The 51994-nt window shown below is 67.5% G+C and carries 50 protein-coding genes; 31 read left to right on the forward strand and 19 right to left on the reverse strand.

The features are described from left to right. Positions 1-544: 544 nt before the first annotated feature. The 3 genes from ABD231_RS26410 to ABD231_RS26420 all read left to right on the forward strand — a co-directional run bounded on the left by ABD231_RS26410 (position 545) and on the right by ABD231_RS26420 (position 4064). Positions 545-1612: an NAD(+)/NADH kinase gene (locus ABD231_RS26410; RefSeq protein WP_344157487.1), complete on the forward strand. Its 1068-nt coding sequence runs from the start codon at positions 545-547 to the stop codon at positions 1610-1612. A gap of 11 nt (positions 1613-1623) precedes the next feature. Further along, on the forward strand, positions 1624-2721 hold the full coding sequence (locus ABD231_RS26415; protein ID WP_344157490.1) for a mannose-1-phosphate guanylyltransferase: 1098 nt from the start codon (positions 1624-1626) through the stop codon (positions 2719-2721). A gap of 131 nt (positions 2722-2852) precedes the next feature. Then, the gene (locus tag ABD231_RS26420; RefSeq protein ID WP_344157493.1) at positions 2853-4064 is read left to right on the forward strand and encodes a hypothetical protein; all 1212 of its coding nucleotides are present in this window, start codon (positions 2853-2855) and stop codon (positions 4062-4064) included. A gap of 49 nt (positions 4065-4113) precedes the next feature. Here ABD231_RS26420 and ABD231_RS26425 read toward each other — a convergent pair whose 3' ends face one another. From ABD231_RS26425 to cofD, 3 genes are all read right to left on the reverse strand, one after another. After that, complete coding sequence (locus tag ABD231_RS26425; RefSeq protein WP_344157496.1) at positions 4114-4782, reverse strand: thioredoxin-like domain-containing protein; 669 nt, start codon at positions 4780-4782, stop codon at positions 4114-4116. Between the two features lie 137 nt (positions 4783-4919). Beyond that, positions 4920-5891: a coenzyme F420-0:L-glutamate ligase gene (locus ABD231_RS26430; protein ID WP_344157499.1), complete on the reverse strand. Its 972-nt coding sequence runs from the start codon at positions 5889-5891 to the stop codon at positions 4920-4922. Next, the gene (gene cofD, locus ABD231_RS26435; RefSeq protein WP_344157502.1) at positions 5888-6865 is read right to left on the reverse strand and encodes a 2-phospho-L-lactate transferase; all 978 of its coding nucleotides are present in this window, start codon (positions 6863-6865) and stop codon (positions 5888-5890) included. Before cofD ends, ABD231_RS26430 begins: the two co-directional genes overlap by 4 nt. A 114-nt stretch (positions 6866-6979) precedes the next feature. Here cofD and ABD231_RS26440 point away from each other — a divergent pair, with 114 nt between their 5' ends. The 4 genes from ABD231_RS26440 (at position 6980) to ABD231_RS26455 (ending at position 13313) form a co-directional block, all read left to right on the forward strand. Continuing rightward, a complete protein-coding gene (locus tag ABD231_RS26440) occupies positions 6980-8176 on the forward strand; it encodes a tripartite tricarboxylate transporter TctB family protein (protein WP_344157505.1) in 1197 nt (398 codons plus the stop codon). Positions 8177-8509: 333 nt separating this feature from the next. Further along, positions 8510-8761: a WhiB family transcriptional regulator gene (locus tag ABD231_RS26445; RefSeq protein ID WP_203589828.1), complete on the forward strand. Its 252-nt coding sequence runs from the start codon at positions 8510-8512 to the stop codon at positions 8759-8761. Positions 8762-8928: 167 nt separating this feature from the next. Further along, positions 8929-11841 carry a glycosyltransferase gene (locus ABD231_RS26450; RefSeq protein WP_344157510.1) on the forward strand — a complete coding sequence of 971 codons (2913 nt, stop codon included), beginning with the start codon at positions 8929-8931 and terminating at the stop codon, positions 11839-11841. Continuing rightward, entirely contained in the window at positions 11838-13313 is a 1476-nt protein-coding gene (locus ABD231_RS26455) for a DUF5719 family protein (RefSeq protein WP_344157513.1), read from the forward strand. The genes ABD231_RS26450 and ABD231_RS26455 overlap by 4 nt, the downstream gene beginning before the upstream one ends. Before the next feature lie 4 nt (positions 13314-13317). On the opposite strand, the gene ABD231_RS26460 is transcribed toward ABD231_RS26455, so the two are convergent. After that, positions 13318-13689 carry a DUF3499 domain-containing protein gene (locus ABD231_RS26460; RefSeq protein ID WP_344157516.1) on the reverse strand — a complete coding sequence of 124 codons (372 nt, stop codon included), beginning with the start codon at positions 13687-13689 and terminating at the stop codon, positions 13318-13320. Between the two features lie 31 nt (positions 13690-13720). Between ABD231_RS26460 and ABD231_RS26465 the strand changes: the two genes are divergently transcribed. Genes ABD231_RS26465 through ABD231_RS26500 form a run of 8 tightly spaced genes read left to right on the forward strand, consistent with a single transcriptional unit; the run spans position 13721 to position 20903 of the window. Then, complete coding sequence (locus tag ABD231_RS26465) at positions 13721-14167, forward strand: metallopeptidase family protein (RefSeq protein ID WP_344157519.1); 447 nt, start codon at positions 13721-13723, stop codon at positions 14165-14167. 58 nt (positions 14168-14225) lie between these two features. Beyond that, positions 14226-15314 (forward strand): Gfo/Idh/MocA family protein, encoded by a 1089-nt coding sequence (locus ABD231_RS26470; RefSeq protein ID WP_344157522.1) that lies wholly within the window; start codon positions 14226-14228, stop codon positions 15312-15314. Further along, the gene (locus ABD231_RS26475; RefSeq protein ID WP_344157525.1) at positions 15307-16050 is read left to right on the forward strand and encodes a ThuA domain-containing protein; all 744 of its coding nucleotides are present in this window, start codon (positions 15307-15309) and stop codon (positions 16048-16050) included. Before ABD231_RS26470 ends, ABD231_RS26475 begins: the two co-directional genes overlap by 8 nt. Before the next feature lie 37 nt (positions 16051-16087). Further along, a complete protein-coding gene (locus tag ABD231_RS26480; RefSeq protein ID WP_344157528.1) occupies positions 16088-17491 on the forward strand; it encodes a phosphomannomutase/phosphoglucomutase in 1404 nt (467 codons plus the stop codon). After that, a complete protein-coding gene (locus ABD231_RS26485; RefSeq protein WP_171678099.1) occupies positions 17491-17697 on the forward strand; it encodes a Trm112 family protein in 207 nt (68 codons plus the stop codon). Before ABD231_RS26480 ends, ABD231_RS26485 begins: the two co-directional genes overlap by 1 nt. Further along, entirely contained in the window at positions 17694-18770 is a 1077-nt protein-coding gene (locus tag ABD231_RS26490; protein ID WP_344157531.1) for an SIS domain-containing protein, read from the forward strand. Before ABD231_RS26485 ends, ABD231_RS26490 begins: the two co-directional genes overlap by 4 nt. Then, the gene (gene manA / locus ABD231_RS26495) at positions 18764-19921 is read left to right on the forward strand and encodes a mannose-6-phosphate isomerase, class I (RefSeq protein WP_344157534.1); all 1158 of its coding nucleotides are present in this window, start codon (positions 18764-18766) and stop codon (positions 19919-19921) included. The genes ABD231_RS26490 and manA overlap by 7 nt, the downstream gene beginning before the upstream one ends. Before the next feature lie 22 nt (positions 19922-19943). Further along, entirely contained in the window at positions 19944-20903 is a 960-nt protein-coding gene (locus ABD231_RS26500) for a cation diffusion facilitator family transporter (RefSeq protein WP_344157537.1), read from the forward strand. Between the two features lie 131 nt (positions 20904-21034). Here ABD231_RS26500 and ABD231_RS26505 read toward each other — a convergent pair whose 3' ends face one another. Then, positions 21035-21394 carry a MerR family transcriptional regulator gene (locus ABD231_RS26505; RefSeq protein ID WP_344157539.1) on the reverse strand — a complete coding sequence of 120 codons (360 nt, stop codon included), beginning with the start codon at positions 21392-21394 and terminating at the stop codon, positions 21035-21037. 112 nt (positions 21395-21506) lie between these two features. Between ABD231_RS26505 and ahcY the strand changes: the two genes are divergently transcribed. Beyond that, on the forward strand, positions 21507-22943 hold the full coding sequence (gene ahcY / locus ABD231_RS26510; protein ID WP_344157542.1) for an adenosylhomocysteinase: 1437 nt from the start codon (positions 21507-21509) through the stop codon (positions 22941-22943). A 51-nt stretch (positions 22944-22994) separates the two neighbouring features. Here ahcY and ABD231_RS26515 read toward each other — a convergent pair whose 3' ends face one another. Together ABD231_RS26515 and ABD231_RS26520 are read right to left on the reverse strand one after the other, a co-directional pair. Beyond that, entirely contained in the window at positions 22995-23609 is a 615-nt protein-coding gene (locus ABD231_RS26515; RefSeq protein WP_344157545.1) for a DUF7691 family protein, read from the reverse strand. Between the two features lie 162 nt (positions 23610-23771). Next, a complete protein-coding gene (locus ABD231_RS26520; RefSeq protein ID WP_344157548.1) occupies positions 23772-24743 on the reverse strand; it encodes an RDD family protein in 972 nt (323 codons plus the stop codon). Between the two features lie 79 nt (positions 24744-24822). Between ABD231_RS26520 and ABD231_RS26525 the strand changes: the two genes are divergently transcribed. Beyond that, on the forward strand, positions 24823-25812 hold the full coding sequence (locus ABD231_RS26525; protein ID WP_344157551.1) for a stage II sporulation protein M: 990 nt from the start codon (positions 24823-24825) through the stop codon (positions 25810-25812). Between the two features lie 27 nt (positions 25813-25839). Then, positions 25840-26607 (forward strand): DUF1206 domain-containing protein, encoded by a 768-nt coding sequence (locus tag ABD231_RS26530; protein WP_344157554.1) that lies wholly within the window; start codon positions 25840-25842, stop codon positions 26605-26607. Here ABD231_RS26530 and ABD231_RS26535 read toward each other — a convergent pair. From ABD231_RS26535 to ABD231_RS26550, 4 genes are all read right to left on the reverse strand, one after another. Next, positions 26604-27320 carry a DUF899 family protein gene (locus ABD231_RS26535; RefSeq protein WP_344157557.1) on the reverse strand — a complete coding sequence of 239 codons (717 nt, stop codon included), beginning with the start codon at positions 27318-27320 and terminating at the stop codon, positions 26604-26606. The two genes, ABD231_RS26530 and ABD231_RS26535, sit on opposite strands and share 4 nt — an antisense overlap. Positions 27321-27684: 364 nt before the next feature. Next, on the reverse strand, positions 27685-29274 hold the full coding sequence (locus ABD231_RS26540; RefSeq protein WP_344157560.1) for an ABC transporter permease: 1590 nt from the start codon (positions 29272-29274) through the stop codon (positions 27685-27687). After that, complete coding sequence (locus tag ABD231_RS26545; protein WP_344157563.1) at positions 29271-30170, reverse strand: ABC transporter ATP-binding protein; 900 nt, start codon at positions 30168-30170, stop codon at positions 29271-29273. Before ABD231_RS26545 ends, ABD231_RS26540 begins: the two co-directional genes overlap by 4 nt. Continuing rightward, on the reverse strand, positions 30170-30760 hold the full coding sequence (locus ABD231_RS26550; protein ID WP_344157566.1) for a TetR/AcrR family transcriptional regulator: 591 nt from the start codon (positions 30758-30760) through the stop codon (positions 30170-30172). The genes ABD231_RS26545 and ABD231_RS26550 overlap by 1 nt, the downstream gene beginning before the upstream one ends. 135 nt (positions 30761-30895) lie before the next feature. Between ABD231_RS26550 and ABD231_RS26555 the strand changes: the two genes are divergently transcribed. From ABD231_RS26555 to ABD231_RS26575, 5 genes are read left to right on the forward strand one after another with little or no spacing between them, the layout of a single operon-like run. Further along, positions 30896-32692, forward strand: a complete 1797-nt coding sequence (locus ABD231_RS26555; RefSeq protein ID WP_344157569.1) for an ABC transporter substrate-binding protein — start codon at positions 30896-30898, stop codon at positions 32690-32692. Beyond that, complete coding sequence (locus ABD231_RS26560; RefSeq protein WP_344157572.1) at positions 32689-33702, forward strand: ABC transporter permease; 1014 nt, start codon at positions 32689-32691, stop codon at positions 33700-33702. Before ABD231_RS26555 ends, ABD231_RS26560 begins: the two co-directional genes overlap by 4 nt. Next, on the forward strand, positions 33699-34583 hold the full coding sequence (locus tag ABD231_RS26565) for an ABC transporter permease (RefSeq protein ID WP_344157575.1): 885 nt from the start codon (positions 33699-33701) through the stop codon (positions 34581-34583). Before ABD231_RS26560 ends, ABD231_RS26565 begins: the two co-directional genes overlap by 4 nt. Further along, a complete protein-coding gene (locus ABD231_RS26570) occupies positions 34583-35533 on the forward strand; it encodes an ABC transporter ATP-binding protein (RefSeq protein WP_344157578.1) in 951 nt (316 codons plus the stop codon). The genes ABD231_RS26565 and ABD231_RS26570 overlap by 1 nt, the downstream gene beginning before the upstream one ends. Next, positions 35527-36456 carry an ABC transporter ATP-binding protein gene (locus ABD231_RS26575; protein ID WP_344157581.1) on the forward strand — a complete coding sequence of 310 codons (930 nt, stop codon included), beginning with the start codon at positions 35527-35529 and terminating at the stop codon, positions 36454-36456. Before ABD231_RS26570 ends, ABD231_RS26575 begins: the two co-directional genes overlap by 7 nt. On the opposite strand, the gene ABD231_RS26580 is transcribed toward ABD231_RS26575, so the two are convergent. The 3 genes from ABD231_RS26580 to ABD231_RS26590 all read right to left on the reverse strand — a co-directional run bounded on the left by ABD231_RS26580 (position 36457) and on the right by ABD231_RS26590 (position 38745). Beyond that, positions 36457-37074: an RloB family protein gene (locus ABD231_RS26580; RefSeq protein WP_344157583.1), complete on the reverse strand. Its 618-nt coding sequence runs from the start codon at positions 37072-37074 to the stop codon at positions 36457-36459. It abuts the gene before it with no gap. A gap of 6 nt (positions 37075-37080) precedes the next feature. After that, the gene (locus ABD231_RS26585; RefSeq protein ID WP_344157586.1) at positions 37081-38376 is read right to left on the reverse strand and encodes an AAA family ATPase; all 1296 of its coding nucleotides are present in this window, start codon (positions 38374-38376) and stop codon (positions 37081-37083) included. 117 nt (positions 38377-38493) lie between these two features. Continuing rightward, a complete protein-coding gene (locus ABD231_RS26590; RefSeq protein ID WP_344157589.1) occupies positions 38494-38745 on the reverse strand; it encodes an amphi-Trp domain-containing protein in 252 nt (83 codons plus the stop codon). A gap of 91 nt (positions 38746-38836) precedes the next feature. Here ABD231_RS26590 and ABD231_RS26595 point away from each other — a divergent pair, with 91 nt between their 5' ends. From ABD231_RS26595 to ABD231_RS26605, 3 genes are read left to right on the forward strand one after another with little or no spacing between them, the layout of a single operon-like run. Continuing rightward, entirely contained in the window at positions 38837-39163 is a 327-nt protein-coding gene (locus ABD231_RS26595; RefSeq protein WP_344157592.1) for an ArsR/SmtB family transcription factor, read from the forward strand. Further along, positions 39160-39960, forward strand: a complete 801-nt coding sequence (locus ABD231_RS26600; protein WP_344157595.1) for a VOC family protein — start codon at positions 39160-39162, stop codon at positions 39958-39960. The genes ABD231_RS26595 and ABD231_RS26600 overlap by 4 nt, the downstream gene beginning before the upstream one ends. Then, positions 39957-40628, forward strand: coding sequence for a phosphotransferase (locus ABD231_RS26605; protein WP_344157598.1), 672 nt, complete (start codon positions 39957-39959; stop codon positions 40626-40628). Before ABD231_RS26600 ends, ABD231_RS26605 begins: the two co-directional genes overlap by 4 nt. Positions 40629-40843: 215 nt before the next feature. Here the strand turns inward: ABD231_RS26605 and ABD231_RS26610 are convergent, their stop codons facing one another. From ABD231_RS26610 to ABD231_RS26630, 5 genes are read right to left on the reverse strand one after another with little or no spacing between them, the layout of a single operon-like run. Beyond that, entirely contained in the window at positions 40844-42136 is a 1293-nt protein-coding gene (locus ABD231_RS26610; protein WP_344157601.1) for a DUF58 domain-containing protein, read from the reverse strand. Continuing rightward, the gene (locus ABD231_RS26615) at positions 42136-43107 is read right to left on the reverse strand and encodes an AAA family ATPase (protein WP_344157604.1); all 972 of its coding nucleotides are present in this window, start codon (positions 43105-43107) and stop codon (positions 42136-42138) included. The genes ABD231_RS26610 and ABD231_RS26615 overlap by 1 nt, the downstream gene beginning before the upstream one ends. Continuing rightward, a complete protein-coding gene (locus ABD231_RS26620) occupies positions 43104-44255 on the reverse strand; it encodes a DUF4350 domain-containing protein (RefSeq protein WP_344157607.1) in 1152 nt (383 codons plus the stop codon). Before ABD231_RS26620 ends, ABD231_RS26615 begins: the two co-directional genes overlap by 4 nt. Then, the gene (locus tag ABD231_RS26625) at positions 44252-44887 is read right to left on the reverse strand and encodes a DUF4129 domain-containing protein (RefSeq protein ID WP_344157610.1); all 636 of its coding nucleotides are present in this window, start codon (positions 44885-44887) and stop codon (positions 44252-44254) included. The genes ABD231_RS26620 and ABD231_RS26625 overlap by 4 nt, the downstream gene beginning before the upstream one ends. Beyond that, positions 44884-45900 carry a hypothetical protein gene (locus ABD231_RS26630; RefSeq protein ID WP_344157614.1) on the reverse strand — a complete coding sequence of 339 codons (1017 nt, stop codon included), beginning with the start codon at positions 45898-45900 and terminating at the stop codon, positions 44884-44886. The genes ABD231_RS26625 and ABD231_RS26630 overlap by 4 nt, the downstream gene beginning before the upstream one ends. A 212-nt stretch (positions 45901-46112) precedes the next feature. Between ABD231_RS26630 and mtrA the strand changes: the two genes are divergently transcribed. From mtrA to hpf, 5 genes are all read left to right on the forward strand, one after another. Next, positions 46113-46790: an MtrAB system response regulator MtrA gene (gene mtrA, locus ABD231_RS26635; RefSeq protein WP_141859693.1), complete on the forward strand. Its 678-nt coding sequence runs from the start codon at positions 46113-46115 to the stop codon at positions 46788-46790. Positions 46791-46879: 89 nt separating this feature from the next. After that, on the forward strand, positions 46880-48562 hold the full coding sequence (gene mtrB, locus ABD231_RS26640) for an MtrAB system histidine kinase MtrB (RefSeq protein WP_344157617.1): 1683 nt from the start codon (positions 46880-46882) through the stop codon (positions 48560-48562). Then, positions 48559-50340: an LpqB family beta-propeller domain-containing protein gene (locus ABD231_RS26645; protein ID WP_344157620.1), complete on the forward strand. Its 1782-nt coding sequence runs from the start codon at positions 48559-48561 to the stop codon at positions 50338-50340. The genes mtrB and ABD231_RS26645 overlap by 4 nt, the downstream gene beginning before the upstream one ends. Positions 50341-50368: 28 nt before the next feature. After that, positions 50369-51094 carry a ComF family protein gene (locus ABD231_RS26650; protein ID WP_344157623.1) on the forward strand — a complete coding sequence of 242 codons (726 nt, stop codon included), beginning with the start codon at positions 50369-50371 and terminating at the stop codon, positions 51092-51094. A 253-nt stretch (positions 51095-51347) separates the two neighbouring features. Beyond that, positions 51348-51974, forward strand: coding sequence for a ribosome hibernation-promoting factor, HPF/YfiA family (gene hpf, locus ABD231_RS26655; protein WP_344157626.1), 627 nt, complete (start codon positions 51348-51350; stop codon positions 51972-51974). Positions 51975-51994 lie beyond the last annotated feature (20 nt).

Here is a 51994-nt window from a genome sequence, read left to right on the forward strand (position 1 = left end):
TACCCCCGCGAGCCCACCAACCGCCCGGCAACCCAACGGGAGAGCCCACCGGCCTCCCCACCCACCCCGCCAACCGCCGTACCGCCCCGCCACCCCCGCCCCCTCACCGAGTCCCATTTGGTGGGTGCACCTCAAAGCCGGCTAGTTAAGCGTTCGGGGGTGGTGTCAAGATCGGTGCAGTACGGCGCGACTGGGGAGCGCACCCCACCGAATCGGCGGGTAGGGCTCCCCAGCCGTGTGGACAGAGTGGTGGCGGGTCTTCCCCAAACCGGTTTGGGGAGGATGCCGGCTGGTGTCGAACTGGTTTGGGGTGGATATCGGTCGTGTTCGGGGGGTGGGTCCTCCCCGAATGGCTACGGCAGTGCGCTGGTGCTCCCCGAACCGGTTTGGGGAGTTGGGTCGCGGCTGGCTCGGTTGGCGTCGCCCGAGCTGCCTCAACTAACCGGCCTTGGGGTCGACCCATCAAACGCGTCGTACGGAAGGCGCCGGGCGGGGTGGGGGTGGCGGTTACGGTGGGGGAATCTTGGGTTGAGGAGGATGCGGCGTGGTTGAGCGGATCGGGCTTGTGGTTCACCAGGGGCGGGAGGTTGCGGTCCGGACGGCTGTGACGGTTCGGGCCTGGGCGGAGAAGCACCGGATCGGGTGTACCGATATCGACGTGTGGAAGGACCATGAAGGTCGGCGGAGCGGGATGGCTGAGCTGCATCACGCGGGGGATCCGGATCTGGTGGTGACGCTGGGTGGGGACGGGACGTTCCTGCGGGGTGCGCGGATCGCGGCGAAGAACGATGCCGCCGTACTGGGGGTGGATCTTGGGAAGGTCGGGTTCCTGACCGAGGTGGCGTGCAAGGACGTGGAGGCGGCGCTCGAGGCGGTGCAGCATGGTGGGGCGACGATCGAGGAGCGGATGACGCTCACGATGCGGGCTTCGCGGGCGCTGGAGATTCCGGATGGGATCGAGTCGCTGCTGCGGTACGGGCATGGGCCTTCGTTGCCGCCGCCGGCGGTGCGGCCGGAGAGTACCGAGGGGAACGGGTGGGGGCTCGCGCTTGATGTGACGGCGCTGAATGACGTCGTACTGGAGAAGCTTGCTCGGGATCATCAGGTGGCGCTCGGGGTGTACCTGGCTGGGCGGTTGCTGGCGTCGTACTCGGCGGATGCGGTGATCGTGGCGACGCCGACTGGGTCGACGGCGTACAGCTTTGCGGCGGGTGGGCCGATTTTGTCGCCGAATACCAACGCGATCGTGTTCACGCCGGTGGCGCCGCACATGACGTTCAACCGGAGTGTGATCGCTGCGCCGGATGAGCCGATCGCACTGCGGGTGCTGCCGCACTCGGGGCAGGCTGCGGTGAGCATTGATGGGCAGTTGCGCGGCGTACTGGATCCGGGGGACTGGATCGGGGTGTACGGATCGGCGCGTCCGCTCCGGCTGGTGCGGTTGCGGCCGACCGACTTCTACGGGCGGTTGCGGGACCGGTTCCGGCTGACCGACGCGCCCGCGACGGGGGTCGACGGGGAGTCGGATGCGTTCTTCCTGCCTGGGGATTCGCCGGTACCGCCGGACCTCGCGCACCTGCGGTTGCCACCACCTGCTTCCGACGCCCGGTAGGGTCTCTCCTCATGCGAAACGTGGTGATCCTGGCCGGGGGCTCGGGGACGCGGCTGTGGCCGATGTCCAGGGACGACAGGCCGAAGCAGGTGCTGCCGTTGGCGGCCGGTGAGTCGCTGCTGCGGGTGGCGTACAACCGGCTGCAAGGACTCGTCGAGCCGGAGAACATCTATGTGTGCACAGTCGGTGCGTACGCCGATGTTGTCCGCAAGGAGCTTCCCGAGCTCGGGCCGCACGCCATCATCGGTGAGCCGGCCCGCCGGGACACGGCGAATGCGGTCGGTCTCGCGTCGGCTGTTGTGGCGCGGAACGATCCGGATGCGGTGGTTGCGTTTGTAGGGTCGGACCACTTGATCAGTCCGGAGGATGAGTTCCGGGCTGCGATTGAGGCTGGGTTCGCGGTGGTGGAGGAGCGGCCGCGGTCGTTGGTGACATTTGGGATTGAGCCTACGCATCCGCATACCGGGTTGGGATACATCGAGCGCGGTACGGCGATCGAGGGTACGGCGGCGTTTGTCGTGGACCGGTTCCGCGAGAAGCCGGATCTGGCGACGGCTGAGGAGTATCTGGCGACCGGGCGGTTCTGGTGGAACTCGGGGATGTTCGTGTGGCGGGCCGAGACTGTGCTGAGCGTGCTCGACGAGTTGCTGCCGGAGTCGGCTGCGAATCTGCGTCAGGTCGCGTCTGTCTGGGATACGCCTGAGCGCGATGCGACGCTGGCTGGGATCTATCCGAATCTGCGGAAGATCAGTGTCGACTATGCGGTGATGGAGCCTGCTTCGCAGGGCAAGGTCGATGCCGAGGTGGTCGTCGTACCGATGCCTGTGCACTGGCTCGATGTCGGCTCGTGGGCTGCTCTGGCTGGTACGTATGCGGAAGACCCGAACGGCAACCGCACCGACGGCACCACGTTGAGCTGCCTACTCGACTCCCACGACAACATCATCGTCACCGACGACCCCAACCACTTGATTGCCACGGTCGGCCTACGCAGCCACATCATCGTCCACACCCAGGACGTCACCATGGTCTGCCCGCTGTCCGACGGCGAACGAGTCAAAGACCTGGTAGCCCAAGTCCAGTCCGACCACGCCACCAAGTACCTGTAGGTCCCCCGCCTCCGCCGCCGAAGGACACCGCCTTCGGCGGCGGCTGCTTTCCCGGGTGGGCAGGGAAGTTGGCCCGGAGAGCAGCGCTGATGTCGGTGGTGGGTGGCGGGGGTGGAGTTGAGACTCGGGGTGTGGACGAACGTGAGCAGGTTTCTGGGGATGTCTCACGCCGCGCCGAGCCGCTGCAGAGCAGGAGTGAGCCCGCTGGTCTGCCACCGCATCAGGCTGCGGCGATTCACGGGCAGCAGACTGCGGGCAACGACGCGATGTCGTCGTACTTTGCCGATGTGGCGCTGCGGGGCCGGATGGCGGCTATGGAGCATGGGTTTGAGCTTGCGCAGATGAAGATTCCGCCGGGGCTTGATGCCAAGCTGAAGGTGGACTTCAAGGGTGAGTTCGGGCGGAACGACGGGTCGGGCAGTACGACGGCGACGCTCGGTGGGCCGGGGACGAAGAGTAGTAGCGGCGGCGGCAGCGTGGCCTTGGCGAAGGGGGAGCTCGAGCAGAAGTTCGGGAACGACGTGCGGCTGAAGGGGAGTCTTGAGGGATCGCCTAGCGGGGTGACGCCGGCGATCGAGGTCAGTGGGCCGACGGGGTTCGCCGGGACGACGCTTCGCTTCGAGTATGCGCCGGTGAAGATGACGCACGATCTGCAGAAGGGGCGCAAGATCGTGTTGTCTGCCGCGAAGGTGACTGGGCGGTTTCCGTTCGACGGGCCGGTGGGGGACTTCTACTTCAAGGGGTCGGTCGACCTCAGTCTGGAGGCCTCGCTGGATCCGGTCGAAGGGGTGAAGCAGCTCGTCAAGCAGTACGGGAGTGCGACCCGTGGTGAGGCGCTGGCCTGGGCGGCTACCGAGGCGGGGATCTTCGCGATGCTGATCGGCGGTGCGGCGCTGGCCGGGTTGGACTTCGCGGACGAGGAACGCCGGGAGAAGCTCTGGGACCGGGCGTACAACCGGGCGCAGCAGGTCGTGAACGCCGAAGGTGTCTATTTCAACGAACTCCAAGGCCGTACGGTGCCGGTGAACAACCCGGTGGACGAACTCGCGCAGCGGGAGGCGCGGGAGGAGCGCGCCAGGATCGCCAAGAATCTTGCGCTGGACCAGGAGTTGGTCAGCTGCATCATCAGGAACGAGAGCGAGTCGATCGTTCCGTTCCGGTGGCGGGACGCTCCCTTGGACGACCTGATCCGCAGGATGCACCAGCAACTCGACGAGTACGCCGACGCGAATCCGGTGCGGACCCTGTGGGGGCTTCGCATCCGTGAGGACAAGACGCGGGTCACCCGGATCGTGGACTCGGTCCGCGAAGGTGGCGGCGAGGCGCAGTTGCTGCCCGGGTAGACCAACGGCCGGGCCCGCAGTGGGCCCGGCCGTCGAGGAACGGGATTTCTCAGCCGCCGTTGGGCTCCTGGGCGTCCATGGCCGGGTACTTGTCGATGAAGCTTTTGAGGGCTTCGCCGCTCACTGAGCCGCAGAACTGGCGGTGGGCCAGGGCTTCGGTGGTGCCGGCCTTGTTGCCGGACCAGTGGGCGAAGGCGACGTTCTTGCCGTCGGGCCAGGGCTTGCCTTCGTCGGCCTTGAAGGGGGCGGCGATGAACTTGCCGAGGGACGTGTCGGGGAGTTTGCCCTTGGAGATCTGCTCGATCTGGTCGATCTGGTCCTTGGGGAGGGTGTCCTTGTACCAGAGGATCGTGTAGCCGTGCTCCAGGTTGTGGACCAGGTTCGAGATCGCCGGGCGGTCGGCCAGGGTGTAGAACTTCTTCCCGAACGGCGCCCAGGTGTTGTAGTGCGGGCCGGACGACGGCGGGGACTCGTTGTACATGATCTTGGTGCCGTCGGGCTTGTGGTCCTGGGTGCCGCCGGCCTTGTCGTCGGTGGGCGTGTCGCACGAGGCTGCGCTCGCGGAGACGCCGAAGTCCGAGATGGCCTGGCCCTTGGTCCGCGAGTCCTGGATCAGCTTGATCGCCGGGTAGGCGATGATCGCCAGGCCGACGACGATCGAGGCGACCACGATCAGGATCGTCCGGTTCCGGTCGGACTTTGCCTGGTCACGCTGCATCTTCTCGATCATTTCGCGGCGTGCCTGCTTCTGCGATGACGCTTTACCCACAGTGTTGGTCTTCCCGGATCGGGGCGGCCATCGCGCCGCCGTGCGGATGCAGTGTACGAGAAGCACCTAAGAAGTTGCCTAGAAAACTATCGGGACCGTGAGCCGAACGTGACCGTCGCCTCACTCCCCGGCCCCGTGCGCACGCTCACGCCGTAGCCCTCGGCGTGCAGCAGGACCGCCAAACGCTCCGCGATCACGCCCACTGTCACCGGCTCCTCACCGAAGACGGTGACCGCGCTGTCGAGCACCTCCAGGTGGATGCCCTCGACCTCGCTCAGCAGGCCGTCCCACAGCGCCGGCTCGACCTCACGGGGTCCAGCAGGCGCCTGACGCTCCAGTACGGCGGCCCGCGCCGCCTCGCGCGTTCCCAGGCTGAACATGTCGTGTTCGGCGTCCCGCACCAGCGCCCGCGCGCCCGGACCGTGCTCTCCGACCGGCAGTACGACGTCCGCCAGCCCACGCACGATCGCCACCGGCACGCCGTCCGCCTTGCCCTTCACGAGCTCACTGGCGCTCGCTATCTCGTCAGCCACCGCCGGCTCGGTCACCGCGAGCACATTGCCGTGACTGTCCGTCGTACCGCGGAGGTCTTCCACTACGCGGACTCCGGCGGCTCCGATGGCCAGATCGGTCTGTCCGTTGCGCCATGGTCGCCCGAGGGTGTCTGTGACGACCACACCGACGTTCACGTCGTACTGGGCCTTCAGAGCCTCTCGTAGCGCCCGCGCAGAGGCGTCTGGGTCCACTGGGAGCAGCAGGACCGTGCCAGGGGCTGTGTTGGACGTGTCCGTGCCCGCAGCGGCCATCACGAGGCCGTGGCGGGTCTGGACGATCCGGGTGTCGCCGCGCTGCGCCACGACGCGCACCAGCTCGGCGTCGACCGCCTCCCGCCGGGTGCCGTAGGTGACTCGGCCCTCGGCCTTGCTCATGATCTTGGAGGTCACGGACACGACGTCCCCGTCGCGCAGGTCCGCGGGGCCGATCAGCGCGGCCAGGTCGTCCCCGGCCGCTACTTCGGGTAGTCCGGTCACCGGGAAGACTTCCAGGTGTTTCCTCATCGCCGTACTGCCTCCGCGAGGTTCAGAGCCGCGTCGGCCATCGCGGCGGTGGTGGTCTCGTCCGTCATCCACAACGGCACCGCCTGCACGTGAATTCCGGCTCCGGCGATCGAATCGGCCTGGATCGAGTCCGAGGTGTCGATCAGCCAGCCGTCCAGTACGCCGCCCGTCGTCCGCGAGCCGTAGAACCGGGCGACCGCGGAGGCGGTCGACGCGACGCCCACCGCCGCCAGCACCTTGTCGGCCATCCCACGGACCGGACCGGTGCCGATGATCGGCGACAGCCCGATCACCGGGGCCTTGGTCTCCCGCACGGCGTCCCGGATCCCCGGAACGCCCAGGATGGTGCCGACCGACACCACCGGGTTGGACGGTGGGATCAGCACCACGTCGGCTTCCGCGATGGCCTCCAGGACGCCGGGCGCGGGCTTGGCCTTGTCCTGGCCGACCGCGACGATCTGGTGGGCAGTGACCTCGGCGTGCCAGCGCACCCAGTACTCCTGGAAGTGGATGGCCTTGCGCTTACCGGGCTGCTCAGGGTCGTCCACGACGACGTGGGTCTCGACCCGGTCGTCGCTCATCGGCAGCAGCCGGACCGGGAGCTTCCACCGCTGGCACAGTGCCTCGGTGACCGCGGTCAGGCCGTAGCCGGCGTCCAGCATCTGGGTCCGGACCAGGTGCGTGGCTACGTCCCGGTCACCGAGACCGAACCAGGTCGGCTCCACGCCGTACTCGGCGAGCTCCTCCTTGATCACCCAGGTCTCGTCCTCACGGCCCCAGCCGCGTTCCTTCGAGATCCCCCCACCGAGGGTGTACATCACCGTGTCCAGGTCCGGGCAGACGCGCAGACCGAAGAGGGTGATGTCGTCGGCGGTGTTCCCCACCACGGTGATCTCGGCGTCCGGGCGGGCCTTCAGTAGCCCGCGGATGAAGGTGGATCCACCGACGCCGCCGGCCAGCACTGTCAATCGCATGGGAAGAGTCTGCACGAGTCGTCAATGCGCCGAGCCACCGCACGACTATGCTGCGGTGGGTCCGAACATCCGCACAGCTCAGTTGTACGGCCCCCAACATCCCGAGGAGCCCTCGTGGTCACCGACGCAACCAAGAAGCTCAGAGAGCCGGTCGCGTACATTCTGCTCGCCTTCGCTGCCCTGTCCGTGCTGGCGGTCCTGATCCTGCTGCTCTTCGGCGACAGCACGTTCGCGACCAACGCCCTGCGGGCGCAGGGTCGGCTCGCGCCGACCGAAGTCAGTGGCGTCGTGCTGCTGCTCACCCTGGCCGGATCGGTGTGGCTGGTCAACGAAGCGGGTGAGCGTACGCCGAACGCCCGGCTCGTCACGACTGCCGCGCTCGCGATCACCGGTGTGGCCGTGCTGGTCGGACTCATCGCGACCTTCGCGGTGTTCGGAGCCAACGGCTCCGGCGCCCTGAAGACCGCCACCTTCATCTCGTCACTCGCCGGCCTCGCGTTGTTCGGCGTGGTCGCGTACTACATCTTCAACACCTTCCAGGGCCTGCCGGCCGCGGTGCGTGCGCCGAAGCAGGGTCAGTTCGGCCCCCAGGGGCAGTACGGCAACCAGTACGGCCAGCAGGGCCAGTACCCGCAGGGCGGCCAGTTCGGCCAGCAGGGTCAGTACCCGCAGGGCCAGTTCGAGCAGGGCGGCCAGCAGGGCCAGTACGGCGGTTATGCCGCAGCAGCCGGCGCAGGTGCGGCCGCTGGTGCCGCAGGCGGTTACGCGGCGGCTCAGGGCGAGCAGCAGTGGCCGCAGGAGCAGAGCTGGAACCAGGGCGAGCAGCAGCCCGCCTGGTCCGCCGGCGAGGCCGAGGCCCAGCAGCACGCTCCGGCCGACCAGGCCTGGTCCGCGGGTGCCCAGCCGGGCACCGAGCCGACCCAGCAGTGGAGCTCGGAAGGCCAGCAGCAGTGGTCCGGCCAGGAAGCCCAGGGCAACCAGTGGCCGCAGGAGCAGGGCCAGGGATCACAGTGGAGTGACGGCGGCCAGCAGTGGTCGTCCGGTCAGGACTACCCGCAGCAGGAGTGGCCGGCACAGTCCGGGCAGGCCGAGCAGGCGCAGCCGGAGGGTCAGCAGACCTGGCAAGCCGGTGAGCAGTCATGGCCCGCCGAGGAGGCCCCGGCCGCCGCGCCGGAGGCCGCTGAGCCGGCGCCGGCCGCCGAGCCCGCGGCCGACGAAACCCGCGTGGACCCGCGGGTTTCCGAGACCGAGAAGGACGACCAGGGCCAGCAGGGTCAGGGTCAGCAGGGCTGGTGGTCGCAGCCGTCCTGACCCAGGATGCCTGCCAGGTAAGGCTGTAAGCCCTTACCCGAAACCGGTTGACGAAACAACTTCATGGATTTCCAGCTGTAGCACATGAACACGAGAGGCCTGTGTACACAGGCCTCTCGTTGTTTTGCAGCCATGTTGCGGATGATGCCAATAGCAGACCACGGCTTGACTTTCGTGGATTGCAGGAATGTAATTTCAACCGTGTCGTTCGTTGACACTCGGTATCGGGGACCGTTGCAGAGTGCAGGACGGTCGAGGTCAGGCATGTGGACCGCAAACCCACATGTACAGGGGAACGAACAGGGTCGAGGAGGTCGTACCGTGACAGAGCTCTTGGCGATTGTCGACGGTGAGGCGATCGAGGAGGAGCCGAACTGGCAGGAACGGGCGCTGTGCGCCCAGACCGATCCAGAGGCTTTCTTCCCGGAGAAGGGCGGTTCCACCCGCGAGGCGAAGAAGGTCTGCCTCGGGTGTGACGTCCGCGGAGAATGCCTGGAGTACGCACTCCACAACGATGAGCGCTTCGGAATCTGGGGCGGTCTGTCGGAGCGGGAGCGCCGCAAGCTGAAGAAGAAGGCCGTCTGACGGTCATCTGGACCAGTCCGTAGACAACTTCACAGAACTTTCCGCGAGGCCCCGGGGGACCACCTGTCACCGGGGCCCGCGGCGTTCCGGAGCCTTTTCCGGCCGTCACCTCGGCGGCTGTATGGTGACCCAGACCGTCCGTACCCATTGAGGTGTCACAGCTCCGCATGGAACAAGAAGCTCCGGCCGGCTGGGAGTTCTTCGACTCTGTCGACTTCCCGACCGATCACATCGACGACCCGATGGGTCGCCCGCGGGTCCGGCACGTCGTGACCGCGGTGGTGGTCGGGCACGAGGGCGCGGCCTGGCTGCCGCGACTGTCCGAGGCGCTGTGGGCACTGAACCCGCGCCCCGACCGGCTGATCGCGGTCGACACCGGATCCACCGACGAGACCGCCGAGTTGCTCGCCTCGATGCCAGGGGTCGAGCCCGTGGTCAGCGTCTCCGCCCGAACCGGCTTCGGTACGGCGGTGGCGCGTGGCGTCGAGACCGTCGGTTTCGCGCCGATCCCCTCGCCGTACGGGCCGTATGGCGATGACGGGCACATGCCGGTGGTCGAGTGGCTCTGGCTGCTCCACGACGACTGCGCACCCGCGCCCAAGGCACTCGAAAAGTTGTTGCTCCAGGCCACCATCGCGCCCGAGGTCGGGATCTGGGGGCCGAAGCTCCGGCTCTGGCCGCGGGACCGCGATCTGCTCGAGGTCGGCGTCACCACCTCGCTCGGCGGCCGCCGCGACACCGGTATCGAGAACGGCGAGCTCGACCAGGGCCAGCACGACCAGCCACGCAACGTGCTGGCGGTCAGCTCGGCCGGCATGCTGGTGCGTCGCGATGTCTGGGAGAAGCTGAAGGGTTTCGACCCGCGGCTGCCGATGTTCCGCGACGACATCGACTTCGGCTGGCGGGCGAGCCGGGCCGGTTTCCAGGTCGGCGTCGCGCCGGATGCGGTGGTCTACCACGCGCAGGCCGCCGCGACCGGTGAGCGAGCACTGGCGGGCACCCGTCGGCACGCATACCAGCTCGACCGCGCGCATGCGTACTACACCGTTCTTGCGAACGCTCCTGGCAAGCTGCTGCCGATTCTGATCCTGCGGTTCCTGCTCGGCACGATCATGCGGTCGGTCTGGTTCCTGATCGGCAAGACGCCGTCCGGTGCGGTCGACGAGTGGACGGCTTTGCTCGGCACGCTGCTGGCCGGTGGCTGGACGCAGGCCCGCAAGGACCGCCGCACTCTGGACAAGGTCCCGTACGACGAGATCAAGGGACTGTTCTCGCGGTCGGTGCACGCACTGCGGCACAACCTCGAGGAGACCACCAGCACCATCTCCGAGCGGATCCGTGAGGCCTGGGCGGATGAGCCGGAAGAGCAGGTGGTCACCACTGCGCGTCGTGCGAAGTCCACCGCCCGGGTAGCCGTCGACCAGCCGCGTTGGCGGCGACAGTTGATGCGGCGGCCGTTCCTGGTCGCGTGGGTGGTGCTGGCACTCGGTACGTTCATCGCTGCGCGCAGTCTGATCGGTGGCGGCGTCCTGCGCTCCAACTTGCTGCTACCCGCCCACGAGAATCTCGCGGCGCTCTGGCACGCAGCTGCATCCGCACCGCCCGGTGTGACACCGCCTGCTTGGCTGGGGCAGTTCTGGGCGTTCTCCACGGTCATGTTCGGGCCTTCCGGCGCTGCGAACGTTCTGCTGCTCGGTGCGATCCCACTGGCCGCACTGGCCGCGTGGGCGTTGCTCCGCGCGTTCATCGTCAACCGTGGCGCCCGCGCTTGGGGCGCGTCGGCGTACGGCATTGCAGTCTTCACGAACGGCGCAATCACGCAGGGTCGGATCGGCACAGTGGTGGCGGCGATCGCGCTGCCTCTGCTCGGTGCTGCTGTCCACACCGTGGCTCGCCGCCGTCGCGTGGTCATTCAGGGCAGCTGGCGGGCCGCGTGGTTCGCGGGCATCTGCCAGGCCGTCCTGTTCGCGTTCACTCCGGCCATCGGCCTCATCGTGGCGGTCACTCTGGCCGTCGGTGGCGTGCTGGGCCTTGGCTGGCGTCGTCAGGGCCGGCAGCTGGTCTTCTCGGTGGTGCTCGGTCTCGTCCTGGTGCTGCCGTGGACGATCCAGCTGGTGCTGCACCCGTCGTTGCTGGGCCAGGAGGCAGGTGGTCGGCCGACCACTGCGATCGGACCGGGCGACAGCCTGCCGCACCTGCTGACCGGTACGCCGGTTGGTGGCCCGACGCCGTGGTGGTTCGCCGTACCGCTGATCCTGGTGGCTCTGGTCAGCCTGCTGCGCGAGTCGCGGCAGAAGTACGAGCTGCTCGGCTGGTTCGTCGCACTGGTCGGACTGGTCGGCACACTCGTAGCGAGCCGGCTGGGCGGCGGCAGTGGTCCGCTGATGTTCCTCATGACCGCAGGTTGGGTCGTTGCAGTCACGGTGGCGTGGGACTCGATCGGCAAGACCAGCGAGATCCTCATCCAGGCTGTGCTCGGCATCGCGCTGGTAACGACGATCGCGACGGCCGGCTTCTGGCTGGTGCGTGGTGTCGACGGACCGCTGTGGCGTGGGCCGGCGCAGGACCTCCCGGCCTACCTGGTGTCCGCACAGGGCCCACCGGCGAATGACTCGATTCTGATCGTCCGCAAGGCTGCGGGCAGCCCGATGCGGTATTCGCTGGTCAAGGACGGCGGTCCGCGGATGGGCTCGGTCGAGGCTGCTCCGAAACCTGAGCAGGTCAAGCCGATCACCGACGTACTGTCGACGCTGGGTGGCGGTGGCTCCGGTGAGGAAGGACGTCAGCTGGCTGCTCTGGCCGTCGACTACGTCTATCTGCCCGCACCGGTGGACGCAACCTTGCAGTCGACACTCGACTCGTTGCCGGGCCTCAGTCGGGCCAGTGCCAACGACGGTGACGCCGCCTGGTTGGTGGACCGGTCGAACGGTGACGGCAAATCACCGCTGGACGACGTGACCCACACCCTGTGGCGAATCCTCGGTCTGATCGGGTGGATCATCGCGCTGATCTTCTGTCTGCCGACAGTCCGCCGGACAGTCGCCGTACCGCATGGCACTCATGCCAGGAGGGACCGATGAGCAGCGTGCTGTCGGATCCGCGCATCCGGCTCGGAGCGTGTGTGCTGGCGATGGCCGTGGTCGGTGGCCTGGCTGTCGTCACCCACCCGAAGCAGCCGAACGTCGAACCGCAGGCCGTAGAGGCGCCGACTCGCTCGATCGTCAACCGGACCGCACTGGCGTGTCCGGCGCCGGCAGCAGGCGGCAAGCAGACCAGCGTGGTGAACGGCGTGGCCCCGACCCTGCCGGAGGGGACGCCGGTCGCGCACGGCAACGCGACGCCGCTGTCGATCACACCGTTGGCTGCGACCGCTGGTCCGGTCGGCTCACTGCTGGTTCGCGGCAAGGTCGGCTCGAGTCCTGCGGCCACTCAGCCACAGGTCCTGTCGATCCGCGGTACCGGCCCACTCGCCGCAGGTGCAGTAGGGACCAGTACGGCGATTGCCACGAGCGGTGTGAACAGCGGAATGGCCAGTGCGCCGTGTCAGCTACCCGGCTCCGATTTCTGGTACGTCGGTGCGTCCACGGCCCCCGATCGTCGTGACGTGCTCACGCTGACGAACCTGGACAGCGTCAACGCTTCAGTGAACGTGACGATCTACTCGAACAAGGGCCAGTTGGATCTGCCGTCCGCACGCGGACTCGTGATCCCGGCCCGGTCGACGTACGAGCTGTTCCTCGATCAGGTCGCCCGCAGCCAGAAGGACCTTGCGCTGCATGTCGTGTCGACCGGTGGCCGAGTGGCACCGGCGCTGCGCGACTACGCGACCAAGGCCGACAAGACGCCGGCCGGGGTGGACTGGATCGGCCCCTCGGTCGCACCGTCGACCAAGGTGTTCGTGCCGGCCGCGGCGCCTGGCCCCGGGCAGCGGAAGCTGGTGCTGGCGAACCCGTCGGACCTGCAGGCCACGATCAGCCTGACGGTGAACGGTCCGAACGGCCCGTTCAAACCGGCCGGGCTGGAGACGGTTCGGCTGCCCGCAGGTGCGGTGAGCGCGATCGACCTGAGCAAGGTGCTGCATGGCGATGCCAGTGGCATCAGCCTGGTGTCCGACCAGCCGGTGACCGCGTCGCTGCGGATGATCGACAAGAGTGGTTCGGACTTCGCGTCGATCGCTGCGACCGAAGGGCTGACCGGACCGGCGTACCTGGTGCTGCCGGCTCATGCGCAGCCGGCCATCCTGCAGGTGACGGCTCCGGGCAAGGCATCGAGTGTGAAGCTCGATCTGCGGGATGCGGCGGGCAAGTCGCTGCAGAGCCGGGCGGTCGACGTGATCGCCGGTTCGACGACTCAGATCGCGTTCAAGCCGCAGAGCGGGCCGACATACCTGACGGTGGAGCAGACGCGTGGCGCGGTTGTCGCGGGTGTCACGCTGATGCCGAACCCCAAGAGTGACGACACGCCGCAGGTCGCTGCGTGGCCGCTGAACACCTCACTGGTGTTCCGGGCCCAACTGGGCGCACAGCCCGACGTACGGTCGGCGCTGCGCTAAGAGGTCAGTTGCCGTCGGGGTCGCGCAGCATCCGCAAGTGACCACGGCGGGTGACCTCGACCGGCGCGCCCGGGATGTCGGCGCTCGGTTCGCGGCGGGGCAGCGGGCGAGCCGCCTCACGGACCGCGTTGGCCAGTGCTTCCAGGTCGTCCGTCGACGGTCCGGCAGCAGCGGGGTCCGGAGCGAGCCGGATGACCTCCCAGCCGTTCGGAGCGGTCAACCGGTCGGCATGGTCGGCGCAGAGGTCGTAGCAGTGCGGCTCGGCGTACGTCGCGAGTGGACCGATCACACAGGTCGAGTCGGCATAGACGTAGGTGAGCGTCGAAACGGCCGGCGAATGACAGGCGGCGCGCGAACAGATCCTGGCGATGCTCACGACAAGACGTTACCCCCACTAGGCTGAGCGCGTGACCGAGGCTCGCCGTCATCGCAGGCACATCGACCGCCATGGGCGCGGCATGCTCGGACCGATCAGCCGGCCGAGCTCCTTCGCGCCGCGTGGTCTGCCGCTGCAACGCTCGGCTGCGGCCCAGTTCGACGAGGTGGTCGCGATCGAGGTGACGCGACTGGAGAAGCGGCTGCCGCAGGTCGTCGCCCGGGTCGAGTTCGCCATCGAGGACGTGCCGACCCTGGAGCTCGACGCGACCGAGATCCCGCTCACGCACGCCACCGGCGGTACGTCGCACGAGCCGTACCGGATCGTGGTGTTCCGGCGCCCGATCGAGCTCCGCGCCGAACGCTCCGGCGCCGGCCTCGCCTGGCTGGTCCGATCCGCCCTCGTCCTCGAACTGGCCGACGTACTGGCCCTGTCGCCGGAACAAATCGACCCGGAGTTCGACACCGACGAAGAGTGAGTTCCGCACTGTGGAACCCTTCTTGTGACCATCGTTGTCACGGGAGAGGATCGCTGGTGTGAACGATCAAAAGCTGCGGGTCGGAGTTGTTGGGCTGGGTTTTGCGGGGCGCACCGCGCTGGAGGCGTTCTCCGAGCTGCCGGATGTCGAGGTGATCGCGCTGGCGGGGCTGGAGAAGGACCTGCTGACCAGCCTGGGCGAGAAACACGCCGTACCGCACCTGTACGAGAAGTGGGAGGACCTGCTCCAGACCGAAGGCCTGGAGGCGGTCAGCATCGGTACGCCGACTCAGTTGCACGCCCCGATCGCGCTTGCGGCGCTGGAGAAGGGTCTGCACGTGCTGTCGGAGAAGCCGCTGGCCAGGACTGTCGCTGAGGGCACTGCGATGGTGGAGGCCTCGAAGAAGGCCGGCCGGGTGCTCAAGGTGGTGTTCAACCACCGTGAGCGCGGTGACGTCATCGCACTGAAGCACCAGATCGACGAGGGCCAGCTCGGCCGCATCTACTACGCCAAGGCGCACTGGATGCGCCGCAACGGCATCCCCGGCATGGGTGGCTGGTTCACCAACCGGGAGCTGTCCGGTGGCGGTCCGCTGATCGACCTCGGTGTCCACATCCTCGATATGGCTCTCCACCTGCTCGGTGAGCCGCAGGTGACCACAGTGTCGGCGAACACGTTCGCCGAGCTCGGCCCGCGCGGCCGGGGCAGCGTGCACAGTGTGGAACGGCCGGTCGTCGACACGCTCGGTTCGAAGTTCGAGGTCGAGGACCTGGCGACGGCGTACCTGCGACTCGAGGGTGGCGGCGCACTGCAGCTGGAGACCAGCTGGGCGACGTACCGGGCGCCAGGGGACAACTTCGGTATCGAGCTGTTCGGTACCGAGGGCGGGGCGAAGATCGACGTCCAGAACTACACGAACGACGACACGCTGCGGATCTACACCGATGTCGCCGGTATCCCGGCCGAGGTGCGGCCCGCGACCGGTCCGGGGCTCGGCCACCGCGCAGTGGTGCGGGAGTTCGTCCGGATCGTCCAGAGCGGCGACTGGGAAGGGCAGAACGGGTCGGAGGCGCTCCTCCGCACCGAGGTCATCGACGCCTGCTACGCCTCGGCGAAGGCAGGACGAGAGGTAGTGCTGCATGACTGATCCGATTCGTGTCACCGTCTGGGGCGAGAACGTCCACGAGGGTCGCGACGAGACCGTCCGCAAGCTGTACCCGGACACCATGCACGAGACGATCGCGTCGGCGCTGCGGGCCAAGCTCGGCCAGGACGTCGTCGTCCGTACGGCGTGGCTGCAGCAGGACGAGCACGGTCTGACCGAGGAGGTGCTGGCCGAGACCGACGTACTCACCTGGTGGGGGCACGCGGCGCACGATCAGGTCGACGACGCGATCGTCGAGCGGGTGCACAAGCACGTGCTGTCCGGCATGGGTCTGATCGCGCTGCACTCCGCGCACTTCAGCAAGATCTTCATCAAGCTGATGGGCACCACCTGCTCACTGGACTGGCGGGCCGAGAACGACCGCGAGCTGATCTGGACGGTCGCGGCCGGACACCCGATCGCGCGCGGGATCCCGCATCCGCTGGTGATCGAGCGCGAGGAGATGTACGGCGAGCTGTTCGACATCCCGCAGCCGGACGAACTGGTCTTCATCAGCTCGTTCAGCGGTGGCGAGGTGTTCCGCTCGGGCGCCGCCTACCGCCGCGGCCAGGGCCGGGTGTTCTACTTCCGCCCGGGCGATCAGGAGTTCCCGACGTACCACAACTCCGACGTGCAGCAGGTGATCGCGAACGCGGTCGGCTGGGCGGCTCCCGTCGTACCGCGGCAGCTGCCTGAGGTGCATCATCGCGGCGAGACTGGTTGGTTCGAGAAGGGCTGAAATACAGCTTTTACACGGAGCCGGATAAGGTCCACGCATGGTTGACGTTGCGGCGATCTTCAAGGCGTACGACGTTCGCGGGGTCGTCCCGGATCAGTTCGACGAGTCGGTAGCCCGGGCGACCGGGGCTGCGTTCGTCGAGGTCCTGGACGTGCTCGCGGGTCCCGGAGCGGTCGTGGTCGGGTACGACATGCGGCCGTCCAGCCCGGCGCTGGCGGCTGCCTTCGCCGAGGGCGTGACCAGCACCGGCGCCGACGTGATCATGATCGGGCTGGCCTCGACCGACCAGCTGTACTTCGCCTCCGGCCGGCTGGACCTGCCGGGCGCGATGTTCACCGCGAGCCACAACCCGGCGCAGTACAACGGCATCAAGCTGTGCCGCGCCGGCGCCGCGCCGGTCGGTGCGGACTCCGGGCTGCGGGACATCGCCGACCTGGTCGAGAAGGCGCTCGTCGACGGCCCGGTGGCGACCGCCGTACCGGGCACGATCCGCGAGAAGGACCTGCTCACCGCGTACGCCGATCATCTGCACGACCTGGTCGACCTGTCGAAGATCCGGCCGCTGCGAGTGGTCGTCGACGCCGGCAACGGGATGGGCGGGCACACCGTGCCGGCCGTCTTCGCGACCGGTCCGGTCGAGATCGTCCCGATGTACTTCGAGCTGGACGGCAACTTCCCGAACCACGAGGCGAACCCGCTCGACCCGAAGAACCTGGTCGACCTGCAGGCGAAGGTGCGCGAGGGCGGTGCCGATCTCGGGCTGGCCTTCGACGGCGACGCCGACCGCTGCTTCGTGATCGACGAGAAGGGCGACCCGATCTCGCCGAGTGCGATCACCGGAGCTGTCGCCGTACGGGAGCTGGCCAAGCACCCTGGCGCGACCATCCTCTACAACTTGATCACCTCGAAGGCAGTGCCGGAGCTGGTGACCGAGCACGGCGGCGTACCGGTGCGGACGCGGGTCGGGCACTCCAACATCAAGCAGAAGATGGCCGAGACCGATGCGGTCTTCGGTGGCGAGCACTCGGCACACTACTACTTCAAGGACTTCTGGCGGGCCGACACCGGCATGCTGGCCGCACTGCACGTGCTGGCCGCGCTGGGTGAGCAGGACAAGCCGGCCAGCGAGCTGTTCGCCGTGTACGAGCGCTACGTGTCGTCCGGCGAGCTGAACAACAAGGTCGAGGACGCAGCGGCGACGGTCGCCGCGATCGAGGACACGTACGGCGGCCAGGCCGACATCACCCTCGACCGCCTGGACGGCTTGACCGTGTCCGCGCCACAGTGGTGGTTCAACGTCCGGACCTCCAACACCGAGCCGTTGCTGCGGCTGAACGTCGAAGCGGCGGACCGCGCCACCATGGAGCGCGTCCGTGACGAAGTACTGGCGCTGATCACCGGCACGCCTGCGACAGTGTTGTCGAACGAGGGGAAGAACTGATGGCAGTCAATCTGGACCCGGACCTGCTGAGCATCCTGGTCTGCCCGAAGTGCCGCTCGGAGTTCCGGGTGGACGACGAGGCCAACGAGCTGGTCTGCACCAACACCGGCTGCGCGCTGGCGTACCCGGTGCGCGACGACATCCCGGTGCTGCTGATCGACGAGGCGCGGGACACCCGCACCGAGGAGACCGCGAGCCAGGCATGAGCACTTTCGATGACTCGCGGTTGGATGACCCGGCTGCGTTGCGGGACGCCGATCACCTGTTGCGGCGGTTGGCGATGGCCGGTGCGCGCGTGCGGGCCGAGCTGGAGGCGGCGGACGACGTACTGTCCTCGCTGACTTCTGATGGCTTCCGGCCGCGGGCCATTGTGGCGGCCGGCCGGGACGCTCGGCTGGTGCGCGCTGTGCTGGAGCCGGTCTGCCCGGTGCCGTTCGTGGCGTGGCCCGGTCCGGGTCTGCCCGGGTGGGCCGGTCCGCTGGATCTGGTGATCGTGCTGGGCGGACAGTCCGAGGACAACGACGCGGTGTCGGCTGCTGCCGAGGCTGCGCGTCGCGGTTGCGGTCTGATGGTCGCTGCGCCCGCGGACTCGCCGGTGGCGATCGCCTCGGCCGGTCTGCGACACGCGATCCGGCTGCCGTCGCAGTCCGATGACCAGCTCGCCGCAGCAGTCGCCGTACTGCAGGGGCTGCACCAGATGGACCTCGGGCCGGTTGTGGACGCCAAGTCCGTGGCCGAGATGCTCGACGACGTGGCGATCGCCTGCTCACCGAACAAGGACGTGTCGTCCAACCCGGGCAAGGAGTTCGCGCTCGTGCTGGCCGACTCGCTGCCGCTGGTGTGGGGCGGCTCGGTGCTGGCTGCTCGTGCTGCGCGCCGAGTGGTCGAGGCGCTGCGGCTGGCCAGTGGCCGTCCGGCGCTGGCGGCTGATGCCGGTCACCTGTTGCCGGTGCTCAACCAGCCGCCGCGGGACCTGTTCGCCGACCCGTTCGACCAGGGCGACGAGTTGCGGCCCGCACTGATCATTCTGGACGACGGTCTGGCTGACGACTCGGTCATCGAGACCCGCAACAAGCTGGCGCTCAAGGCCGAGCGGCACGAGGTGCGCGTGCACGTCGTGAAGCAGGCCGACGGGACGGACATCGCGCGGTACGCCGCTCTGACCCAGCACGGCCGGTATGCCGCGGCGTACCTCGGTATCGGCCTGGGGCGCTACGGCACCGCGGCCGACGACGCACCGGCCGAGCCGGGCATCCCGTCGGAGGACCCAGCGTGGTAGTTCGGCTGCAGAACACCATCCGCGACTACGCGTGGGGCTCGACGACCGCACTGGCGCAGCTGCTCAGTGTGGAACCGGACGGCAAGCCGCAGGCCGAGATGTGGATGGGCGCGCACGAGTCGGCGCCGTCCGTGCTGCCGTCAGGCGACTCCCTGTACGACGCGGTCACGGCCGGCGCATCCGACGTACTGGGTGTGGAGACGGCCGAGCGGTTCGAGGGGCGGTTCCCGTTCCTGGCCAAACTGCTGGCGGCGGGACAGCCGTTGTCGATCCAGGCGCACCCCTCGCGGGAGCAGGCGATCGACGGGTATGCGCGCGACGAGGCGGCCGGGATTCCGCGGGATGCGGCCGACCGGAACTACAAGGACGCTTGGCCGAAGCCGGAGATCCTGATTGCGTTGGAGCCCTTCGACGCGCTGGTCGGGTTCCGGCCGTTGGCGTCGACGGTCGCGTTGCTGGAGGCGTTGGCGCCGGTGGGCCTTGAGGGGCTGACGGCGCAACTGCGGGACGGCAAGCTGCAGGAAGCCTTCACGGACTTCATGAGCAGCGACCGGGACTCCATCCGGCCGCTCGTGTCCGCGCTGGGTGAGGCATGCGCGCAGTACGCCGGTGAGGCTTATGCGCTCGAGGTCGAGACGCTCGCGAAGTTGTGTGCGGACTTCCCGGATGATCCGGGTGTGCTGGCGGCGTTGCTGCTGAACCGGGTTCGGTTGGAGCGGTTCGAGGCGGTGTATCTGCCGGCTGGAAACGTGCATGCGTATCTGCATGGGCTCGGGTTCGAGGTGATGGCCAACTCGGACAACGTGCTGCGTGGTGGGCTGACGAGCAAGTACGTCGACGTACCGGAGCTGGTGTCGGTTGTCGACTTCGAGCCGTTGACCGACGCGGTGCTGACGGCAACCGACGGTGTCTACGAGACCGGGTGCGAATACTTCGCCGTACAGCGGGTTGATCTCGACGGCGGTGAACGGACGGTCACTGGGAGCGGTCCGCGGATCGTTTGCTGTGTGGACGGAACGGTCGAGGTCGGTGCCGGGGGCACCTATGACGGTGTGACGTTGTCCGCCGGGCAGTCCGCGTTCGCGGGTGGACCCGAGGGACCCTGTAACCTGCGTGGTTCCGGCACGGCGTTCGTCGTGTCCACACCCTGATTTGCGGAGGACCTGAACAACCATGGCTGGTGGCGGAAACAAGGCCGTGGTCGCGGCCCTGCTGGCGAACACCGGGATCGCGATCACCAAGTTCGCGGCGTGGGGGCTGACCCAGTCGGCCTCGATGCTCGCCGAGTCGATCCACTCGCTCGCCGATGCCGGCAACCAGGTGCTGCTGCTGGTCGGCAGCAAGCGCGCCAAGCGCGAGGCCGACGAACTGCACCAGTTCGGCTTCGGCCGGGAGCGCTACGTCTACTCGTTCATCGTGGCGATCGTGCTGTTCAGCGTCGGTGGTCTGTTCGCGCTCTACGAGGGCTGGCACAAGATCCACGACCCGCACGGGATCGACGACTGGAAGTGGGTCCCGGTCGCGGTCCTGGTGGCCGCGATCGTCATGGAGACCCTGTCCTTCCGGACCGCGATCGTCGAGGCGAACAAGGTCCGCGGCCACGTCGGCTGGGCCAAGTTCATCCGCAACGCCCGCTCACCCGAGCTCCCAGTCATCCTGCTGGAGGACTTCGCCGCGCTCACCGGTCTGGTGCTCGCGCTCATCGGTGTCGTGCTGACGCTCGTGACCGGCAACGGTGTCTTCGACGGTCTGGGTTCGATGGCGATCGGCGCCCTGCTGGTCTGCGTCGCGATCTTCCTCGCGATCGAGATGAAGTCCCTGCTGCTCGGCGAGTCCGCGACCCGCGAGTCCCAGCAGAAGATCGTCGACGCCATCCAGAACACCCCGGGCGTCCAGCGCCTCATCCACATCAAGACCCTGCACCTAGGCCCCGAAGAAATCCTCGTCGCCGCCAAACTCGCCGTCGAGTCGACTGCCACCAGCGCCGCCATCGCCGAGACCATCGACGCCGCCGAACGAGCCATCCGCGCCGCCGAACCGATGTCGGTCCACATCTACCTCGAACCCGACATCTTCCACGAGAACCACACCCCCGACCCCCGCCCCGCCGTACCGGAAGCCCCCTCGCACTAACACCCGCCCCGTCGCCCCTTCGCACTCGCACCCGCCCCGTCGCATCTGATGGGTTACCCCACGAGCTTGTGGGTTCTGTACCCGCATGCGGGTCGGGAACCCACAAGCCGGTGGGTCAACCCATGAGATGGTCAGCGTGGTTTCGGGGGGAGGACGCCGGAGCGGCCTAGCCAGTGGAGGGCTCGTTCTCGGTCTATTTGGGACTGGGTGGGTGGGGTGGTCAGGCGGCCGGTGCGGTAGCCGAGGTTGCGGAGGTCGGCGGCTACGGAGGGCTCGGCGAGGGCTCGGAGGGCGAACGCCAGGGCGGCGGGGGTGACGTCGTACCGGCGTTCGAGGTCGAGGGCCAGTTGTACGGCGGCCAGGTCGCGGTCGTCGTACTGGCGTTGGGCGGTTTGGCCGGAGCGGGAGTGCGGGAGGAGGCCTAGTGCCTCGCGGTAGCGCAGCATCCGGGGGGTCGTGCCCAGGCGTTTGGCGGCTTCGGTGATGCGCATGACACCAATCCTGACATTTCGGTGTCAAAAACGCCCGTCAGGCGATCAAACCACCAGGCTGAGCCCTCTAGGCTCACCTAGGAAGTACTCAGCGAGAGTTCAGGGGAGCGGTATGACGTTCGACTACAAGGTGGCGGACCTCGGGCTGGCCGAGTTCGGCCGCAAGGAGATCCGGCTGGCCGAGCACGAGATGCCCGGTCTGATGGCGATGCGCGCGCAGTACGGCGAGAGCAAGCCGCTGGCCGGTGCGCGGATCATGGGCTCGCTGCACATGACGATCCAGACCGCGGTGCTGATCGAGACGCTGACCGCGCTCGGCGCCGACGTCCGCTGGGTCTCCTGCAACATCTTCTCGACCCAGGACCACGCCGCCGCGGCGATCGTCGTCGGCCCGGACGGTTCGGTCGACAACCCCGCCGGTGTGCCGGTCTTCGCCTGGAAGGGCGAGACGCTCGAGGAGTACTGGTGGTGCACCGAGCAGGCGCTGAAGTGGCCCGGCGAGCAGGGCCCGAACATGATCCTCGACGACGGTGGCGACGCCACCATGCTCGTCCACAAGGGCACCGAGTTCGAGAAGGCCGGCGCCGTACCGGACCCGTCGACCGCGGACTCCGAGGAGTACGCCGTCGTGCTCAAGCTGCTGACCCGCACGCTCGCCGAGGACCCGCAGCTGTGGACCGGGATCGGCCAGGGCATCAAGGGTGTCACCGAGGAGACCACCACCGGTGTGCACCGGCTCTACGAGATGCACAAGGCCGGCGCGCTGCTGTTCCCGGCGATCAACGTCAACGACTCGGTCACCAAGTCGAAGTTCGACAACAAGTACGGCTGCCGGCACTCGCTGATCGACGGCATCAACCGCGCCACCGACGTCCTGATCGGCGGCAAGGTCGCGGTCGTGGCCGGGTACGGCGACGTCGGCAAGGGCTGCGCGGAGTCGCTGCGTGGCCAGGGCGCCCGCGTCATCGTCACCGAGATCGACCCGATCTGCGCACTGCAGGCGGCGATGGACGGCTACCAGGTCACCACGCTGGACGAGGTCGTCGGCATCGCCGACATCTTCGTCACCACGACGGGCAACAAGGACGTCATCACCGCCGACCACATGGCGCTGATGAAGCACCAGGCGATCGTCGGCAACATCGGCCACTTCGACAATGAGATCGACATGGCCGGCCTGTACAAGACCGACGGTGTCGAGCGCGTCAACATCAAGCCGCAGGTCGACGAGTTCCGGTTCCCGGACGGCCACACCATCATCATCCTGTCCGAGGGCCGGCTGCTGAACCTCGGCAACGCGACCGGGCACCCGTCGTTCGTGATGTCGAACTCCTTCACCAACCAGGTGCTCGCCCAGATCGAGCTCTTCGTCCGCACGGCCGAGTACCCGACCGAGGTCTACGTGCTCCCCAAGCACCTCGACGAGATGGTCGCCCGCCTGCACCTCGACGCTCTGGGCGTGAAGCTCACCGAGCTGACGAAGGAGCAGTCCGCCTACCTCGGCGTACCGGTCGAAGGCCCGTACAAGTCCGAGCACTACCGCTACTGATCGACCCACAGCAAGCGCCTCACCCTCGTGGGTGGGGCGCTTGTGCTTCTGTCAGCCGAGGAAGCCTGCGACGCCGAACTCGCCTTCGCTCTGGTCGGTGACGACGACGGCTTCCATCCAGGCGACGCAGGTCTTGACCGCGGCCAGGACCTCCGGATGCAGCTCGGCCTGTTGCTGCGGGGTGCTCGCCTGCCACTGCGCGAACCCGGCTCGGCAGGTCGCGGTGTCCCACTCGCCGTAGTACCAGTCCTCGGCGAACGGCAACGGAGCGGGCAGTGTGCCGTAGACGAGGTCGTCGAGCTTCGCGGTGGTGATGCCGAGGTGCTCGAGCCCTTTGCCGACGTCCACGAGCCACCCGCTGCGGAAGCCGCTGAACTCGTTGTACGGCAGGGTGAAGTCGGTCATGAACCCGCAGATGTCGTGGTACGCCGAGGCATACCGGTGGCCGTACTCCTTGTCGAACGGCCCGCCGTTGATCACCGCCAGCGCGGCCTCGCTGCTGGTCGGCGCTCCGTCCGCGATCTCGTAGTCGAATTGCTCGTCCTCGGCGACCCATCCAGCGCCGGCCCACTGGCTCAACACCGCGTAGGTCCGAGGATTCCGGCTGCCGACGACGGCGTGCACCTCGTCCAGCCGGACCATGAACGGCGTCAGAGTAAGGCTCATGCCGGCAACGCTAGGTGCCGGCGTACCAGCTCCTGCCCGCCTGGCAGCAAGCTGCCTGATCGCCGTAAGGACAGGAGGTGTGGCCGATCTGGCCGGGATTGGCGCGGCGGGCACGCTCAGCGGGGTGGCTGCGTACCCGTATACGTCCTGTCGGTCGGGTGTTCAGGACCAGCCGGATTGGTTGCTGCCGGGGGTGGCCCAGCCCTGGGCGTTGTGGGTGGCCGGGGTCTGTTCGCGGGCGGGTGGCGGCGGGGCGAAGGTGGGCACGGGCTCGGGCGGGAGGACGCCGTACGGGCTGGGCGGTGCAAACGGGCCGGCCGGTACGGCGTACTGGTTCGGGCTAGCCGCCGGGCCGAAGGGGCCGGTGGTTACCGGGCGGACGACGGCTAGGCGGATGAGCTCGCGGCGGCGGCGTTCGGCCAGTACGGCGGACAGGAACGCCGGCGCGATCATCGGGGTCGGCGGTGCGGGCGCGGTGAGCTGGGCGACGCGGTGGCCGAGAGTCTCGCCGAGGGCGGCGCGGGCGGCGGGCTGCAGTTCGGTGAAGCGGGCCAGGTAGTCGCGGGCGGTGTTGGCGAGCTCGTCGGGGAGCTGGGACAGCTCGAGCGACTGCGCCCACGCCACCAGATGCGCGGGCACGAACAGCGGCGGCGACGCCATCGCCTGGTGGCGTTCGCGGATCACCACAGTCCCGGCGACCATGTCGCCGATCCGCTTGCCCTGCTTGTTCATCAGGCTCGCGACGATTCCCGGGCTGGCCGCGAACCACGGCGCGAAGTCGACGAAGAACCACATCAGCGTTCGCACCAGCGCGTGCCGGAACCGGATCGACGACCCGTCGTCCCGGACCACCTTGAGCCCGAGCACCATCTTGCCGACGGTCCGCCCGCGGGTGAGCGTCTCCATCACCAGGCGGTAGCCGACCACCACGAGCAGTACGACGATCGTCACCAGCGCGAACGCCAGTGCCTCGCTCGATTGCTCGCTGATCAGGAATCCGAACAGCAACCCGATGAGACCGCTCAGCACCATGATCTGGATCATCACGTCGATCGCACAGGCCAGCGCCCGCGTCGGCATCCGTGCGATCCGCACCTGGAGGACGACCGCCTCGCCCGTGACCAACTGAGACACTCTGCCGCCCCCCTCCTGCCAAGACACCCGGTCGGGCTAGTCTGCCAGCCCAGGGATCCAGCGACGGGAGGAGGTGTTCGTGGACGTCGAGGCGTTCGTTTCGGTGCATCAGCCGCAGTGGGACCGTCTGGCCTACCTGACCCGCCGGCAGCGGCGTCTGACCGGTGCTGAGGCAGAGGAGCTCGTCACGCTGTACCAGCGCGTCGGCACGCACCTGTCCGCGCTCAGAGCCGCCGGTGCGGACCCAGTGTCCATCGGACGGCTCTCCGGACTGATTGCTGACGCCAGAGGCGCTGTCACTGGTGCACAGGCACCTGTCTGGCGAGACATCTCCAGGTATTTCCTGGTGAGCTTCCCGGCTGCCCTCTACGTCTCCAGACGCTGGTGGCTGACCATCGGCCTGCTCTTCTATCTGGTTGCGGCCTGGTCGGCCTGGCGGATCCTCGCGCACCCCGAGGTGATCGACTCGATCGCTGCGCCGGCTCAGATCCAGCAGTTGGTCGACCACGACTTCGAGGCGTACTACTCCGAGAACCCGGCCCAGGACTTCGCACTGCGCGTGTGGCTCAACAACGCCACGCTGAGCGCCGCCGTACTCGCACTGGGTATTTTGCTGATCCCCTCGGTCTTCATCCTCTGGGACAACGCACTCAACCTCGGTGTGAGCGCTGGGCTGATGATCAGTCATGACAAGGGCGGTCTGTTCTTCAGCCTGATTACCCCGCACGGCCTGCTCGAACTCACCGCGGTCTTCATCGCATCCGCCGCCGGACTGCGCCTCGGTTGGTCGTGGATCGTTCCCGGTGCCCGAACCCGCATGCAGGCCCTCGCGCAGACCGGCCGCGCCACGATCGGAATGGCGATCGGGCTGGCTGCGATCCTGTTGCTCACCGGCGTGATCGAGGCGTTCGTGACGCCGTTCCTGCCCGGGCCGGTGCGGATCAGCATCGGCATCGTGGCCGAGATCGGCTTCTTCCTCTACGTCTACATTCTCGGCCGCCGAGCCGCGCGGCTAGGTGAGTCGGGCGACGTCGAAGAGGAAGACGCGGCCGCTCCAATAGCCACTTAGCCGTTTGCCGGTGGGCACCGGATCAAGATGAGATCCGCCCAGGAAGTCAGACACAGCAGGTGGTACGGCGTCGCTGTCACGGTCGGCCTGATCGCGTACGGCGTTGTCCACCTGCTGATCGCGTGGATCGCCCTGCAACTGGCCTGGGGACAGTCGTCGCAGGAGGCATCCCAGCAAGGCGCCCTCAAGGAGCTCGCCGGTAAGCCACTCGGCGGGGTCCTGCTCTGGATTGTCGCGATCGGCCTGTTCGCGCTGGTGATCTGGCGCGCCCTCGATCTCGCGTACGCCGACCTCGACACCGAGAAGCGGGTGTCGTACACCGGTCGTGCCGTGGTCTACCTCGTGCTCGGAATCAGCGCGGTGAAGGTCGCCATCGGCGCCGGCAATTCGAGCACCAACCAGCAACGCTCGCTGTCGGCGCGGTTGATGGAGAACGGCTTTGGCCGCGCGCTGATCGTCGTGGTCGGCCTGGTCGTGGTCGGGATCGGGATCCGCCAGCTGTACAAGGCGTACACGAAGAAGTTCACCGAGGACCTGGTCGGCGGCGTCTCCGACACGACCGTCCTGCTCGGCCGCATCGGGTACGCCGCCAAGGGTGTCGCGTTCATCGTGGTCGGCGTGCTCTTCGGCTGGGCCGCGATCAGCTACGAACCGGACAAGGCCGGCGGTCTCGACGCTGCCCTGCACACGATCAAACAACAACCCTTCGGATCGGTCCTGCTGACCGTCCTGGCCCTCGGTATCGCCGCCTTCGGCGCCTACTGCTTCGTCTGGTCCCGCAACGCTCGAACCTAGATTGCGTCCGATCGCCCGGCTTCGATGCGTGACCACTGGGCGATCGGCCGGCCGTTCGTCATCAGGATGTGCTCGGCCTTCGCCCACTCCTGCGGCCAACCGTCCGGTGAGTCCTCGTGCCCTTCCTGGCGCCCATACACGGTGAGGTCCATCAGGTGGTAGCTGTTGTCCATCACCTCGACTCCACGCAACGTCGTCCAGTAGGTCTCGAACACCCGGTCGCCGTCGCGCAGGTAGCAGACCAAGTACATCTGGCCGAGAGTCCTGCCGACGAGCAACTTGTCGCGGGAGTCGGCCGACGAGTACCACGGCATCGTCCAGCCCATGAAGTCGCGGTACCGCCGACTCTCGTCGTACGGGCCCTGGCAGAACACGGCGTACGTGATGTCGCGCGAGTGCAGATAAGACAGTTCGCCGACAGCCCCGTTACACCACGTGCACCCCGGACACTGCTCAGTCGCGGGATGCCCGTCATGCCACATGAAGTAGTACGCGATCAGCTGCCGACGCCCTTCGAACGCCTCCAGCAATGTCACCGGCCCGTCCGGGCCCGCCACTGTGATCCCCGCATCCACCTCAACCATCGGCAACCGCCGCCGAGCCGCCGCAATCGCGTCCGCCTCCCGGCTGTGCGCCTTCTCGCGAACCCTCAACTCGTCCAGCTCAGCCAGGAACCCGGCCCGATCAGTCACCTTCGGCAATGCGTCACTCATGACGTCTCCTCTCTTTAGAGGTCACGTCGGAGCAGTACCCCACTTCTTGACATCCCGACCCCCCGCCCCAGGCCCCCAGCCCAACGCCCCACCCGCCCCCCGGCCCCCGCCCCTCACCTCTCGCCCCTCGCCCCTCGCGCCTCGCGCCTCGCCCCCAAAGGTGGGCCGCCTTCTCTTTGTGCACGAGCCCCCACTTTGTGAACCCACCAGTCAATCTGGTGAGTGTTTCGTGGTCGGTGGATTCACAAAGATGAGCTGGGTGCACAAAGAGCCGCGGGCGTGTTGGGGGATGGAGGGGTGCTCTTTGGGGGGCGAGGGGCGAGGGGCGAGGGCGAGGGGTGGGGGGATGGGTGGTGGGAAGGGGCTATGCGGTGGGGAGGTCTCGGTGGCGGAGGGTGGTTAGGCCGGTGGCGGCCAGGGCGGCGGTGATGAGGAGGAGGACGACGAGGGGAGCTAGGTGGGTGTCGCCGCCGGGGAGTTGGGGGAGGTGGGTGAAGGGGGAGAGGTCCTTGATCCAGGGGGCCAGTTGGATGCCGGCGCTGGTGAGACCGATCAGGATGCAGAGCGTGGGGCCGGCCCAGGCGGCTTGGGAGGCTCGGGGGATTAGGCCGAACACGGCGAGAGTGAGGGCGGCCAGGAGCCAGACTGCGGGCAGTTGGATGAGGGAGGCGGCGATCAGGCGGGGGAGTTGGGTGCCGACGTCGTCGACCGCCATGCCGTAGGCGAGGCCGGCTGCTGCGCCGGAGGCGAGGAGAGCGATGGCCGGGCCGAGGAGGCTGAAGATCAGGTGGCTGGCAGCCCAGTGGAGGCGGCTGGTTGCGGTGGCGAGGACGGGTTCGGCGCGACCGCTGGTCTCCTCGGCGCGCAACCGCAGCGTGGATTGGACTGCGTACGCCGAGGCGATCAGTCCGGTGATCATCATGACGCCGACCAGGAACGAGTCGATCAGCCCGGCTGAGCCACCCATCCGCTGGAACATCTCCTGGATCTTCGGATCGTTCCGCATCATGTCGCCGACCCCTTCGGCGACACCGCCGAAGAGCAGGCCGAGCAAGAGGAACGCCGACGTCCACGCGGCCAGCAGCCCGCGGTGCAGTCGCCAGGCCAATCCCAGTGGCGAGCCCAACCGTCCCTCGGCCGGCCCGAGCCGCGCGGGCAACAGCCCCGACCCGACATCACGCCGTACGGCGAGCTGAACCGCGGCCGCGACCAGTACGACGGTTGTCGCGAGCAACAGTCCTCCCAGCCACCAGCGGTTGGCGCCGTACGGGTGGATCCGTTGCGCCCAACCAACCGGCGACAGCCACGACAACCACGCCAGCGGACCGTCGGTGTGCGCGCTCGTGTCCCCGGCGGCACGCAGTACGAACGACGCCCCGAGTACGCCGATCGCCATCCCGCGTGCGGTCCCGGCATTGGCGGTCAGTTGCGCCGCGACCCCGCCGACCGCGGCGAAAAACCAACCAGCACTCGCGAATTCGAGGCCGAGGGCAACCGATCCCGCCCACGGCAGGTCCTGACTGTGCATGCCCAGAGCAAGCAATCCACCGAGCACCGCATTGGCGCCGAAGGCAACCAGAAGTGCGGCGGCAAGCCCCGCATGCCGCCCCACCACACTCGACCCGAGCAGCTCGGAACGCCCGGTCTCCTCCTCGACCCGGGTGTGCCGGATCACCGTGAGCAGGCCGATCAGCCCGACCATCAGCGGTACGAATCCGAGTCGCCAGGTGACGAATTCACCGAGCGAGGCCCCGGACAATTCGCCGTACAGGGTGATGAAACCGGCGTTGTTCGCGTAGCTGAGCCGCGATTCCGCGGTCGGGAACAGTTCGCCGTACGACGCCGCGTAGCTGACTGGGATCGCGGTCAGGAACACGATCCACAGCGGCATCACGATCCGGTCCCGGCGCAGGATCAGCCGGATCAGTCCACCGGTTCCGGCCAAGGTCGTCATCGGGCCGCCTCCGGTTCGTACAGGCGGAGGAAAAGCTCCTCCAGCGTCGGCGGCTGACTGACCAGACTCCGGACGCCGACATCGACCAGCTGCCGCAGTACGGCGTTGATCTCCTCGGTGTCCACGTCGAATCGCACCACCCCGTCCTCGACGCGCAGATCGTGCACACCGGTCAGCGCGGACAGACCATTCGGCGGACCGGCGAGCTCGGCGGTCATCGACGTACGGGTCAGGTGTCGGAGCCCGGACAGCGTCCCGCTCTCGACCGCGCGACCGGCCCGGATGATCGTGACCCGCTCGCAGAGCGCCTCGACCTCGGACAGGATGTGGCTCGAGAGCAGCACCGTCTTGCCCTCGCCCGAACTGATCTCCTGCACGACCTCGCGGAAGACCTCCTCCATCAACGGGTCCAACCCCGAGGTGGGCTCGTCGAGGAGCAGGAGCTCGACATTCGAGGCGAAGGCGGCGACCAGGGCGACCTTTTGCCGGTTGCCCTTCGAGTACGTGCGGGCCTTCTTCCGCGGGTCGAGATCGAACCGCTCCAGCAGTTCGGCCTTGCGCTTCTTGTCGAGACCGCCGCGCATCCGGCCGAGCAGGTCGATCGCCTCGCCGCCGGACAGGTTCGGCCACAGCGTGACGTCGCCGGGGACATAGGCGAGCCGGCGGTGCAGGGCGGTCGCATCCGACCACGGGTCGCCGCCGAGCAGGCGCGCCGTACCGTCGGTGCGTCGGGTCATACCGAGCAGGATCCGGATCGTGGTGGTCTTCCCGGCGCCGTTCGGGCCGAGGAAGCCGTGCACCTCACCCGCGCGGACCGTCAGGTCGAGACCGTCCAGGGCCCGGGTACGTCCGAAGGTCTTGACCAGGCCCTCGGTGTGGATCGCCGCAGCGGTCATCAGTTGTCCTTTCGGAGGTTGGCAGTCTGCTCGGGTGTGAGCAGTGGCTGGGAGAAGATGTCGACGAACGCCCGGGTCAGGCGGGCGTAGCCGGCGGTGGTGGAGATGTCCTCGCCGAGGGCGAGTTCGAGCTGGTCGCGGAGCACGAAGACGCCGAGCTTCATCGCCGCGATCACGGCGGACCAGGCCCGGTAGTCGTCGGCGACGACACCGTGCGCCTTCGCCCACTCCTCGCCGTACTCGACCGTCTGCAGGAACAGCGCACCCGCGGTCTCGGAGCCGTCCATCATCGAGCGGACCAGATAGCTCTGGAGCGGGAACGACACCGGTTGCACGGTGGCGACGTTGACGTTCTCCAGGCCCTTCTCGTCGATCAGTTCGCGGCCGAGCTCGATCATCCGGTCCCGGGCGTAGGCGTCACAGGCTTCGCGCAGCGCCTCCTTCGACCCGAAGTGGTGCCGGACCAGTCCGGACGAGACGCCGGCCTCGGTCGCGATATCGCGGATCGAGGCGCCCTCGATCCCGCGCTCGGTGAACAGCTTGATCGCCGCGTCCCGGATCCGGGCCCGCGCGGTCAGGTCGTCGTTCATGCACACTCCTTCTCGGCTACACAGTTGAGTAGACTCCTACACGATCGTGTAGTCAAGAGGAAAGATGATGACGTATATGTGACGAAGATTCGTATCTCGTTGACAGGACAGCGCTTGCTGGTGTGGTTTCTTCCCATGATCAAACGGTGGCTGGGAATCCTCGGAGCGCTGTGTCTCGTGGTTGCGATACCGGGTACGGCGTTTGCTGCCGACCCAGGACGCAAGGTCGTGAAGGTCGGGGTGACCCAGGCGGTCGACTCGATGAACCCGTTCCTCGCCGTCCGGCTGGTCTCGGGGTCGCTGCAGCGCTGGATGTACAGCTTCCTGACCGTGCCCGACTCCAAGACCCTGCAGCCCAGTCCGGACCTCGCCGAGTCCTGGACGACGTCACCCGACGGGCTGACCTGGACCTTCAAGATCCGTACGGCGAAGTGGTCCGACGGCCAGCCGATCACCGCCGAAGACGCGGCGTGGACCTTCAACAAGATGATGACCGACGACGCGGCCAAGGCCGGTAACGGGCCCGCGGTCGAGAACTTCGCCAGCGTCACCGCGAACGGCCAGGAGCTGACGATCAAGCTGAAGGCGCCGCAGGCGTCGATGCTCGACATCCCGGTGGCGATCGTGCCCAAGCACATCTGGGAGAAGGTCACCGACATCGGGAAGTACGAGGCCGACCAGTACCCGACCGTCGGCAGCGGCCCGTACGTCGCGGTCGAGTACAAGAAGGACCAGTTCGTCCGGCTCGAGGCGAACAAGGACTACTGGCGTGGACCGGCGAAGATCGACGAGTTGCAGCTGATCTTCTACGACAACCCGGCCGCCGCGATCGTCGGGCTGAAGAAGGGCGACATCGACCTGATCGGCCGGCTCGCACCGCCGGACTTCGAGTCGCTGAAGGGCGAGGACAACATCGTCCAGTGGAACACCGAGGGCCGGCGGGCGACGTACCTGCAGATCAATCATGGCGCGACCACCAGCGACAACAAGCCGATCGGTGACGGGCATCCGGCGCTGAAGGACCCCCGTGTGCGGCAGGCGCTGCACTACGGGATCGACAAGCAGAAGCTGGTCGCCGAGACGCAGAACGGGCTTGCCCGGCCGGCCGACGGTTCGATCGTGCCGCCGCTGTACAAGAGCTTCTTCTGGGAAGCATCGGGCGCGGAGAAGATCAGCTACGACGCGGCCAAGGCCAACAAGATCCTCGATGACGCCGGCTACAAGAAGGGTGCCGACGGCATCCGAACCATGCCCGACGGCTCGCGCAAACTGGCGTTCCGCTTCAGCATCCACACCGATGCGCCGAGCGAAGAGAAGCTCTCCGAGTACCTGACCGGCTGGTTCAAGGAGCTCGGCATCCAGCTCACCGCACGCCGGCTCGACTCCAGCAAGTTCACCGAGGAGACCGGTACGACGGCCCTGTTCGACATCGCGATCAGCGGCTGGTCGGTCAACCCCGATCCCGAAGAGGTCCTCGGCACGCACCTCTGCAGTCGCCGGCCGACCGCATCCGGGCAGGGTGGCGGAACCGAGTCGTTCTACTGCGACCCGCAGTACGAGGACCTCTACAAGCAGCAGCAGAAGGAGCTCGACCTCCCGAAGCGCGCCGACATCATCAAGAAGATGCAGGAACGCCTGTACGTCGACGCGCCGGTGATCGCGCTCTACTACCCGAACGACCTCGAGGGCTACCGCAAGGACCGGATCGCCAGCATCACGCCGATCCCGGAGGACAAGGGCCTCCTGTACGGCGGCAGCGGCTACTGGCCGTTCTACACAGTTCAGGCGGTGACGAAGGATGCTGCGGCCGAGAGCGATGGCGGCTCGAACACCGGGCTGATCGCGGGCATCGCGGCGGCGATCGTCGTACTGGGGCTTGGTGGATTCGTGCTGGCGCGGCGGCGTCAGGGTGCTGCCGACGAGCGCGAATGACCGTCGTCATCGAAGCGGCTCCGGCCCGTCACGGGTTGCTGCGGTATGCGGCGACCAAGGCGGGCGGGGCGCTGCTGAGCATCGCGATGGTCGTCGTGGCGACGTTCTTCCTGTTCCGGATGTTGCCGGGCGACCCGGTGCGTGCGTTGGCGCAGGGGCGCAACATGACGCCCGAGCAGCTGGATCTGGAGCGTGCGCGGCTCGGGCTGGACAAGTCGATTCCTGAACAGTTCCTGCACTTCGTCGGGCAGACGCTGCGGTTCGACCTGGGGACGTCGTACGAATACAAGCGGCCGGTGCTCGACCTGATCGGTGAGCGGATCGGGCCGACGCTGCTGCTCACCGGGACCGCGTTGGTGATGGCGGTCAGCCTGGGGATCTGGCAGGGCGCGCGGGCCGGGTGGAAGCCGGGCTCGCGGTTCGACCGGTTCTCGACGGCTGTGTCGTTGGTGTTGTGGTCGGTGCCGACGTTCTGGCTCGGGCTGTTGCTGCTGATGGTGTTCGCGGCTGGCATCGGGCCGATCCCGGGGCTGTTCCCGACCCGGGGAATCTCCAGCGTCGATGCGCCCGATGGTTTCGGCTATGTGCTCGACGTGGCTCAGCACATGGTGTTGCCATGTCTGACTTTGGTGGCCGTGGTCTACGCGCAGTACCTGCTGGTGATGCGGTCGTCGGTGCTGGACGAGGTCGAGCAGGACTACATCACGACCGCCCGGGCCAAGGGTTTGAAGGACGACGACATCCGGCGGCGGCACGCCGTACCGAATGCGTTGCTGCCGACGGTGACGTTGGTGTTCATGCGGATCGGATTCGTCGTCGGAGGTGCGGTGACGGTCGAGGCGATCTTCAGCTGGCCGGGGCTCGGGCAGTTGTTCTACGAGGCGATCCGGGTTCCTGACTTCACGTTGATGCAGGGCACGTTCCTGCTGATCACGGTGTCGGTGATCCTGATGAACACCTTGGCCGACGTGATCTACCACGTCCTCGATCCGCGGGTGAGGTCGGTATGAGTAACCTGGCGTGGGTACGGCGGCAGCGTTCGGTCTCGCGGTTCTGGCGCGACTTCCGCACGCACAAGGCCGGTATGGCGGGTCTCGTCGTACTGGTGGTGGCGGTGGTGCTCGCGTTGATCGCACCGCTGTTCATCGATGCGGGCGTGACGAATGTGGTTTCAGGCACCGGGGCCAAGCTGGCGCCGCCGAGCCTGGACTACCCGCTCGGGACCGACGAGTCGGGGCGCTCGGTGCTGCTGATGATCTGGTGGGGTTCGCGGACCTCGTTGCTGATCGGATTCCTCGCGGCCCTGCTGAGCATGGTGATCGGGACCGTGCTCGGGATCGCGGCCGGCCACTTCCGGGGCTGGTTGGGCGCGATCGTGCTGCGGGTGACCGACTGGTTCCTGGTGCTGCCGTCGCTGGTGACCGCGTTGGTGCTGGCCGCGATTCTCGGCGGCAGTACGGCGACGATCATCATCGCGATCGGCGTTACGTCGTGGCCTTCGACCGCCCGGCTGATTCGTGCCCAGACGCTCGCGGTAGAGGCCCGGCCGTACATCGAACGGTCACTCGCGCTCGGCGCCGGGCACTGGCACATCACCACCCGGCACGTGCTGCCGAACGTCGCACCGTTGCTGCTGGCAAGTACGACGCTCGAGGTCGCGAGCGCGATCGTCACCGAGTCGACGCTGGCGTTCCTCGGGGTGAGCGCGAACAAGACCTCGTGGGGAACGATGCTGCGCGGCTCGTATGACTGGGGTGCGGCGACCGCCGGAGCATGGTGGTACATCCTCATCCCGGGTCTGTGCATCGTGGCCGTCGTGATGGCTTTCACCTTGTGTGGAAGGGCTTTGGAGACTGTCTTGAACCCCCGGTTGCGGACGAGGGCGGCCTGATGCTCGAGCTGGACGAGTTGTCCGTGACCTATCGACTGGCCAGTGGCGAGGTCCCCGCCGTACGTGGGGTGTCGTTGTCTGTCGCCGCCGGCGAGGCGGTCGGGCTGGCGGGGGAGTCGGGGTCTGGGAAGTCCACAGTCGCGCTGTCGTTGCTGCGGTTGCTGCCGCGGACCGCTCGGATCGACGGGCGGATCCTGCTGGACGGCGAGGATGTCGTGGCGATGAAGTGGGGCCGGCTGCGCGCGGTCCGGTGGTCGTCGGCGTCGATCGTCTTCCAGGGCGCGCAGCACGGGCTCAATCCGGTACGGCGAATTGGCGAGCAGATCGCGGAGCCGTTGCTGGTGCATCGGCTGGCGTCCGCTTCCGAGGCTCGGTTGCGGGTGGCTGAGCTGTTGGAGCAGGTCGGGTTGCCGGGCTGGCGGGCGCGGAGTTATCCGCATGAGCTGAGTGGTGGCCAACGGCAACGAGTGATGATCGCGATGGCGCTGGCGTGTTCGCCGCAGCTGATCATTGCGGATGAGCCGACGACTGCCTTGGACCTGATGGTGCAGGCGCAGGTGTTGACGCTGATTCGGCAGCTGATCGCCTCGCACGGGATCTCGCTGCTGATGATCTCGCACGATCTGTCGGTCCTAGCGGACGTGTGCGATCGGCTCGCGATCATGTACGCCGGGCGATTGGTGGAGACCGGACCGGCTGGTTCATCGTTCCGGCATCCTTATAGCCAGGCGCTGTCGGCCGCGTTCCCGACGGTCGGTGATCCGGCGTCACGGCTGGCCCCGCGTGGGTTGGCCGGGGATCCGCCGGACCCGCAATCGCTTCCGGGCGGATGTGCTTTCCATCCGCGCTGCCCGGTCGCGTTGGAGTCGTGTTCGACCGAGCCGATCGAGCTGCGCCCGGTTGGGGATGCTCGGTCGGCTGCCTGTGTGCTGGTGGAGGAAACGTGCTAGAGGCAACGGATGTAGTGGTCGAGTTCGGCCGGGCGCGCGCCGTCGACGGGGTGAACCTCTCGGTCGGGGCCGGCGAAATTGTTGCCCTGGTCGGCGAATCCGGCTGCGGCAAGACCACGCTCGCCCGAACCCTCCTCGGCTTGGAGCGCCCGCAGTCCGGCACGATCTCGTACGACGGTTCGCCACTGAACTACTCCGGTCGTGCCCTCCGCGCCTTCCGGCGACAGGTCCAGCTGGTCCTGCAGGATCCGATGGGCTCCCTCAACCCCCGGCACACCGTCTACGAGGCAGTTGCCGAAGGCCCCCGAATTCACAAGCTGCCCGACGAGGAGGCGGTCGTCACCTCGGCGCTGGCCCGGGCCGGTCTGCGCCCACCCGACCGGTTCTTCCTCCGCTACCCGCACGAACTCTCCGGCGGTCAACGACAGCGCGTCGTGATTGCCGGTGCCCTCGCCCTCGACCCCAAGATCCTGATCGCCGACGAACCTGTGGCATCTCTGGATGCGTCGATCCGCGGTGAGATCCTGGCCTTGCTGCTGCGCTTGCGGGACGAGCTCGCTCTCGGCGCGCTTGTCGTCACTCACGACCTGGGCCTCGCCTGGAATATCGCCGACCGGGTCGCAGTCATGTACCTCGGCCGCATCGTCGAATCCGGCCGAACCGAGGACGTGCTGACGAATCCGCAACACCCCTACACCCGGGCGCTGCTGTCGGTCCTGCCCGAGTCGCCTGAACGCATCATCCTGACTGGCGAACCGCCGGACCCGACCCAGATCCCATCCGGGTGCCGATTCCATCCTCGCTGCCAATTAGTAGCCGCTGGCAACGGTGTCGATGCCTGCCGGACGACCCCGCTCCCCGTCCTTCCCGCGACCACCGACGCGCAGGTCGCGTGCCACGTCGTACCGGCCCTGCGGACCTGATCAGCGGTGTGGCTCGATGGCCTTGAGTAGTTTGTACATGGACGACGACGGGTTGTCGTCCGGGAAGAGGGCTCCGTTCTGGTCGTGACGACCGGCGAGATCCGCCGCTCGTTTGGACGCCTCTGCTCGTTGCGGCAGATACATCGACGCGTCGATGCGCTTACCTGTTCGGCCATCCAGCCTGCGGCTGAGGCTCTCGGCAGCCCGGTTGTCCAGGAAGGCGCCGTGATCCTGATGGTGCAGGATCAACCACAGTTCGAAGCACGGGTTGGACACCGCAACGTTGATGTCGTTGCCGGCGGCGATCTGCAGTGTGCGATCCAGATGTGGATGGTGCTGTGGCCACTCGACGTCGAACACACACCAGTACTCGTCGACCTCCACATCCTTCCGCATCCGCGCGACGGCTGCTTGGACCAAAGTGAGTGGTACGCCGGACGTTGGATCGATCTCGAGACTGATCGCGGTGTTGTTGCGGACTTCGGGCAATCGTTTGAGCGCGTTGAGGTAGTCCGGCTCGGAGGCCTCGCCCTCGCAGAAGATCACGATGGTCCGGCGTTCCGGCCTGTTCCCCGTCCTCCGCTTGAGATTCTTGCCGGTAGTACGTCGAGCTGCCACCCGCGGTCAGCCGATCAAGCCGAGTGCTCGGAGGAGATCTGTGCGATCCGTCTCGGGAAGTGCGCCGAACCTGCCATGGAGGTAGGCCTTTTCGAGATTGACCGACGTTCTGACTCGTTCCCCGGCGAACTCCGCCAGCGCGCCGAGACGAGTACTGCCGGCATCCGACTTCTCGGTCAGCCAGACCTCATCGCGATTCAGATGGTTGAGCAGACTGGTGTCGTGTGTGGTGAAAATCAGTTGGGCGTCGTGGGGATTCGTCGCCGGATCCTGGAAAAGGCGAATGAGCTGAGCGGACAGGGTCGGATGCAGGCTTGCGTCCAACTCGTCGAACAACAGCAGTGAACCCGCTCGGAGGGCGAAGAGCACCGGCCCGATCAGCCTGAACCAGGTCCGGGTACCTTCGGATTCCTCGTCGAGAGTGAGAGCGACTGGCCCATGGGCGGTCCGATGCATCAAGCGAAGGCGCTCACGACCGGTACGACGCTGGCCGGCGTCAGTGGAGATTTCCGGATCCTTGATGAGGGCGACGTCTTCGATACCGAGGTCGGCGAGGCGTAGTAGCGCCAGTGCCTGGATGCGTTCCGCCGACGATGACTCCGACGGTTCGGCCACGTCGTCCGGATCGAAAAGGGTCGGCTGATCGGTGTCCAGATCCGGTTCGAACAGCCGGGTCGTCGACTGCTGGATCTGCCGCAGTGGCAAGCGGCGTCTGGTTCGGTAGGACAACCCGAGGGACTGGATGTTCAAGAGTTCGCGGGCGAATCCGCTGACCAGCGGGTCTCCGAAACGCCGCGCAGCTGACAGCACCAAGGTCCGTTCGGTCAGCAGGCTCCTGGTGCCGCTGAGATGGCCCAGACCACGCTGGAGCTTGAGGTCGTGGCCTTCGCGCTCGAAGAGCCGTCGCCGCTTCTTCTCCGGATAGTGGAAGAGCGCCTCGTAGGCGACCGCGGTCCGGTCCAGCTCAAGAGCGTATTCGAAGCGGACTCCGTCGATCACGGACTCGATCACGAAGCCCGTCGTTCGCGTCGGCTGCTGTGCGAAGGCGAAGGGCTCGACAGGAATGCTGTCGTCCCAGCTCCGCAACGACGACTGGACTGCGTCTCGCAACCAGGCCACGGCCTCGACGATGTTCGACTTGCCGGACGCGTTGGGCCCGAGGATCGCGGCGATGTGCAGGAGGCTTTCGCCCAGGTTCGGAATCTCCCGCGTCTCCGGCCGGTCGGTGTCGACAGCCACCATCGACAGCTCGACAGGCTCCAGGACGGACCGGAAGTTCTCGACCTCGAAGCGGATCAGCATCAATCATCCTTACGTTGACGCCGTCATCATAGCCATGTTCTCGTCGATTTCTTCCGAAATTGGCCCTTTGCTGACGATTGGCCGGGGCGCAACAGGTGCACCCCGGCCAATCGATGCTCACACCTCGTCGTCGTCCTCGGGGTCCTCGTCCGCGTCGGCGAGTGCCCACTTCAGCTGGAACTCGACCTCTTCCTCGTCCTCGGAGCGCTCGTGCTCGACGCTGATCCGGGCGTTCTTCGGGACGGTGAAGCGCTCTCCGGCGATCTGGATCCGGAACGGCTTGCCCGCCTCCAGGGCATCGGCCAGCCGACGGAGCTTGGCGGCGAACTCGGCGACCGTGTAGTCCTTCTCGACATCTCTCTCACTCATGGGGTCCATCCAACCAACCCGAGGGTTCTTCGAGGTTGTGGGGTTCTTCGAGCGGTTGACAATAGTTAACATCTGGTAGAACTATTGCAGGATGGTGGAAGATCAGGTCGACCGGTTCTTCGAAGTACTCGCCGATCCGACCCGGCGACAGGTCGTCCGGCTGCTCGGCGAAGGTCCGCAGCGGGCCGGCCAGCTGGCCGTCGCCACGGGATCGTCGTCACCCGCGATGAGCCGGCACCTGCGGATCCTGCTCGAGGCCGGCCTGGTCGCCGACGAGCGCGTTCCCGACGACGCCCGCGTCCGCCTCTTCCGGCTGAACCCCGAACCCGTCGTCGCCGTCCAGGCCTGGCTCGACCAGGTCCAAGCGCACTGGCGCGATCAGTTGGGTGCATTCAAACGACACGTGGAGAACTCATGACCGAACTGTCAGCGACAGCAACCATCGAGGTCCCGGTCGACCCGGCGACCGCGTTCCGGATCTTCACCGAGGAGGTCGATCTGTGGTGGGTCCGCGGCCCCATCAACTTCTTCGACGCCGCCCGCGCCACCGCCATGCAGCTCGAACCAGGCGTCGGCGGCCGCTTCCTCGAGGTGTACTCGCTGCCCGACGACGTCCTCGTCCTCGGCACCATCACCGACTGGGAACCAGGCGTCCGGTTCGCCTACCGCAGTTCCGTCGACGACACCGAAACCGAGATCACCTTCGCCGCTGAGGGTGACGGCACCCGAGTCACCGTCGTACAAGCTCTCGTCACCGGTGGTTCCAAGGCCTTCTACTTCTGGAAGAACGTCATCCACTGGGTACCGCAGTGGATCGCCCGCCGCTCTGCCGCGCCCAGCACGCCCCGCGAGCTGGGCCGCCTAGCTGTTGCCCTGTACTACGCAGATCCGGCGGCTGCGGCCCGCTGGCTCCACACCGTCTTCGGCCTCGACTCTTGGACCAGCATCCCCGCCGAAGGAACCACCCCCTCCTGGATCGAGCTCAACGTAGGCGACTGCAGCCTCATCCTCTTCCCCCGCACCGACACCCGCCCACCCCAGCACGACCACAGCACCTGGATCTACGTAGACGACCTCGACGCCCACTTCGCTCACACCCAGCAGTCCGGCGCCAAGATCCTCAGCGACATCCACCAACACGGCTACCGCCGCTACGAAACCGAAGACCTGGAAGGCCACCACTGGACCTTCGCCCAAGCCCGCCCCACCCAGTGAAACAAGGCCGAATCACCCCAGGCGTCACCCGAATCAACAACACCGTACGACGTCCCGCGTCGCCCGGCACCGGTGATCTGCTGCAGTTGCTCGAAGCCCGCGGTTTCACCGGCGCCCCGCGCTACCTAGGTCAGGACGACCAGGGCCGCGACATCCTCACCTACGTAGACGGATGGGTCCCAGACTGCTTCCAACGCTGGCAAAACAACCAACTAGTAGCCTTCGGCAACCTCCTCCGAGCCTTCCATGAAGCCACCCGCACAGGTCCCCACCAGGTCATCTGCCACCACGACCCAGGCCCCAACAACGCAGTCTTCCGCAACAACCTCCCAGTAGCCCTCATCGACTTCGACACCGCAGCCCCAGGCAGTCCCCTAGAAGACCTCGGCTACGCCGCGTGGACCTGGTGCATAGCCTCAAAACACAACGACCCAGACCGCCAAGCCGCCCAAGTCCGAGTCCTAGCCGACGCCTACACCCTCACCCCGCCACAATGCGCAGCCCTGGTAGACGCCATCCTCGAACGCCAGTCCCGCAACGCCCGCTTCTGGACCGAAACAACAGCCCCTGTAACACCTGAGCAACGCGCAGACCGCATCACCTGGTCCCGCCGCGAGCACGCCTTCACCACAACCCACCGCGAGATCTTCGAAGCGCACCTCCGCTGATCGCCCACTCGCCGCGCATCGGCGCGGCCCGCATGTGCTCACCACGTCCGCGCGGATCCGCACTCGACCCGCCCATCACGGGTGCACCACCAGCCGCGCTCACCGCGCTGGCTAGCACTCGTGTGCACCAGTCACGGGGTCGACCGCGTGCAGGGGTGGGTGGGAGCGCGCGTAGCTGGCGCGACGTAGGAGTGACTGCGTAGCACGCGTGGGGACTACAACCGTCCGGCTTTTTTGAGGGCTAGGTAGGTGTCGGCGAGGGCGGGGGCTATTTGGTCTGGGTTTTCGTCTACTACGGTGACGCCGGCTCGGGTGAGGACTGCGGTGACGCGGTCTCGGTCGAGGCGGGTTCGGGCGGCGGATGCGGCGTTGTAGACGTCTATGAGGTCTGTGCGCGTGGAATCGAGTTCCGTCAGGCGGGGGTCGGCTACTGACGCCAGCACGATGACGTGGCGGCGGAGGAGCGGGCCGATGACCGGGAGCAGCGACTCTTCGATGACTGCGGGGTCCAAGCCGGTCAGTAGGACTACCAGGGACCGCTGGCCCAGGCGTTCCAGGACCTGTGAGACGACCACCCGGAAGTCGGTCTGCACGAGCTCAGCCTCGACGTTCGCCAAAGCGTTTACGAACGACGGCAACACGTCCTCCGGCGCAGGGCGTCGTACGTCGGCTCGTACGGCGGAATCGCAGGCCAGCAAGGAAACGCGGTCACCGGCACGGGTGGCTAGAGCAGCCAGCAGCAGCGCCGCGTCCATCGCGTGATCGAGCCGAGGCGCATCGCCGACGCGCCCGGCCGACATGCGCCCGGAGTCGATCACGATGGCGACCTGGCGATCGCGTTCGGGACGCCACGTGCGCAGTACGACGTTGCCTCGCCGCGCCGTGGCTCGCCAGTCGATACTGCGGACGTCGTCACCAGGCACGTAGTCCCGCAGCGAGTCGAACTCCGTCCCCTGCCCGCGCACCAACAACGCCGTACGCCCATCCAGCTCACGCAACCGCGCCAACCGCGACGGCAGGTGCTTGCGACTGTTGAACGGCGGCAGCGCCCGCACAGTCCACGCCACCTGATGCCCACCCTGCCGACCAGCAAAACCGAGCGGACCGATCGACCGGATCGTCACCCGATCCGCATGGCGGTCGCCACGTCGTGTCGGCACGAGATGCGTCGTCAACCGGCGACGCTCGCCATGAGGCAGGTCCAGCTTGTGTGGCGGGTCCAGTACGCCGGCCGACGGCGGCCATGCGTCGCGCAGCAGACCGCGGACCCGCCGACCCGGATTGGTCACCAGCAACTGCACAACCGCCTGCTCACCAAGCCGTACGGCGGTATCACCCTCCCGACTGAGCTGCAGCCGCCGCGGCGACCCCGCCAGCAGCAGGTCAACCAGGCACACCAAAAACACGACGCCGACGACGACTCCGACGCCAGACCAGCTCGGCATCACCAGGGCGACGAACACCACCCCGAGACCAGCCAGCAGCCCAGCCCTGCCTGTGAGAACCATCAGCGTGGCACTGGCACGGTCGCGAGGACACTCTCCAGCACCGCGTCCGCGCTGACGCCTTCGAGCTCAGCCTCCGGCCGCACCTGCACCCGGTGCCGCAGGCAAGGACGCGCCATAGCCTTCACATCATCCGGAATCACGTAGTCCCGCCCCGACAACCACGCCCACGCACGCGACACCGCCAGCAGCGCAGTGGCACCACGCGGCGACACACCGAGCTGCAACGACGGCGACTGCCGCGTCGCGCGACACAGGTCGACCACGTAAGCCAGGACATCCTCCCGAACCGCAACCCGCCGTACGGCGTTCTGCCCGGCCAGCAGGTCCTCCGGCCCAGCCACCGGCCGCAGACCCGCCGCTTCCAGGTCACGCGGGTCGAACCCCTGCGCATGCCGAGCCAGTACGGCGATCTCAGCGTCGCGCGGCGGGATGTCCAGCGTCACCTTCAGCAGGAACCGGTCCAGCTGCGCCTCCGGCAGCGGGTAAGTCCCTTCGTACTCAATCGGGTTCTGAGTCGCAGCCACCACAAAAGGAACCGGCAGCTTCCGCGACACCCCGTCGACGGTGACCTGCCGCTCCTCCATCGCCTCCAGCAGCGCGGCCTGCGTCTTCGGAGGCGTCCGGTTGATCTCGTCCGCCAGCATGATGTTGGTGAACACGGGACCCGGCCGGAACTCGAACTCACTCGTCTTCGCGTCGTACACCAGCGATCCGGTGACGTCACCCGGCATCAGGTCCGGAGTGAACTGCACCCGCTTGGTGTCCAGCCGCATCGCCATCGACAGCGCCCGCACCATCAGTGTCTTCGCCGTACCCGGGACGCCCTCGAGCAGGACGTGGCCACGGCAGAGCAGCGCCAGCACCAGTGCGGTGACCGCGGTCTCCTGACCGACGACGGCCTTCCCGATCTCGGTCCGCAGCGCCACCAGCGCCTGCCTGGCCTGGTCGGCGCTGACCTCAGTAGTGGTCACGGGTGTCGTACCTCCTGCATGAGTACATCTAGTACGTCGGACAAGTTCAACAGTGCGGCGTCGTCGAGAGGGGGCATGCCGTACAGCGCTTCGTACAGCGTGTGAGGGTCCCACCCGGTCCGAGCGGCCAGTGTGGCAACCACTGCGCTCGGTTCGGCCCGCCGTGGAATGCCGTGCGCCTTGTGCAGTTTGCCGAGCGCTGACTCCCGCAGCGCCGCCGCAGCGCGGTCGCGTGCGCGAGATCGGCGGTAGAGCCGCGCCCGGCCCTCAGTGGTCTCGGCCGCGTGCACAATCACCGGCAAGCGCTCCACAACCACAGGTCCCAGTCGACGCCCACGCCACAGCGCAACCACCAGTACGGCGAACGCCAGGGCCCAGGCGATGTAGCGGATGTCCGGCGGGACCAGCGGCGGCCCGCCGTCGCCCTTCTCGTCCACACCGTTGCTCTCAAACTGCGGCAGGTACCAGGTCAGTTCCTGGTGGGTGCCGATCAGGTTGAGTGCCAGCGCGGCGTTTCCGTCGTCCGCAAGTTCGCTGTTCGTGAAGGACCGCGACGTACCGATGACGTCGACGGTCTGGGAACCCGTCTCGATCCGGACCACGGTGTGGTTGATTCCGTCGCCGTAACAAGTCTTGGCGCCCTGAGGCGCGGAGTACGTCGGCCCGCCGACCGTCACCGTCCCAGCCTTCACCGCGGCCACCAGGTCGCAGTCTGGCTCGCGGCTCTCAGAGCTGAGCCCCTGACTGGCGTTCTTCACACCCGGCGCCAGCACTGCCAGCTGACGAGCGCTGGGCCGCATCAGGATCAGGTGGCTCCAGCCGGCGTCCGCGATGCGCTGCCAGTCGGCCCGATCCAGCTGACCGTTCGGCCCGATGAGCAGCGCCTTTCCCGCACCTGGCTTCACCGCATCCGAGAGCAGCTCAGTCCCGCGCACGTTCACCCCGTGGTTCTTCAGCAGGTTGGACAAAGCCCGTGCACCGTCCCGCTCGGTGGAGTCCGGGCTGAACGGTCCTGAAGTGCTTGCAGTGCTGAAGATCAGTACGACGATCGCCGCCAGCACGATGATGCCCGTGATGAGCATCGGTCGCCGCAGCACCCGCCAGCTCTCCGCGGCGCCCCGGCCGACCGGCACACTCGTGGTGGTCATCCACTCACCTTGACCCGCGCGACGCGTGCTGCCTCGTCCGCCTTGACCACCACGGCGTACCGCTGCGGTGTACCCGGACGGTTGCCGTAGACAACCTCAGTGAAGGCCAGTGCGGCCGGCTGCAGCGAGTCGCGCAGCGTCGGGGCGATGCGTCCCGCATCCGCGACCACCTCGTACGCCGTCCGGCCAGCGCGGTCGTCGAGGATGGTCCGCTCGACCAGTTCGGCCACACAGGCCCGGAAGCGGCTGCGGATCGCGTGGGTGAAGTCGCCGGAGGCAGCTTCCTTCTCGGCCTGCGCCCGGTACTCCGCAGCGCTCCGCGGCCGGGACGTGTCGAACACGGACTGTTGCCGCTGGCCACGCTTGCTGGTCCGCAGTACACCGGCCCGCCAGAGCACCACGACAACGATCAGAGCGATCAGCGCCACCAGCAGGATCAGCCCGAGGTGTCCGTTAGGGGAGGCGCCGGTGACGCTGTCCAGCAGATCGGCGATCCACTCGAGCATCTTGTTCACCGCACGCTCGATCAGCGAACCGCCCGACTGCCGGTAGGCGGACTTCGACAACTCCTCAGCCGCCTCACGGGCAGCCTGGTCGCGAGTGATGTCGACCGGCGGTTCGGCGAAGATCACGCGGTACCTCCCGAACGCAGGGCCGGACGCATCCACAGGTCGAGGCCCTCACGCCGTACGCGCAGGTCCAGGTAGACAAGAGCCTGTACGGCGGACATGAAGGCCAGACTGGCGATCAGGGTCATCACCGTCGCGATTCCGGCCGCCGCTCCGACCACTATGGCGATCAGCGTGCCGCCGCTGCTGTCGCTGGCGTCGGCCCAGGAGCCGACTGTGACCACCAGCGTCGTGACACCGAACTGCAGGGCGTAGCTGACGATGTTCACGACCACACTCGCGAAGAGCAGGATGCCGAACACCCGCCAGAACTTGCCCTTCACCAGCTGCCAGGATCGCCGCAGCGCGCCAACAATCCCTACTCGGGCCGGTATGTACAGCCCGATGTCCGGTGCGTGCTTGCCTTCCATCAGTACGACGGTCCCGGCCAGCACCAGCCGGACTCCGAAGATCAGCACGAGCAGTCCGCCCAGCAGCATCAGTGCGACGGCGACTCCGCCGGCCACCGCACCTGATACTGCCGACTCCGCTCCAGCGCCGATCCCGAACACAGCCAGGAGCCAGCCACCGATCAGTACAAGGAACGACAGCGACTGCAGCAGCCCCACGGCCGCCAGTGCAGGCAGCGTGGGCCGGACCAGCCGCAGGAGCTCGCGAGCGCTGACCCGATGACCCAGCTGGCTGCGGACCGCGGCCAGGGCGATGATCCCGGCCAGCGTGCTGGACACGACCGCGAACAGCACCAGCTGAACGCCGTACGTCAGCAGCAAGGCCCCACCGGCCTGCTCGAACGGGTCACTGGCCCCGAAGAACCCAGTGATCCCACCCGGTACGGCGACCTCGGTCAGCGCGGCCTGGACGGCCAGCAGGGCGACCGCGGCGAGCACCGGGAGGCCGAGCATGATGGTCTTGTTGTCGGAGATGGTGCGGGCCGCGTTGTCCAGCAGGTCGGCCGGCAGCCAGGGCCGCAGCGGCTCGGCCGCCGGGTCCTCGTGCAGCCTGATGTCGTCGCTCATGTCCGCCTCCCCTCCGCCTGTGGGTGCACCCCGAGTTGTCGCACAGCCGGGCCGTGCACCATGATCACAGCCCAAACCGGGGTCAATCGGCGATCCGGCGTGTGCACTACCCAGGGAATGGGACACTATCCGTAGTGCGTACGGACGGCATGCACCGGGCGCACGACGAGTCGGACGGCAAGGAGCAGCGCGTGGCAGATGGTAACCGGACGATGCGGGGACGCATTCTCATCGTCGACGACGACACCGCGTTGTCGGAGATGCTCAGCATCGTGCTGCGCAACGAGGGCTACGACACCTATCTGTGTGCGACCGGTGACAAAGCGGTACCGGCGTTCCGGGAGTTCAAACCGGACCTGCTGCTGCTCGACCTGATGCTGCCCGGGATGGACGGTATCGACGTCTGCCGGGCGATCCGGGCCGAGTCCGGCGTGCCGATCGTGATGCTGACCGCCAAGAGCGACACCGTCGACGTGGTGCTCGGCCTGGAGTCCGGGGCCGACGACTACGTGGTCAAGCCGTTCAAGCCCAAGGAGCTGGTGGCCCGGATCCGGGCCCGCCTGCGCCGGATGGACGAGCCGGGGCCGGAGTCGCTGACCATCGGCGACCTGACCATCGACGTCGCCGGCCACTCGGTGAAGCGGGCCGGGGAGACCATCCAGCTGACGCCGCTGGAGTTCGACCTGCTGGTCTGCCTGGCGTCCAAGCCCTGGCAGGTGTTCACCCGCGAGGTGCTGCTGGAGCAGGTCTGGGGCTACCGGCACGCGGCCGACACCCGCCTGGTCAACGTGCACGTCCAGCGACTGCGCTCCAAGATCGAGAAGGACCCTGAGCACCCGGAGATCGTCGTGACGGTCCGCGGTGTCGGTTACAAGGCTGGTGCGGACTGATCGAGTACGGACGCGACCAAGAGTCGCAGGCTGTCTCCGACCCTGTCGCACCGGCAGCGTCGGAGCAGTCGGCCCCGCCCGAGCAGGAGGTGGCCGAGCCGCGCGGCACGGAGCTGGAGCTGACGGCCGCCGCGGCTGAGTGGCATGCCTACCCACAACCGCTCTGGCGGACGCACCCGAAGTACTGGCCGGACATTTGGCGGCGCTCCATCCAGGCCCGGATCGTCACTGGCACCCTGCTGATGTCGACCGTCGTCCTGCTGCTGGTCGGCTGGGTGATGATGAGCCAGGTCACCGACGGCGTCCTGGAGTCCCGTCGGCTCAGTGCGCAGGCCGAGGCGTTCGCCCAGCTCGCCTCGCTGACGCGCAACATCAACGCGGCCGACTCGACCGCCGTCAACCAGCAGCTGTCCCAGCTGGTCCTCGGCTCGAACCGCCCGGGCCTGTACGACGTCGTGCTGTCCCCGATCGGCAACAGCGGCTCGAACGCGACCCGCCGTACCGGACTGGTCGAGAGCGACTCGGTGCCGCAGGTGCTGCAGTCGTCGGTGAACAGCAACGACAGCAAGCTCTGGGACACCTACACCGTCATCAAGTACACCGACGGCCGGACCGCACCGGGACTGGTGATCGGCTCCCAGTTGCGGGTCGACAGCACCCGCGACAAGTACGCGGTCTACTTCCTCTTCCCGCTCACTGCGCAGCAGGAGACGCTGGACGTCGTGCAGCGCGCACTGGTCACGGCCGGCCTGCTGCTGGTCGTTCTGCTCGGCGCAGTGGCGTGGCTGGTCACCCGACAGGTGGTCACACCGGTCCGGATGGCCCGGCGGATCGCTGAGCGGCTCGCGGCCGGCAAGCTCGAGGAGCGGATGCAGGTCCGCGGCACCGACGACTTGGCCCGGCTGGCGGTCTCGTTCAACAAGATGGCCAGCAACCTGCAGCGCCAGATCCGCCGCCTGGAGGACCTGTCCCGGCTGCAGCGCCGGTTCGTCTCCGACGTGTCGCACGAGCTGCGGACGCCGCTGACCACGGTCCGGATGGCGGCTGACCTCCTGCACGAGAATCGCGACGAGTTCGATCCGATGGCCCGCCGCTCGGTGGAGCTGTTGCAGAACGAGCTCAACCGGTTCGAGGAGCTGCTCGCAGACCTGCTGGAGATCAGCAGGTTCGACGCCGGTGCGGCCGCGCTCGACCTGGAGGACGTGGACCTGCGCGACATCGTCAGCCGCGTGCTGGAGAACCACGAGACGCTGCTGGAGCGCAAGGGCTGCGAGGTGCAGCTGGACATGCCGGAGCCGTGCCGTGCACAGGTCGACGCGCGCCGGATCGAGCGCATCCTGCGGAACCTGATCGGCAACGCGATCGAGCACAGTGAAGGCCTACCGATCCTGATCAGCACCGCGTACGACGACGATGCGGCGGCTGTCGCGGTCCGGGATCACGGTGTCGGTTTCCGAGCCGAGGAGGCCGAGATGGTGTTCAGCCGGTTCTGGCGGGCCGACCCGGCCCGTGCCCGGACCACCGGCGGTACCGGACTCGGCCTGTCGATCGCACTGGAGGACGCACGCCTGCACGGCGGTCGTCTGGACGCCTGGGGCTCACCAGGGGAGGGCGCGTACTTCCGGCTGACGATTCCGCGCCGCCCGGACGTCGCACTGGCCGGCTCACCGCTTCCGGCGCGCCCGGCCGACGCCGTACGGGTGATCACCGAGAAGTCGCTGGTGGACGTCGGAGCGCCGTACCAGAAGCTGACCGGTGGTGAGGAGCAGTGAGACGCTGCCTGCTCGCCGTGCTGCTGGCCGGCACGCTGCTGGTGACCGGCTGTGCGACGGTGCCGACGAAGGGCACGATCCGCAACAGCGACCGCAAGGGCCTGGCTGCGGACTCCGGCGGTGTCAATGTCGAGGCGAAGCCGCCGCGCGAGAACGCTGACCGGGACGACATCGTGAACGGCTTCCTGGAGGCGATGTCGGACTCCCGGCGCTCCTTCGACCAGGCGCGGCTGTACATGACCCCGCAGGCGGCGGCGAAGTGGAAGCCCGAGGTCCGGACCGTCGTCTACGACCAGGGCGCCGCCCCGCCGGCGGCGAAGGGCGACGACTACCAACTGACCGCGCGGAAGATCGCCACCATCGACGACCGGGGTGAGTGGCTCCCGGCCGGACCGAAGGAGCAGGCCGACTTCCTCTTCAAGATGATCAAGGTGAACGGCCAGTGGCGGGTCGACTCGGTACCGCCGGGCGTGCTGCTGAACGCCAACCAGGTCCAGGCCAAGCTGGCGCCGCGCGAGCTGTTCTTCTTCGCCCGGGACCGGGAGACCCTGATCCCCGACCCGGTCTACCTGCCGCAGAACAACCTGTCCGCCGGTCAGGCCGCGACCCAGCTGATCCAGGAGCTGCTGAAAGGGCCGACCAAGCGGCTCGGCAACGGTGCCGTCTCGATCGCGCCACCGGGAACCGCAGTGGTGGTCTCCGTCCCGGTCGAGCTCGGTGAGGCGACCGTGGCGCTGAACGACGCCGCTGGGCAACTGGTGGACGACGACCGGCGCAAGCTGGCGGCGCAGATCGTCTGGACGCTCAACCAGATCGGTCTGAAGGTCAAGATCACCGTCAACGGCGCTCCGCTGCTGTCGGACAACACGGGCGTCATCCAGTTCTCGTCCGTGGCCGAGAACGACCCGGCCGCGCCCACCACCGGGTCGACGGTCCTCTACGGCCTGCTCGGCGGGAAGGTGCACCGGGTCGAGGGGCTCGACGGCGCCTCCGACCAGGCCGCCCGGGCACTCAACTCGAGCCAGCTCTACGCGTACGACGCGAAGTCGTTCGCCGTGAATCTGCGCGGCGACTCCGGGGCGATCGTCACCACGGAGGACGGGAAGCGGGTAGTCGCCTACGCGAAGCTCGTCGACGCGGAGAACGGCCAGGGTGACAAGGCCAAGACGATCCCCGTCGAGGGCCGGACACTGCGACCCAGCTACGACAATGCCGACAACCTGTGGATCCTGGACCGAGCCGACAGCTCGGCGCCGCGACTCCGGGTCCGGACCAGGGACGGCGACGTCCAGAACGTCTCGGTCGACTTCCACGGGGACGTGCCGCAGGTGCTGCGGATGGCGCCTGACGGAGTCCGGGCGCTGCTGGTGCTGAAGTCTGCCAAGACCCGCAAGAACACCGTTCAGACCGCTACCGTGCGGCCTGCGGACAACGGCAAGGGGCTCGTCCTCGACCAGTTGCGTGACCTCCAGGTCCCGCTGAACGACATCACCGACGCGGCCTGGTCCAAGAAGGTCATCCTGGTGGCCGGCAAGCCTGACGGCAGCCCCACCGCGCAGCCCTGGCTGGTGAACACGGACGGCTCGACCCCGCAGCCGCTGCCCGGCGGCAGCCCCATCTTCGGGATCGAGAACGTCGCCTCCAACGCGAACCCGGAAACCCTGCCGGTCTTCGAGGACCCCGAGGGCAAGATCCACTGGCAGGGCCGCGACCTGGCCTGGGTCACCCCCAACGACGACAAACTCGGCGACGGCCTGATCCCGACGTACCCCGGCTGATCTCCCGGGGTTATCCACAGGCGGCTGGATGCCGCTTGTGGAGCGGGTGCGCAGTGCCCAAGGTGGTGGGGTGTGGGGTGCCGCGGTCGACCTGCTGCTCGGAGGCGGCTGTGTCGGCTGCGGACGGCCCGGCGTCACGCTGTGTGATGGTTGCCGAGGGCTCCTGTGTCGACTGACTCCGTTCCGTGCTTGGCCGGATCCGCGACCGCCCGGACTACCGCCGCCGACCGCGGCATCGCCGTACGGCGATCAGGTCCGGCGGCTGGTTATCGCGCACAAGGAGCACGCGCGGTACCCGCTGGCTCGTCCGCTCGGCGCCGCGCTGGCGACCGCCGTCCTGGCTGCTCTTGGCGAGCACCGGACTGCGTGGCTGGTACCTGTGCCGTCGGCGCGGTCGACCGTGCGCAAGCGCGGGCACGATCCGCTCGGGCGAATCACCCGGGCCGCTGCGCGATCCCTGCGGAGACAGGGGATCGACGTCCGGATCGCTCCGGCACTACGGCTGGTACGGCGTCCTGACGACCAGGCCGGCTTGTCCGCGGAACGCCGTACCGCCAACCTGGCCGGGGCTTTCGGGCTCCGTTCGCGCTGGGCTGAACCGCTGACGCATCAACCGATCGTGGTCGTCGACGATGTGATCACCACCGGCGCCACGCTCGCCGAAGCGTGCCGGGCCCTGGAATCACAGGGAATTCCGGTGCTCGGCTGTGCCGTGCTGGCCGCGACCCCGAGACGTTTGCCGTCTGGTTCATGAGAACTTCTCTACCGGTTTTCGCCGAAGCCGACTAGCGTTGGCCTATGACACCCGCTTGGGCTTGTCGGGCAGTGAAGTGGCGCAGGACCGGATCAGCCGGAATCCTCGCCACGGGCTCCGACCGGCTCCTCGACGGGTGTCTCTCGTTTCGGGCGCCCCAGTATCCGTAGCCCAGTTCAGGGAGTGAGTTCTCAGCAAAAAGCCCGGGTGTCCGGAGACGTAAGCAAGAAGTCGCCGATCGATGGAGGTTTCCGTGGACGTCGTTGTCAAGGGTCATCACTGCGAGGTCAGTGACCGCTTCCGGCAGTACGTCGAGGAAAAACTCGAGCGAATCGAGAAGGTCGACCACCGGGTACTGCGGTGCGAGGTGGAAGTCAGCCAGGAGAAGAACCCGCGACAGCACGATCGGGCGATGCGTGTCGAGCTCACCATGTACACCAAGGGTCCGGTGGTCCGCGCCGAAGCGTGCGGTGAGACCAAGCAGGCTGCGTTCGACGTCTGCCTGGACCGGCTCCGCGCCCAGGTCCGCAAGGCGGCCGACCGCCGCCGCGTGCACCGCGGCGAGCGGAGCCCGGAAGGACTGCGGCACGTCAACGCCCGGCAGCCGGTCAACGGCCACACGCCGGCTGAGGACGACACCGTCGCCGAGGACGCAGTGGCGACGTACAAGGTCGGCTCGCTGACGGTCACCGGTGACGGTCCGCTGGTGATGCGCGAGAAGACACACACCGCCAAGCCGATGTCTCTCGACCAGGCCCTCTACGAGCTGGAACTGGTCGGGCACGACTTCTACCTGTTCGTCGATGCCGACGACAACCAGCCCAGCGTCGTCTACCGGCGACGCGGCTACGACTACGGCGTGATCCGACTGGCGGTCTGAGCCTCGGGAGGAGCACAGAA

Source organism: Kribbella yunnanensis (assembly GCF_039529655.1).
GTDB lineage: Bacteria > Actinomycetota > Actinomycetes > Propionibacteriales > Kribbellaceae > Kribbella > Kribbella yunnanensis.

Excerpts from the sequence above, each read along its gene's own strand:
- ABD231_RS26415 (WP_344157490.1), top strand. The coding sequence starts at position 1,624 with ATGCGAAACGTGGTGATCCTGGCCGGGGGCTCGGGGACGCGGCTGTGG.
- ABD231_RS26425 (WP_344157496.1), bottom strand. The coding sequence starts at position 4,782 with ATGCAGCGTGACCAGGCAAAGTCCGACCGGAACCGGACGATCCTGATC.
- ABD231_RS26430 (WP_344157499.1), bottom strand. The coding sequence starts at position 5,891 with ATGAGGAAACACCTGGAAGTCTTCCCGGTGACCGGACTACCCGAAGTA.
- cofD (WP_344157502.1), bottom strand. The coding sequence starts at position 6,865 with ATGCGATTGACAGTGCTGGCCGGCGGCGTCGGTGGATCCACCTTCATC.
- ABD231_RS26450 (WP_344157510.1), top strand. The coding sequence starts at position 8,929 with ATGGAACAAGAAGCTCCGGCCGGCTGGGAGTTCTTCGACTCTGTCGAC.
- ABD231_RS26455 (WP_344157513.1), top strand. The coding sequence starts at position 11,838 with ATGAGCAGCGTGCTGTCGGATCCGCGCATCCGGCTCGGAGCGTGTGTG.
- ABD231_RS26475 (WP_344157525.1), top strand. The coding sequence starts at position 15,307 with ATGACTGATCCGATTCGTGTCACCGTCTGGGGCGAGAACGTCCACGAG.
- ABD231_RS26480 (WP_344157528.1), top strand. The coding sequence starts at position 16,088 with ATGGTTGACGTTGCGGCGATCTTCAAGGCGTACGACGTTCGCGGGGTC.
- ABD231_RS26485 (WP_171678099.1), top strand. The coding sequence starts at position 17,491 with ATGGCAGTCAATCTGGACCCGGACCTGCTGAGCATCCTGGTCTGCCCG.
- ABD231_RS26490 (WP_344157531.1), top strand. The coding sequence starts at position 17,694 with ATGAGCACTTTCGATGACTCGCGGTTGGATGACCCGGCTGCGTTGCGG.
- ABD231_RS26500 (WP_344157537.1), top strand. The coding sequence starts at position 19,944 with ATGGCTGGTGGCGGAAACAAGGCCGTGGTCGCGGCCCTGCTGGCGAAC.
- ABD231_RS26505 (WP_344157539.1), bottom strand. The coding sequence starts at position 21,394 with ATGCGCATCACCGAAGCCGCCAAACGCCTGGGCACGACCCCCCGGATG.
- ahcY (WP_344157542.1), top strand. The coding sequence starts at position 21,507 with ATGACGTTCGACTACAAGGTGGCGGACCTCGGGCTGGCCGAGTTCGGC.
- ABD231_RS26515 (WP_344157545.1), bottom strand. The coding sequence starts at position 23,609 with ATGAGCCTTACTCTGACGCCGTTCATGGTCCGGCTGGACGAGGTGCAC.
- ABD231_RS26530 (WP_344157554.1), top strand. The coding sequence starts at position 25,840 with ATGAGATCCGCCCAGGAAGTCAGACACAGCAGGTGGTACGGCGTCGCT.
- ABD231_RS26535 (WP_344157557.1), bottom strand. The coding sequence starts at position 27,320 with ATGAGTGACGCATTGCCGAAGGTGACTGATCGGGCCGGGTTCCTGGCT.
- ABD231_RS26540 (WP_344157560.1), bottom strand. The coding sequence starts at position 29,274 with ATGACGACCTTGGCCGGAACCGGTGGACTGATCCGGCTGATCCTGCGC.
- ABD231_RS26545 (WP_344157563.1), bottom strand. The coding sequence starts at position 30,170 with ATGACCGCTGCGGCGATCCACACCGAGGGCCTGGTCAAGACCTTCGGA.
- ABD231_RS26550 (WP_344157566.1), bottom strand. The coding sequence starts at position 30,760 with ATGAACGACGACCTGACCGCGCGGGCCCGGATCCGGGACGCGGCGATC.
- ABD231_RS26555 (WP_344157569.1), top strand. The coding sequence starts at position 30,896 with ATGATCAAACGGTGGCTGGGAATCCTCGGAGCGCTGTGTCTCGTGGTT.
- ABD231_RS26560 (WP_344157572.1), top strand. The coding sequence starts at position 32,689 with ATGACCGTCGTCATCGAAGCGGCTCCGGCCCGTCACGGGTTGCTGCGG.
- ABD231_RS26565 (WP_344157575.1), top strand. The coding sequence starts at position 33,699 with ATGAGTAACCTGGCGTGGGTACGGCGGCAGCGTTCGGTCTCGCGGTTC.
- ABD231_RS26570 (WP_344157578.1), top strand. The coding sequence starts at position 34,583 with ATGCTCGAGCTGGACGAGTTGTCCGTGACCTATCGACTGGCCAGTGGC.
- ABD231_RS26585 (WP_344157586.1), bottom strand. The coding sequence starts at position 38,376 with ATGCTGATCCGCTTCGAGGTCGAGAACTTCCGGTCCGTCCTGGAGCCT.
- ABD231_RS26590 (WP_344157589.1), bottom strand. The coding sequence starts at position 38,745 with ATGAGTGAGAGAGATGTCGAGAAGGACTACACGGTCGCCGAGTTCGCC.
- ABD231_RS26595 (WP_344157592.1), top strand. The coding sequence starts at position 38,837 with ATGGTGGAAGATCAGGTCGACCGGTTCTTCGAAGTACTCGCCGATCCG.
- ABD231_RS26600 (WP_344157595.1), top strand. The coding sequence starts at position 39,160 with ATGACCGAACTGTCAGCGACAGCAACCATCGAGGTCCCGGTCGACCCG.
- ABD231_RS26610 (WP_344157601.1), bottom strand. The coding sequence starts at position 42,136 with ATGGTTCTCACAGGCAGGGCTGGGCTGCTGGCTGGTCTCGGGGTGGTG.
- ABD231_RS26620 (WP_344157607.1), bottom strand. The coding sequence starts at position 44,255 with ATGACCACCACGAGTGTGCCGGTCGGCCGGGGCGCCGCGGAGAGCTGG.
- ABD231_RS26630 (WP_344157614.1), bottom strand. The coding sequence starts at position 45,900 with ATGAGCGACGACATCAGGCTGCACGAGGACCCGGCGGCCGAGCCGCTG.
- mtrA (WP_141859693.1), top strand. The coding sequence starts at position 46,113 with ATGCGGGGACGCATTCTCATCGTCGACGACGACACCGCGTTGTCGGAG.
- ABD231_RS26650 (WP_344157623.1), top strand. The coding sequence starts at position 50,369 with ATGCCGCTTGTGGAGCGGGTGCGCAGTGCCCAAGGTGGTGGGGTGTGG.